A 55,530-nucleotide genomic window follows, 5' to 3' on the forward strand; every position below is an offset into this window, starting at 1 on the left:
TTCATCGCCGCGGTGCCGCCGACGGGGGTATAGCGGGTCTGCCCGGCGTCCAGCGCATCCTTCATCGCGGCGACGACATGGGCCGGGGTATCGAAATCCGGCTCTCCCACCGACAGCGAGATGATGTCCCGCCCCTCGGCGCGAAGCTGCGTCGCGCGGTCGGTCATCGCCGTCGTCTGCGACGGCGCGATCCGCTTAAGCGCGCCGGAAATTCGCGGGGCGAAAGGATGCGGGGCGGTCATTTGCGGGGGTCAGTCCTGGTCGATCAGCCGGGCCGGCATCAGCCCGCGCAGCGCATTGCCGATCCAGAAGCCGCGCGCAAGGTCCGCCGCGGTCAGGTCCGCTTCCACCGCGCGGCCCTGCTCGATCAGGGAGGCGCGCAGCACGCCCGGCAGCAGCCCGCGTTCGGCAGGCGGGGTCAGCAGCATGCCGTCGCGTTCGACGAAAATGTTGGTGAAGCTGCCCTCGGTGACGAAGCCGTCCTCGCGCACCAGCACCGCTTCGGTCGCGCCGCAGCGGACGGCTTCCTCGCGGGCGGTGTCGTAGAAGGCGCGGTCGCTCGTCTTGTAGCGCAGCCGCCAGTCGTCGGGCGCGACGGGCAAGGGATGGAGCGTGACGGGAACCGCGCCCTCCACCGGCGCGGGCAGGTCGCTGCCCTCGATGTCCCAGTTGCCGTCGAAATCGACCAGCACGCGCAGCCGCCGCGGCTCGCGATTCAGGAAGCAGAACGCCTGGATGTGGTTGCGAAGCGCATGGCGATCGACCGCGAAGCCCAGCGCCGCGGCGCTGACCTTCAGCCGTTTCAGGTGCAGCTCGATCAGCGGCACGCCGACCATCGGGTCGAAGGCCATCGTCTCGATAAGTCGCAGGTCCGGCCGTGCCGCCGCCACGAAGCTCCCCTTCACCAGGCACTCGGCCCATTCGTCGTCGACCCGCGAATCGATCACCAGGCCGCTTCCCACCCCCATCGTCGCCGCGCCGCCGGCATCGAGCGTCAGCGTGCGGATCGCGACATTGAACGCAGCATCGCCGCCCGGGTCAACCCGCCCGATCGCCCCGCAATAGAGATTGCGCGGGTTATCCTCGATCGCGTCGATCAGCTCCATCGCCCGGATCTTCGGCGCGCCGGTGATCGAGCCGCAGGGAAAGATCGCCCGCAGCAGGTCCAGCGCGCCCGCCCCGTCGCGCAGCCGGGCGCGCACGGTGGAGGTCATCTGGTGGACGGTGGGATAAGTTTCGACCCGGAAGGCGTCGCGCACCGTCACGCTGCCCGGCACGGCAAGGCGCGACACGTCGTTGCGCATCAGGTCGGTGATCATCAGGTTTTCGGCCCGGTCCTTCTCGCTGGCGGCGAGTTCCCCGGCCAGCGCTTCATCGGCGGCGGCATCGCTGCCGCGCGGGCGGGTGCCCTTCATCGGCTTCAGCGTGACGTCGCCGTCCTTCAGGGCAAAGAACAGTTCGGGCGAGAGCGAAAGATGGTGCCGCTCACCGTCGAAGACCAGCGCGGCGTATCCCGCCGCCGCCCGCGCCCGCAGCCGGGCATAGATCGCCAGCGGATCGCCCGCCCAGCGCCCGGTGAGGGGGAAGGTCAGGTTGGCCTGGTAGATGTCGCCCGCCGCGATCGCCTCGCGGATGCGGGCGAAACCGGCGTCGTATCCGGCCCGCTCGATCGCCGGGCGCAGCGGGGAGAGGAGCGGTGGACCAGCGGCCAGGCTGGCCTGCCCGGCCAGCCAGTCGGCCACATCCTCTGCCGCCATGGTTTCGTGGCCCTCGAACGCGGCGAGCCAGACCAGCGGCCGCCCGTTGCCCGCGGCGCGCGGCAGGGCCGCCAGCCGCGGCTCCAGCGCCAGCCCCGCCTCGTAGGCGATGTAGCCCGCAACATGCAGCCCGCGTTCCGCCGCCGCGCCGGCCTCCGCCAGCGTCCGCTCCACCTCTTCGCCGCGCGCCGCGCGGAACAGCCCGACCGGGCCGCGGTAAAGCCGTGCCGGGGCCTGTGCGGCATGCGCCGGGTCGCGCGCATCGTCGAGCAGGACGAAGGGCGTGGAGAGATCGGGCGGGCGCATGGCCGCGCCTAGATGGCGGCACGGCGCATGGGCCGCAAGCCGAACTTGACCGCGATGCGGCCAGCGGTCCAAATCCCGGGCGCAACCAGTGGGGGATTTCCGGCGTGAGTGATGGCAGCAGCGAGACGGCGATCTTCCTCGGCCTTGCCGACAACGGCGAACGGCAATGGCTCAACCTGTCGCGCGCGAACCGCCACGGGCTGATCGCGGGCGCGACCGGCACCGGCAAGACGGTGACGCTGCAGGGCATCGCCGAAAGCTTTTCGGCAGACGGCGTGCCGGTCTTCGTCGCCGATGTGAAGGGCGACCTGTCGGGTATCGCGATGGCGGGATCGCCGACGTTCAAGCATGCCGACAAGCTGGAATCGCGGGCCAGGGAACTGGGCATCGACGACTATGCCTATTCCGATAATCCGGCGATCTTCTGGGATCTTTACGGCGAACAGGGCCACCCGATCCGCACCACCGTTTCGGAAATGGGGCCGCTGCTGCTGTCGCGCCTGCTCGATCTGAACGAGACGCAGGAAGGCGTGCTCAACATCGCGTTCCACTGGGCGGACGAACAGGGGTTGCTGCTGCTCGACCTCGACGACCTTCAGGCGATGCTGGCGCACACGGCGGACAACGCGCCGGAACTGTCGACCCGCTACGGCAACGTCACCAAGGCCAGCGTCGGCACCATCCAGCGCGCGCTGCTCACCTTGCGCGCGCAGGGCGGAGACCGCTTCTTCGGCGAACCGGCGCTGGAGATCGACGATTTCCTGGGCATCGACGACCAGGGCCGCGGCTACGTCAACATTCTCGCCGCCGACAAGCTGATGCGCAGCCCGAAGCTCTACGCCACCTTCCTGCTGTGGCTGCTGTCCGAACTGTTCGAGACGCTGCCCGAAGTGGGCGACCCGGAAAAGCCGAAGCTGGTCTTCTTCTTCGACGAGGCGCACCTGCTGTTCGACGACGCGCCCCGCGCCCTGCAGGAAAAGATCGAGCAGGTCGTCCGCCTGATCCGATCGAAGGGCGTCGGCGTCTATTTCGTGACGCAGAACCCGATCGACATTCCCGAGGAGGTGGCCGGCCAGCTCGGCAACCGGGTGCAGCACGCGCTGCGGGCCTTTACCCCGCGCGACCAGAAGGCGATCCGGGCGGCGGCGGAAACCTTCCGCATCAATCCGAAGCTCGACGTGGCGCAGGCGATCACCGAACTGAAGGTGGGCGAGGCGCTGGTTTCCACGCTGATGGAGGACGGTTCGCCCTCCATCGTCCAGCGCACGCTGATCAAGCCGCCGCGCAGCCGGCTGGGCCCGGTGACCGACAAGGAGCGCGCGATCATCCGCTCGATCAGCCCGGTCGAAGGCAAGTATGACCAGGCGGTCGACCGCGAGAGCGCCGAGGACGTGCTGCTGGCCAAGGCCGCGGACGCCGCCGCCACCGCCGAGGAGGTCGCGCAGAGCAGCCGGGAAGAGGTGGCGAAGCGCCCCCGCAAGACCACCTCGATGTGGGAAAAGGCGGGCAAGGCGGCGGCAGGGGCGGCGGCGAGTTCGGCGGCCGCGGTGATCGCCGCCAAGGTCACCGGCCGCAAGTCGAGCGCCAACCCGGCCAAGACCGCCGCGACGGCGGCCGCAGGCACCATCGCCACCGGCATCGGCGGGCAACTGGTCGGGCGCTTCGTGAGGAACCTCATCGGCGGGTTGATGAGGTAGGGGATTTTTTAGTTTGGCCCCTCAAGCGCCGGGCGCGGGATGCTCTTTGGTTTGGTCCCTCAAGCGCCGGGCGCGGGCCCTCCGGCCCGCCTGGCTACGCGCCAATAAGGCGCGGCGCGCGTTCGCGCTTGCCGGAGTCGCCTACGGCGCCCGGTTGCTCGATCTGGCAATTCGGGCCGCGTAGCGAGTCCCGCAAGGCCGAACGGCCGCCCGAGCCTATGCGAGGCAGCCAAGCCGGGCGGATGCCCGGCGCCCGGCGCCCGGCGCCCGGCGCCCGGCGCTTAGGGGCCTTGAAAATCAAACAGGCAACCTGATTTCCGCCAGCAGGCCGCCTTCCTTGCGGTTGGTCAGCGTCAGCGTGCCGCCGTGCTGTTCGGCGATGGCGCGGGCGAGGGTCAGGCCAATGCCCGCACCACCGGTGCCGCGGTTGCGCGACGGATCGCCGCGTTCGAAGGGTTCGAGCATGCGGGCGATCTCGTCGGGCGGGATGCCCGGCCCTTCGTCGCTGACGCGGATCACCGCCTGCCGCCCCTCGCGCTGCACGGTGACGCAGGCGCCGCCCGCATAGCGCAGCGCGTTGGAGGTGAGGTTGCGGACCGCGCGGCGCAGCCAAGTCGCGCGCAGCGGCATGACGATGCGCTCGGTCTCGCCCAGCTCGACCGGTTCGCCGACGTCCTCGAACTCCTCGATGACAGAGGCGACGAGCGCCGACAGCTCGGTCGGTTCCAGCGGGTCGCTGGGGCGGCCCACCCGCGCCAGCGACAGGATGTCGTCGAGCGTGCGGGTCATGTCCTCGATGGTGCCGGCCATCTTCAGCCGCTCGCCATCGTCGTCGACCGATTCGATGCGCACCCGCAGCGCGGCCAGCGGCGTCTTGAGGTCGTGGCCGATGGCGCCCAGCATCACGTCCTTTTCGTCGAGCAGCGCGCCGATCCGCGCCTCCATCGCGTTGTGCGCCGCGATCAGGCTGCGCGTGTCGAGCGGCCCCTGCGGCTCCACCCGCCCTTCGGCCGAAAGCGCGGGATTGGCGGCAAAGGCGCCGACGCGCCTGGTCAGCTGCGCCAGCGGCGTGGTGATGCGGCGCAGGATCAGCGCGATCACCCCCATCAGGAAGACATAGATCAGGATCGTCTGGACCAGCAGCGTGCGGAGGAAACCCGGCTCGCGCGGCTCGCGCCAGGCGCGGGCGATCAGCCAGGTCTGCTCGCCTTCCATCCGGGCGGCGGCGACGATCATCCGGTCGTGACGCGGGTGGTGTTCGCGGCGCAGCTGGGCCAGCCGGTCGTCCCGGGGCAGGAAGCGGCGCGCCACTGCGCCGTCGATGGCACGTTCGAAGACCTGCACCTCGTCGACCTGCACGCCCTGGTCGGAAAGGATTTCCTCCAGCCGCTTCTCGATCCCCGCTTCGCGAACGTCGTCTGGCTTCAGCGGCGAGACCGGGGCCGAGATGAGCCGGGCGATGCGCGGCCGGCGGCCCTGCGGCGGCAGCAGTTCGCGGCCCTCTGCCGTGCGCAGCACCCGCCCGCCGATCAGGCGAAAGGCGAGCGCGTGGACGATGGCGTTGCTTTCCCGCTCGTTCTGCGCGCGCAACGCGAGGCCCGCGCCGATGCCCTGCGCCACCAGCAGCGCCAGCGCCACGGCGAGCAGCATCTGTCCCTGGAGCGATCTGGGCAGGAAGCGCTTCACGCCGCAGATTCCCGTCAGGCCGGCTGCGGATCGACGCGGGTCACGTCGCTCGCCAGCATGTAGCCGCCGCCCCGGACGGTCAGGATCAGGCGCGGATCGGTGCGGTCTTCCTCCACCTTGCGGCGCAGGCGCGAAATGGCGTTGTCGACGCTGCGGTCGAACAGGTGCGCCTCTCGCCCCTGCACCATGTCGAGCAGGCGGTCGCGGTCGAGCACCTGGCGCGGATGGTCGAGAAAGGCGCGCAGCAGGCGGAATTCGGCCGAGGAGATCGCGACGATCGCGCCTTCGGGATCGGTCAGCCGCCGCTTCAGCGGATCGAGCCGCCAGCCTTCGAAGCAATAGTCCTGCTCCAGCGTCGGCGCCGCCTCGGCGCGCGACGCGCGGCGCAGCACCGAGCGGATGCGGGCGACCAGTTCGCGCGGCTCGAACGGCTTCACCACGTAGTCGTCGGCGCCGATTTCCAGGCCGACGATGCGGTCCGTCGCCTCACCCCGCGCGGTCAGCAGGATGACCGGGGTCTTCTGCGTCTCGACGAGATGGCGGCACAGCGAGAGGCCGTCCTCGCCCGGCATCATGATGTCGAGCAGGACGAGATCGGCCGGTTCGTCGCGCAGCATGGTGCGCGCGGCAGTGGCCGATTCGGCCTGCCGCACGGCAAAGCCCTGCTTGGAAAGGTATGCGGCGAGCGGGTCGCGCAGCGCGTCCTCGTCATCGACGACGAGGATGCGGTCGGGCAGGTCGCTGCTCTGCGGATCGGTCATCTGGGCTCCCGTGCGATCCCGGTGTCCGTTCGGCGTGGCGGGATCGGCGTTTCAATGCAAGAGCGGGGCGTGCCGGATCGCATCGGCACGCCCCGCCCGTTCAGCAGACAGCGCGGCTCAGTTGGCCTGGCGCGCTTCTCGCCGTTCCTTCCACGCGGCGCGCATCTGGTCGCGCGCGGCCTTGCGTTCGGCGTCGGACACGGTGCCGTCGCCGTTGGTATCGACCTTGGCGAAACGGGTTTTCACCCCGGCGTCGAATTCGGCCTTGGTGATCACGCCATCGCCGTTGGCGTCGGCCATCTTGCCGCCGCGCATCGCCATCCGGTCGCCGCGCTTGCCGTGTTCGCCGGCCATGCCGTGTCGTTCGCCCCGCTTGTCATGCATCGCGGCGAATTCGGCGCGGCTGATCGAGCCGTTCTTGTCGGTATCGATCCGGTCGAACATCTGCTTTTCGCGCGCTTCGCGGTCGGCGGCGTCGACCTTGCCGTCGTTGTTGGCGTCCATGCGGTCGAACATGGTGTCCGCCTGCTTGGTCGCCTCGGCGAGAGTCTTCGGCGCGTCGTTCTTCATCATGCCGGGGGCGGCGACGGCAACGGTGCCGGTCGCCAGAACGGCGACACCGGCCGCCAGAAGGGTCTTCCTGATCATCATATCGGTCCTTTGATTCACGATCCCGGAAAACGGTGTCTTCCGAAAATGGTGAAGCCGCGAAAGATGCCGGAACGGGCTTGGGGAGGGGACATCAGGGAGAACCCGTGGGCCGTCATCCTCGCGACTTCTGTTGCCGGTTATACGCATCGCGTGTCGCAGCATTATGCCCGCGATCGGCGATTTTGTCGCATCGTGTATCAGCGCGCAGGGGGCATTCATCTGCGCTCAAGGGTGCAGGAACGGGCGGTGCCCGTCGCGCCCCCTGTCCCGCCTTGGCCGACCCCCGACGCCGCGATGGCAGAAGCGCGATCAGGCCCGTAGCGGGGCGCACTGCTCCTCCAGCCAGGCGAGCGGCGCGCCGGTCAGCTGCGGCCCGACGATCGCCCGGACCTTCGCGTGGTAGGCATTAAGCCACTCCCGCTCCGCCCCGGTCAGGAGCGCGGTCTGGACGAGGTTGCGGTCGATCGGCGCGAAAGTCAGCGTCTCGAAACCCATCATCTCGTGCTCGGCCCCGGCGATCTCGCGGGTTTCGACCAGCACCAGGTTCTCGATGCGGATGCCGTATTCGCCGGTCTTGTAGTAGCCCGGCTCGTTCGACAGGATCATGCCGGGCAGCAGTTCCTGTTCCTTGGGCCGTCCGCCCTTGCCGATGTTCTGCGGCCCTTCGTGGACCGAGAGGTAGCTGCCGACGCCGTGCCCGGTGCCGTGCGCATAATCGAGGCCCGCCGCCCACAGGAACTGGCGCGCCAGCGTGTCGAGCTGGCTGCCGACGGTGCCCTTGGGAAACACCGCCATGGCGAGCGCGATGTGGCCCTTGAGGACGCGGGTGAAACGGTCCTTCACTTCCGCCGGGGGCGCGTCGGGGCCGACCCAGACGGTGCGGGTGATGTCGGTCGTGCCGTCGGCGTACTGCCCGCCCGAATCGACGAGATAGACGCTGTTGGGTTCGAGCTGGCGGTTGGTCTCCTCGCTCACCCGGTAGTGGACCACCGCGCCGTTCGGCCCGCCGCCCGAGATCGTGTCGAACGACAGGTCGGTCAGCCGGTCGCTTTCGGCGCGGAACGCCTCCAGCCGGTCCGACGCCTCCATCTCGCTGACCCGGCCCGAGGGGGCCTCGCTGGCGATCCAGTTGAGAAACTTCGCCACCGCCGCGCCGTCGCGGGCCTGCGCAGCGCGGTGGCCGGCCTGTTCGGCCTCGGTCTTGATCGCCTTGGGCAGGACGACGGGGTCGCGTTCCTCGACCACGGTCGCGCCCGCGTCCTCCAGCGCGCGGAAGATCGCGGCGACGGCACGGTCCGGATCGACGGCGACGGTCTGCCCATTCATCGTCGCCAGCGCATCCTCGAACGCGGCGCGGTCGCGCACGGTCACCGCGTTGCCCAGATGCGCCGACAGTTCGGGCGTGACCTTTTCGGGCGCGATGAACAGGTCGGCGGTGCCGTCGGCAAGGACCACCGCGAACGACAGCGCGACCGGCGTGCGCGACACGTCGGAGCCGCGGATGTTGAACAGCCACGCCACCGAATCGAGCGCGGTGATCACGGTGGCGTCGTAACCCTTCGCCTTGAGCCAGTCGGCGATGACGCCGCGCTTGTCGGCACTGGACCGCCCGGCCAGCGCCTCGTCATGCGGACGGGCGGCGGCGGCGCTGGCAGCGGGCCGGTCCTGCCACACCGCGTCGACGGGGTTGCTCTCCACCGCCACCAGCGTCGCGCCGTTGGCGGCGAGCGCCTTTTCGGCGGCCTTGGCCCAGCCCGGCGAATGCAGCCACGGGTCGAAGCCGATGCGCGCACCCTTGGCGGCGTGTTCGCCCAGCCAGTCGACGGGGCTGGTCTGCGGGATCGATTCGTAGTCCCACAGCCGGCCGTCGACCTGGTCGCGCACCTGCAGGGTATAGCGCCCGTCGACGAACATCGCGGCCCGATCCAGCATGACCACCGCGGTGCCCGCCGATCCGCCGAAGCCGGTCAGCCAGGCGAGCCGCTGGGCATATTCGCCGACATATTCGCTCATGTGCTCGTCGCTGATGGGCACGACGAACCCGTCGAGTTCGCGGCGCTTCAGTTCCTCTCGCAGGGCGGCGAGGCGGGCTTCGTGGGTCTGCATCAGCATGACGTCTATTCATCCAGTCGATCTGCGGGGGCCTAGCCGCCCCTCCGTGCATGGGAAACGCCCCGTTCCGATCCGGCGGGGCCGGTCTTGCAAGGCGGATGGCGGAAACATAGTTACAAGCCCCACGTTCTTCCAGCATTGCTTGGGCCCGGCGCGCGCTCGGCCCACGCGCGATGCGCCCCGCCCTTCCCGCCCGATTTCACGCCGACAGGACAGCTTCCTTTGACCCAGACCGCGCCCGACAGCCTTTCCACCGCTCCGCTCGCCCCGCCCAGGGCCGCCAAACGTCCGCACAGCTTCAGCCATCACGGGATGACGGTCGACGATCCCTATGCCTGGCTGCGCGATGCCGGCTATCCCAAGGTCGAAAATGCCGAGATCCTCGATCACCTGAAGGCCGAGAACGCCTGGTTCGAGGCGCGGATGAAGCCGCTCGAACCGCTGGTCGACACGCTGTTCGCCGAGATGCGCGCCCGCATCAAGGAGGACGACAGCTCGGTCCCGGTCAAGGACGGCGACTGGTACTACTGGACCGAATACGTCGAGGGCGCGCAGTACAAGCAGTGGTGGCGAAAGCCCGTGGCCGGGGGCCGCGACGGGACCGAGGGCAAGGAACTCCTGCTCGACGAGACGGTGCTGGCCGAGGGACACGACTATTTCCGGCTCGGCGCCTTCTCGATGAGCAAGGACGCGACGAAACTGGCCTATGCGACCGATACCGACGGGTCCGAACGTTTCACGATGGTGGTGAAGGATCTCGCCACCGGCGAATTGCTTCCGGACACGATCCCCGGCACGCTGTCCTCGCTGGTCTGGGTCGCGGGCGACCGGGCCATCATCTATTCGCTGGCGAACGAGAACTGGCGCACCGACAACGCCCGCATCCACTGGCTGGGCCAGCCGGTGGAAGACGACGTCGAGCTCTACCACGAGGATGACGAGGGTTTCCGCGTCGGCTCGGGCCTGTCCTCGGACGAGAAGTGGCTGGTCATCGCCACCTCGGACCACGAGACGAGCGAGGTGCGCATCGTGCCCGCCGACGATCCGCTGGGCGAGCAGGTGCTGGTCCGCGCACGGCAGCCGGGCGTCGAATACGACATCGACATCGCGGGCGAGCGAGTCTTCGTCCACGCCAACGACACGCACGAGAACTTCCGGCTGGCCAGGGCAACGCTCGACGCGCCGGGCGAATGGGAAACGGTGATCGAGGGGTCGGACGACTTCTACCTGACCGGGTTCGAGATGTTCCGCGACTTTTACGTCACCGAAGGGCGCCTGCACGGTCTCGACCAGGTCGAGGTGCGTTTCTACGACGATCCGTCGCGGGTCGAACCGGTGGCATTCCCCGAGGCGAGCTACAGCGCAGGGCTGGGCAACAACCCGGAATACGAAACCGAGCTGCTGCAGCTATCCTACACCTCGATGGTCACGCCCTCGACCGTCTACGAATACGATCCGAAGGCCCGCGCGCTGTCGGTGCTGAAGGTGCAGGAGATCCCCTCGGGCTACGACGCGGGCGCGTATCGCACCGAACGGGTGATGATCGCCGCGCGCGACGGGACCGAGATCCCGGTTTCGCTGATGATGCGCGCTGACACGCCGACCGATGGCAGCGCGCCGCTGCATCTCTACGCCTACGGCGCCTACGGCCACGCGGTGTCGCCCTATTTCTCGACCGCGCGGCTCTCTCTCGTCGATCGCGGCTTCATCTATGCCATTGCCCACATCCGCGGCGGCGACGACTTGGGCCGGCGCTGGTATCTCGACGGCAAGCTGGCGAAGCGAACCAACACCTTCAACGACTTCGTCGACGTCGCAAAAGGCCTGATCGAGCGTGGCTACACCGCGAAGGGGCGGGTCACGGCGTCGGGCGGGTCGGCGGGCGGCGAGCTGATGGGTGCGATCGTCAATTCCGATCCCGACCTGTGGGGCGCGGTCGTGGCGCAGGTGCCCTTCGTCGACGTGCTGAACACGATGCTCGACGCCTCGCTGCCGCTGACGCCGGGCGAATGGCCCGAATGGGGCAACCCGATCGAGGATGCCGCCGCCTTCGACCTCATTCGCAGCTATTCCCCGTACGACCAGGTCCGGGCGCAGGCCTATCCGCCGATCCTTGCCACCGGCGGCCTCAACGACCCGCGCGTCACCTACTGGGAGCCGACCAAGTGGGTGGCGAAGCTACGCGAGATGAAGACCGACGACAACGAACTGCTGCTCAAGATGAACATGGGCGCGGGGCACGGCGGCAAGTCGGGGCGTTTCGATTCGCTGCGCGAAGGGGCCGAGGAGTTTGCCTTCGTGCTGTGGCAGCTCGGCATGGCCGAGGGCACGGAACGCGGGGGCGAAACGGTTTGAAACGCCTCCTTGCGCTCCTCTTCCTCACGGCGGTTGTCGCGGGGGGCTGGTTCATCGGCTCGCGGCTCTACGCGGTGAACGATCTTGCCTCCGCCGCGCAGTCGGGCGATTCGGCGCGGCTCGAACGGCGGGTCGATTTCCCGGCCTTTCGCGATTCGCTGAACAGCGAAGTCGACGGCGCGATCGAGCGGCGCGAGATCGGCGGCATCGGGTCGGTCGTGGCCAAGGCCAGTGCCGATTTCGCCATCGACAGGTTCGTGAACCCCGAAACGATCGGCCAGCTCGTCCGCACCGGCCAGGCCGACGGGGTCGGCATCGCCATGCGCGACGACGAGCGCGAGCCGGTTTCGTGGCGCATCGAGGGCGGCGACCTCAATTCCTTCCGCGTGACCGGGCCCGACCCGTGCGGCGCGCTGATCTTCCACCGGGATGGCCTTGGCTGGCGGCTGGCGGGAATCGATCTCGATGGCTGATGCCCAAACGCCGGACGGCGGTTCGCGCTACCGGATGACCTTCGTCGCCGGGGCGGAGCACATCGACTTCATGGGCCACGTCAACAACGCGGTCTGGTTGCAATGGGCGCAGGACATCGCCGGGGCGCACTGGGCGGCGGTGGCCGATCCGGCGCACGTCGATGCCTATCTCTGGGTCGTGACCCGGCACGAAATCGACTATCGCGGCAATGTCGGCGAAGGCGAGGAGGTCATGGCCGAAACCCGCATCGAAACCCCGCCCAGCGGCGCGCGGTTCGAGCGGCGCATCGATTTCTTCGCCCCCGGCATCGACCGGCCGATCGTTTCGGTGCGCTCGCTATGGGCGATGATCGGGCGGGCAAGCCGGCGCCTTGTCCGCATTCCGCCAGACGTCGCCGCGCCCTTCCTCGACTGACGGACGAATCAGCCGGCGCGGCGCTCTTCGGCGCGGCGATCCTGCTGCCGCCGGTCGCGGGCCGGCGCGTCGAAAACCTGGATGCGTTCGCTGATCAACCGGTTGCGGCCCGAATACTTGGCTTCGTACAGCAACCGGTCCGCCTGGCTGTAGAGCTGGCGCATCGAACAGGAGCCGCCCGGCGGACTTTCGATTAGCCCCATGCTGGCGGTGACCGGACCGTCGACGCCGGCGACCTCGTTGGCGACGCGGATGGTGATCGCGCGGCGGAGCTGTTCGGCGCGCTGCTGCACTTGCGCGCCGCGCAACATGACGACGAATTCCTCGCCCCCCAGGCGAAAAGCGATCGCATCCTTGTCGCCGGCCAGCACCGCGGCGACTTCCTGCAGCACGCGGTCGCCGGTGGTGTGGCCGAAACGGTCGTTGATCCGCTTGAAATGGTCGAGGTCGACCACCGCCAGGGCATGGAACCCGTCGTTGCGAAGTTCGGCGAAACGCTGTTCGAGCGCGCGGCGGTTGAAGATGCCGGTCAGCGGATCGAGATCGATCAGGTTGGTCAGCGCGTCGAGCCGGGCGTTCACCCGCTCGCGTTCGCTGCGCATCCCGTCGATGCGGCAGACGATGGAGAAGCAGGCCATCGTCACGTGGGCAAGGATCGACAGGAAGAACGCGACGTCGAGCGCGTTGCCGGGAAGCACGAAGCCCGACTGGCGCAGGATCAGGACCAGGGTCCCCGTCGCCAGCGGCGCCCAGACCCCGGCCTGGACCAGCACGGCGCGGCTGCCCATGCGGCGGGCCTGCCGCGCGGCCATTCCGACGACGACCGCGAGGGGCAGAGGCAACAGCACGAAGAGCACGTGCGCGAGCGGCCGGAACGCAGCGATGGGCGCCCCCAGGATCAGCGCCACGATCAGGGTCGCCACCGCCGTCGCGACCAGCAGGTTGTCGGTGGTCTCGCCCAGCATCTCCGGCTCGAGGTAGCTTCGGAAATAGCCGGCGGCGAGAACCAGCGGCAGCACCGCGATGAGCGAGGAAAGGATGACCGTAGTGCCCAGCGTGATGTCGACGAAGCGGTGGAGGACCCCGCCGCCGACCAGCACGAAGACCAGCATCGACACCTCGGTCGCCGCCATCCACAGCACGAACCGTTCCTTCAGGATACGGTAGAACAGCAGGTTGTAGGCGAGCGGCGCGGCGAGCAGGCCCGCCAGCAGCGCGAGCAGCAGCATCGCCTCGTCGCTCCACCCCAGCGGGCCGTCCGGGCCGTGCCGCGATTCGATCCGGGCCTGCGACACGATGGCCGGGGTCCACGCCCCCTGCACGGCGACGACGATGCCGGTCGCGTCCAGCATGTCGGGCAGCGGCAGGGCGAATTTCGGGCCGTTGGCAAGGTGCGTGACGTCGGCCATGCGATAGGTCCGGCTGCGCAGCGGGCCTTCGGGGCCCATGGCGACGACGGTGATCGTGTCGAAGCGCCCGATATCGGTGACGAAGTGGGTCGGCTCGTCCGGCTGCGCGGCGAAGTCCTGCGGCGTGAAGAACAGCCACGATGTCGGCGGCGTCGCGCCGATGCCCGGCCCGTTGCAGTCCCACGCCGCCATCGTGGGAATCGCGTGCTGCACATCGGCCACGAAACCGCCCGACGCGGTGCAGGCCGGCGCCATCTGCATCCGCACGTGCGCAGCGGCGGGAGACGCCGCCATCGCCAGCAAAAGGACCGCCCCCAACGCCCGGAAAAACCAACCGATCATAGCGCGGCACCGTGCCATGATTCGTTTAGTCACTGGTTAACGGGCGGGAAAGAAATCGCTAGTGGTCGAGGCTCCGTGACAGGCCCGCCCGTCAGGTCGCGATGTCAGGCTCCAGGGCCGGCCGTCAGGTTCTCGAACGGCACATGCTCGTAGCCCAGTTCCCGTGCCACCGCCTCGTACGTCACCTGGCCGGCATGGACGTTGAGGCCGGCGGCAAGGTGCGGATTGGCCCGCATCGCCTCGCGCCAGCCAAGATCGGCGATGGCCAGCGCGTGGGGCAAGGTCACGTTGTTCAGCGCATACGTGCTGGTCCGCGCCACCGCGCCCGGCATGTTGGCGACGCAGTAGTGGACGACGCCGTCGACGACGAAGGTCGGCTCGGCATGGGTGGTGGGATGGCTGGTTTCGAAGCAGCCGCCCTGGTCGATGGCGACATCGACCAGCACCGCGCCCTGCTTCATGCATTTCAGCATGTCGCGGCTGACCAGCTTGGGCGCGGCGGCGCCGGGGATCAGCACCGCGCCGATGACCAGATCCGCCTCGCACACCGCCTCGGCGATGTTGGCGCTGTTGGAAAAGCGGGTCTTGGCGCGGCTTTCGAAATACATCCCCAGCCGCTCGAGCTGTTCGGGACTGCGGTCGAGGATGGTGACGTCGGCGCCAAGGCCCACCGCCATCTGCGCCGCGTTCCAGCCGACGACGCCGCCGCCGATCACCGCGACCTTGCCTGGCATTACCCCCGGCACCCCGCCCAGCAGCACGCCGCGCCCGCCATGCGCCTTTTCCAGCGCGGTCGCACCGGCCTGGATGCTCATCCGCCCGGCGACCTGGCTCATCGGCTTCAACAGCGGCAGCGTGCCGCCCGGCCCGGTCACCGTTTCGTAGGCGATCGCGGTGACGCCGGACTTCACGAGATCGGCGGTCTGCTCCGGATCGGGCGCGAGGTGGAGATAGGTGTAGAGCACCTGGCCCTCGCGCAGCATCGCCCGTTCGGCGGCTTGCGGCTCCTTCACCTTCACCACCATCTCGCATGCGGCGAAAATCTCCGCCGCATCCTCGACGATGGCCGCGCCCGCGGTGCGATAATCGGCATCGCTCGCCCCGATGCCGAGGCCCGCGCCGCTTTCCACCAGCACCTCGTGGCCGTGGATGACGAGTTCGCGCACGCTCTCCGGCGTCAGGCCGACGCGGTATTCGTGGTTCTTGATTTCCTTGGGGCAACCGATTCGCATGGGGCGTGTCCTGACAGGTCTCTCCGTCGCGAAAGGTTACGACTGCAACCTCTCCGGGGCAATCGCCCCGTTCGACCGATCAACGTGCCAGCGCCCGATCAGGTCCGCTCGCGCGCCATCGGGTAGCAGCCGAGCAAGCGCAGGTTCTTCGAATAGAAGCCCAGCTCCTCCAGCGCGAGATCGACCGCCGCGTCGCCGGGCTTGCCGACGATGTCGCAGTAGAACCGCGTCGCGGCAAAGCTCGCCCCGTCCTGGTAGCTTTCCAGCTTGGTCATGTTGACGCCGTTGGTCGCAAAGCCGCCCAGCGCCTTGTAGAGCGCGGCGGGGATGTTCCGGACCTGAAACACGAAAGTGGTCATCGCCGGCCCCTCGATCTCCGCCGGGTCGCGCGGCGCGCGGGCTAGCACGACGAAACGGGTCATGTTGTCGTGCTCGTCCTCGATCCCCTCGGCGACGATGTCGAGCCCGTAGAGCTGCGCCGCCAGCTTCGGCGCGATGGCGGCGAGCGAGGGATCGCGGTCTTCCGCCACCTTGGCCGCCGCGCCCGCGGTGTCGGCGTATTCCATCGGCACGATGCCCCGCTCGCGCAAGTAGCCGCGGCACTGGCCCAGCGCCTGCACGTGGCTGACCGCCGCCGCGAACGGGCCGGGGCCGGTCGCCATCAGCGTGTGGCTGATCGCCATGAAGTGTTCGTCGATGATCGACAGGCCCGATTCCGGCAGCAGGAAATGGATGTCGGCGACGCGCCCGTTGGCGCTGTTCTCGATGGGGATGATCGCCCGGTCGGCCCGCCCCGCCCGCACCGCGTCGATCGCGTCGGCAAAGGAATAGCACGGCATCGGCAGACAGGCCGGATCCTGGCGCAACGCGGCGATGTGCGAATTGGCCCCGGGCGCACCCTGGAACGACACCGCGCGCGCGGGATCGGCGGCGGCGGCGGCCAGCATCTCTTCGACAAGGGCGAGGGCGGGTGCGGGATAGCTGTGCATGGGGCAAGCCCGATACGCCGAGGGCGCGGACCTGCCAAGCCCGAACGATCCTGCCCGGGGGCGCGCCGGGTGTGCAAAGGGCGTCGTGCTCGACGCACCGTTGTGCACTGCGCCATTTCGCGGTGAATCGCCCTTGCGCCGCGACGCATGCGACACTAGAGCGGCGCGCGAGCCCTCGTGCGGGGGCGTGACAGGAACACGTGACGGGTTTTTGCAACGATGAGCGACAAGTTCAACACCATTGCCGGATGGGCCCTGTTCGGCGGGATCGTGGCCATCGGCCTTTCCAGCGTCAGCAGCCGCGTGTTCATGGCTGACAAGCAGCACGAGGTCGAGAAGGAAGGCTACGCCATCGTCGCGGCCGAGGAAGAAGGCGGCGGCGAAGGCGGCCCCTCGCTCAACACCCTGCTCGCCAGCGCCGATCCGGCCGCGGGCGAAAAGGTCTTTGCCAAGTGCACCGCCTGCCACACCATCAACCAGGGCGGCGCGAACGGCATCGGCCCGAACCTGTGGGCGACGATGGGCGAGGAGATCGGCAAGGGCAAGGGCGGCTTCGCGTTCTCGTCGGCGCTGTCCGGCCACGGCGGCACCTGGACGTTCGAGAACATGGACGCGTGGCTCGCTAGCCCGAAAGCCTTCGCCGCGGGCACCAAGATGAGCTTCGCCGGCCTGTCGAAGCCGGAAGACCGCGCCAACCTGATCGCCTATCTCAATGCGCAAGGGTCGAACCTGCCGCTGCCCAGCGCCGACGCGCCGGCGGCAGAGGACGTCGCGCCCGGCGTCGAGACTGCCGACAAGCCGGCGGCAGAGGCCGCGCCCACCGGCCCCGACGCCGCCGACGCGGAAGTCACGACCCCGGTGGCGGGCCAGAACGCGGCGACCGCCAACTGAGGCCAGCGCCCGACCGCAAGTCAAAAGGCCCGCCGGAGCATGCTTCGGCGGGCCTTTTCGTTTATTGTTGGTTTCGTACGGTCAGTGCACCGGCGGATCGACCGCCGGCACCCGGCCCACGGGCGCGACCGGCTCTCCGGGCGTGCGTGGCGGCAGGGCGTTTTCCGGCACGTCGGCAATCATCATGTCGGGCGTCGGCACGTGCTCCAGATTGCGGACGACGACACGGACCTCTCCGCCCGCGATGTGCAGTTCGTTGAAGCTCGGCGGGGTCGAGCGCAGCCGCTGCGACAGCGTTCCGGCACCGATCATGCGCACCGGGCCGTTCGGCGTGTCGTGGACCAGGTCGAAGGCGTCGTGGACGTGGCCGGACAGCACCGCGACCACGCCTCGCTTCGCCAGTTCGGCCAGCGCCTTGTTGCCGCCGCGGGTCAGCGCCGTGCCGCGCGTGCCGACCTCGACCAGCGGGTGGTGGCAGGTGACCAGCGCCCGGGTGCCGGCGGGCAGCGCGTCGATCATGGCGAGGCATTTCTCCAGCGCACGGCCGGTGATCCAGCCCTTCGACCAGTTGAGCCGCCACTGCGCCCGCGCCGCCGTCTTCAGCGGCACGATGGCGACACCCGGCAGTTCGATCTCGCGTTCGATCAGCCCCTCGATCGCGCGGAACCGGCGATAAGGGGTGACGAAGCGCTCGATCGGGTTGAAATAAGGCATGTCGTGATTGCCGACCTCGACCGTGACCGGCACGTCGAGCGCGCTGATCCAGCGGCAGGCTGCGGCGAATTCGCGGTGGCGGGCGCGCATCGTCAGGTCGCCGGTGATCGCCACCGCATCGGGGCGGCAGCGCTCGATCTCCGCCGCGACCCACGCGATGGCGCCTTCATCGACCAGCCCGAAATGGATATCCGAAAGATGGAAGAGGAGGCGTTCGTCGGTGCGCTTTGCTGCCGGATCGCTCACGCCTGCGCCTCGGTGACGATCAGGTCGACCTCGCAGGGCACGACCGTGAACCTGGCGCGGCGGGGCAGTTCGGCACTTTCGCCGTCGATCAGGGTCGGCAGCACTTCGTCCGTGCTTGTGCCCGCTTCGGCCGCCAGTTCGATCGTCATCGCGTCCATCTGCCCCAAGTCATCGTGCGGACCTTTCCGAAAATCGCGCTGCAACAGCGCAACGCCCTGCTGGGCATAGTCGCCCACGGTTTCGGAATGATAGGCCGCGACCGACATCGTCCCCTGTTCCGGGGTGAGCACCAGCAGCGGATAGCCCTCTTCCTTGCCGACCCTCGGCTCGGCGATCCGCACCTTGGTGCCCGCGGCCGATTCGCCGATGGCGGTTACCGCCTGCGTCGCGAAACCGACGATGTCCATGTCGCGCATCGCCTCGCGCACTTCGCCCCATGCGGTGCCGGGGCCGACCATCAGGCCCGCCAGCGCATCGCCGGCATCGCACCGCACGACGCAGGGGCGCTCCTTGCGAAAATCACCCTTGCCCACCCTGGCGACGATGTCCGGCGTCTCGACATCGCCGTGCAGGCGGATCGACAGGAGGTTCATCGTCCCGCCCGGCAGGATGAGGATGGCGCCCGACCAGCCGTAAAGGCCGGTCACCAGCGCGTTGATCGTGCCGTCGCCCGTGTAGATCGTAACGAAATCGACACCGGCCGCGTCAAGCTCGGCCGCGGTCGGCAGCTTGTCCTGCTCGGGAAAGCGGATGACCCTGTCGAGATCGATCGCGTTCTGCGTGCAGCACTCGCAAAGCGCCTCGAAAGCCGCGTCGTCGTAGCTTCCGCTTGCCGGATTGACGACGAGCCAGGTCCGTTTCGAACCGGCTTCGGGCGAGTCGTTTTGCGCGTGTTCCATGGCAGCGAAAATCGCGACGCATGACTGTGGTTCCCGGCTTCGGAATTCCCGCTGCCGGCCACGCCCTTGCGCGTTCATTAATGACAAGACTGTCAAGTAAAACGCGCGTTCGACCGCTGCGGAATCGTCATCCGGATCAACAGGTTCCGAATGTTAACTGTCATAGCTGTCAATATTACAAATCGAAGACAAATGTCTTTTATTAAAAACCGTTCGTATCGCATGTAACGAAACCAAATAACTGGTTAAAATTAGATGGACGCGGGGTTGCGATAGACATAGATGGCGCTCGTCGGTCGATGAACGTCGTTCGTCGACTGTAGATGCCGCCGGTCGGGTCGTCTTGCCCCTTCGAAGAGTCTGAAGGGACGGGACCGGCGGGATGAGCAACAACAGGCTCATCGAACAGCAACCGACTCGAACTCTGGGGGATATCATGATCAAGACCATCTTCATCCCGGCTCTGGCCGGGCTCGCCGTCCTCGCCGCGCCCACCGCCGCTCTGGCGAACACCGCGCAGGACACCGTAACCGTCCGCGTTTCGGCCGCCGACCTCGACCTGACGAGCGACGCCGGCGCCGCCGAATTGCAGAAGCGCATCCGCGCCGCGACCTTCAAGGCCTGTCTCTACGACGCCAAGGGCCAGGTCACGCCCGCCGACGTCCAGTTCTCCTGCGTGCGTGAAAGCAGCAAGGAAGCCCGTCCGCAGGTCGCGCAGAAGATCGCCAGCGCCCGCTTTGGCGGCTGACACCAGCCGTCCAATACCTGGGCCCCGTCCGGACCAGTCCCCCGGTCGGGGCCCATTTTCCCGAGAGAAGGCGGCGCCAGCGATGGTTGCCGCCTTCTTTTTGGCCTGAGCGCGCCGGGTTCCGGCCCTAGCGCCCCGCCATCGCTTTCACCGCCTTGAGATGGGTGCGCCCGATCCGCACCGGTTCGCCCTGGGCGATCTCCGCCGACCAGACGCCCAGCCCTTCGTGGCGCAGCCCGGTGATGAAATCGCGGCGCAGGATGGTCGACCGGTGAACCCTGATGAAGCGTTCCGGGTCGAGCCGTTCTTCCAGCGCGCCGATCGTTTCCAGCAAGAGGTGGCTGGCATCGCCGACATAAAGCCGCACGTAGTCGCGCTCGGCATCGATGCGGTGCACGTCGGCGGCGGCGATGCGCAGCAGTTCGGAGCGGTGCGGCACCCAGAACTCCTCGATCCACGCGGTCGCCCGCGACGCGCCCTGCCCGCTGGACCGGCGGGCAAAGGCGCGGTCGATGGCGCGGGCCAGCCGGTCGGGCGCGACCGGCTTCAGCACGTAGTCGACCGCGTCGAGGTCGAACGCCTCCACCGCGAAGCTGTCGTGCGCGGTGACGAAGACGACCGCCGGGCGCTGCGCCGGGTCGGGCACGGTCTCGGCGATGCGGCGGGCGACCGACAGCCCGTCGACCTGGGGCATCGTCATGTCGAGCAGGACGAGATCGGGGGTCAGCGCCTCGATCATGCGCAGCGCCGCGGCGCCGTCGGCGGCGGTGCCGACGATGCGCAGCCGCTCCATCCGCGCGCAGATCACCTGCATCCGTTCGACGGCCAGCGGCTCGTCGTCGACGATCAGCGTCGCCAGCGCCCGCTGCTCCATTCCGTTTTCCATGTCCCGCGTCCCCCGATGCCGTCGCTTATTCGCCGTCGCCGGTAAACGACAGCGGCATGCGGATCACCGTCCGCCACCCATGCTCCCCGCCCGGACCTGTGCTGTGGCCGGAACGGGGGCCGCTCGCCACGCTGGCATCGTCGCCGAAGCGTGCCTTCAGCCGGTTGCGCACGTTGTCGAGCCCAATGCCGAAGCCGTGCTGGCTGTCATCCGCCAGCGAGCCGCCCGGCCCGTCATCCTCCACCCGGATCACCAGCCGCCCGTATTCCTCCAGCGCGACCAGCCGGATCGTCACCGGACGCCCGACCGGCGCGACCGCGTAGCGGACCGAATTCTCCACCAGCGGCTGCAGCAGCATGCCCGGCACGCGCGCGTTGGCAAGGTGTTCGGGCACCTCGACCTCGATACGCAGGCGATCGGGAAAGCGCACCGCCTCGATCTGCAGGTAGAGCCGCTGCAACTCGATCTCCTCCGACAAGGGCACGTCGTGGGTCGGGTCGCCCGAAAGCGAGCGGCGATAGAAGGTGCTGATCGTCTGGATCATGGTTTCGGCCTGCTCCTTGCGGTCGGTCATGACCAGCGCCGAAAGCGAATTGAGAGTGTTGAACAGAAAGTGCGGATTGACCTGGTAGCGCAGCGACTTCAGCTCCGCCGCCTTGGCCGCGCGGCGATATTCGCCCTCCCGCCGTTCGGCGACGCGAGCCTGCACCGCCTGCCCCATCGCGATATAGAGCGCGCACCACGACAGCAGCAGGAAATAGCGGCCAAGCGCGATGTCGGTCAGTTGCTGCCACATGATCTTGCGGCGCAGCGGCTCCTCGACCTTCAGCATCCGCGCCTCGTCCTCGGCGCTCATCCCCGCGGTCTCGTCGACATTGCGCACCGTGCCGCTGCCGTCGGGGCCGCGGATCTCCTCGGTCACGATTGTCGCGGGCGGGGCGGGCATCGCGGGCGTTTCGGGCGCGGCGGCATCCTCGGCCCGGTTGCCCGGATCGTCGGGGCGCGGCGTCGGGGCGGGTGGCACAGGCGGCGGGGGCACGGGGGGCGGGGGCACGACCGCGTCGTCGCCCGGCACGCCCGGCACGTCGACCAGCAGGTTGCCAGCCTCGTCGCGGCGGATGCGGACGCCCTGGTCCTGGCCGACGCTGCGCACGATCTTCGCCTCGACATCGGCAAAGGCCTTCTGGTTGATGAAGGCGAGCAGCAGCGAGGCCGGCACCGCCGCCACCACCGCGATCAGCACGCGCAGGCCGATGCGGCTATGGTCGAACCCGCGCAGCAGCAGCCAGAGCAGGACGGTCACCCCGATGCCCGCCAGCGTCACGACGAAGCGGCGGGTCAGCAGGTCGGCCTGGAAATCGAATTCGAGGACCAGCCCGCGTGCCGTCGCCAGAAGGAAATAGGCGATCCACAGGACCGTCATCGAAACGAGCACGGCGACGAAGCCGACGCCGCGCTCCTCTGCGGGATCGGCCGGGCCGTCTCGGTTTGCCAACGGGTTCTTCACCGGGCGTTGATAGGACGGGCCCGATGCCTTGGCCAGAGGGGGAGGGCGGCGCGGTCCGCCCCCGGTCGAGGCGAATCCGCGCTTGGTCGATCAGCCCGCCCCGGTCGGCGGTCCGCTCAGGTGCCGGGCAGCAGGTGCTCGCGCGCGATCTTGTCCTTCCAGACCAGCGGGGCGAGCTGGTGGACGTTGTTGCCCTCGGCATCTACGGCGACGGTCACCGGCATGTCCTCGACCTTGAATTCGTAGATCGCCTCCATGCCGAGATCCTCGAACCCGACGACTTTCGCTTCCTTGATCGCGCGGGCGACAAGGTAGGCCGCGCCGCCCACCGCCATCAAATAGGCGACCTTGTGCTTCGCGATCACCTCGGTCGCGCCCTGGCCGCGTTCGGCCTTGCCGATCATGGCGAGAAGGCCAAGCTCGAGCATGGTGTCGGTGAACTTGTCCATGCGGGTCGCGGTCGTGGGTCCGGCGGGACCGACGACTTCGCCGACGATCGGGTCGACCGGGCCGACGTAATAGATCGCGCGGCCGCGGAAATCGACGGGCAGCTCCTCGCCTTTCGATAGCATGTCGGCAATGCGCTTGTGCGCCGCGTCGCGCCCGGTCAGCATGTGCCCCGACAGCAGCAGCCGGTCGCCGTGCTTCCAGCCCTGCACCTCTTCGGGGGTCAGGGTGTCGAGGTTGACCTTCTTGGCCGCCGCATCAGGCTTCCAGCCGACGTTGGGCCATTCGTCGAGGTTCGGCACCGGGATGAAGCTCGGCCCGCTGCCGTCCAGCGTGAAATGCGCGTGGCGGGTGGCGGCGCAGTTCGGGATCATCGCGACCGGCTTGCCCGCGGCGTGGCACGGCCAGTCCATGATCTTGACGTCGAGCACGGTCGACAGCCCGCCCAGGCCCTGCGCGCCGATGCCCAGCGCATTGACCTTGTCGTAGATCTCGATGCGCATCCGCTCGATGTCGGTCCGGGCCCCGCGCGCCTTCAGCTGGCCCATGTCGATCGGGTCCATCAGGCTCATCTTGGCGAGCTTCATGCAGTGTTCGGCCGTGCCGCCGATGCCGATGCCCAGCATGCCCGGCGGGCACCAGCCGGCGCCCATCTGGGGCAGCATCTCGATGACCCAGTCGACGATGTTGTCGCTGGGGTTCATCATCTTGAACTTCGACTTGTTCTCGCTGCCGCCGCCCTTGGCCGCGACGTCGATGTGCACCTTGTCCCCGGGCACCATCTCCACCGACAGCACGCAAGGGGTGTTGTCGCGCGTGTTGCGGCGGGTGAAGGCCGGATCGGCGAGGATCGAGGCGCGCAGCTTGTTGTCGGGATTGTTGTAGCCGCGGCGGACGCCCTCATCGACGACCTCCTGCAGGCTCAGCTTCGAGTTGAGGCGGCAGTCCTGCCCCCATTTCACGAAGACGTTGACGATGCCGGTGTCCTGGCAGATCGGGCGGTGCCCTTCGGCGCACATCCGGCTGTTGGTCAGGATCTGCGCGATCGCGTCCTTGGCCGCGGGGTTCTGCTCGGCCTCATAGGCTTCGCCCAGCGCCTTGATGTAGTCCATCGGGTGGTAGAAGCTGATGAACTGCAGCGCGTCGGCCACGCTGTCGATCAGATCCTGTTCCTCGATCATCACCATGTCGGACATCGCCGAAATCCCCTTCGTCTGCCGCCGGTCGCCCGGATCGAGCGGGCCTTAGCCCCGCCTTCCGGTGATGCCAAGATGGCGCAGGCGCCGCAACGGCACGCACCGGGGGGCTGGCGTTGATCGAACGCGGTCGCGCTCCGGTCGAGGCGCGTTGGCCTCTTGGCGCTGGGGCGGGAATGGCGTAGGGCGCGCTGGCAAGCGGTTTCTTTGCCGCGGTGCCCCACGGGCACGAACCCAGGCCAGACGGGACAGCGCTCCTGCGCGCAAGGCCCGTCACAGACGAAAGAGTGCATCCGCGATGGCCAGTGCCGCCGTTTCGAACTCCAACGACTTCGCTTCCCGATCCGCCGGCGAAATCCCTGGCGAATCCGCGCGCGCCCGGCGCGCCATGGTCGACAGTCAGCTGCGCGTCAGCGGCATCAACGATCCGCGCGTTCTCGCGGCCTTTGCCGCCACCGCGCGCGAGGATTACGTCAGAGCCGACCAGCGCTCGATCGCCTATGTCGACCGTGCCCTGCCGCTGGGCGAGGGACGCATGCTGACCGCCCCGCTCGGCCAGGCGCGACTGGTCACCGAGGCTCTGCCGAAGGACACCGACAAGACGCTGCTGATCGCCGGCGGCACCGGCTATCTCGCCGCCGTGCTCGCCCCGCTCGTCGCCTCGCTCGACGTGGTGGAGGACGATATCCGCCTGTCCGGCCTGCCCGGCACGAAGGCGGGAAGCTGGCACACAAGCCCGCTGGCCGAAGGGTGGCCGGGCGGCGCGCCCTACGACCTCATCGTCATCGACGGCGCGGTCGAGCAGTTGCCCGCGGGCTTTGCCGCGCAGCTCGCCGAAAACGGCCGCATCGTCACCGGCACGCTCGACAGCGGCGTCACCCGCATCGCGGTGGGCCGCCGCTCGGGCGGGGCGATCGCTCTGATTCCGGTCGCCGACATCGCGATGCCGGTGCTCGCCGCCTTCGCCGCGCCGAAGGGGTGGTCGTTCTGATGCACTTGTCGCAGGGCCGCATCCGGGCCGGGCTGCTTGCCGGGGCGGCCATGCTGCTGCCCGCGCAGGCGATGGCCGACACGCTTCAGCAAGCGCTGGCGCTCACTTACCAGACCAACCCGACGATCCAGGCCGCGCGCGCCGATTTGCGCGGCATCGACGAGAACGTGCCGATCGAACGCGCCGACGGCTTGCCGAGCATCGGCGGCAGCGCGCAGTACACCGAATACCTGAAGCAGAGCAGTTCGTCGTTCAACGCGCCCGACCGCCAGCTCAGCACCAGCCTCGATCTCGCGGTGCCGGTCTATTCGGGCGGGGCGGTCAAGAATTCGGTCCGCGCTGCCAAGCAGCGGGTGCAGGCCGGCCGCGCCGACCTGAAGGCGACCGAATCGGGCGTCTTCGCGCAAACCGTCGCCGCCTACATGGATGTCATCCGCGACAGCGCGGTGGTGCAGCTCAACCGGCAGAACGTCGACACCCTCGGCGTCAACCTGCAGGCGACCCGCGACCGGTTCGAAATCGGTGACATCACCCGCACCGACGTGGCGCAATCCGATTCGCGCCTCGCCATCGCGCGCAGCGACCTGCTGACCGCGCAGTCGAACCTCATCTCCAGCCGCGAACGCTACATCCAGCTGGTCGGCAAGCCGCCGGTCGACCTGCAGCCCCCGCCGCCGCTGCCCGGCCTGCCGTCGAGCCCCGAACAGGCGGTCGAGGTGGCGCTGGCCAACAACCCCGACCTCATCGCCGCGCGCGAACGCAGCGCGGCTTCGCGCTACGACATCGAAGTGGCCGGATCGACCCGCCTGCCGCGTGTCGAGCTGTTCACCGGCGGCGGCTATTCCGACTACCTCGGCTCGCTGCGCACCGACGTGCCCGGCGTCAGCGTTTCGCAATCGGCGACAACCGCGCAGGCCGGGGCCCGGCTGTCGGTGCCGATCTTCCAGGGCGGGCGGCCCGCCGCGCTCGAACGCCAGGCGCAGGCCCGCTCGCAGGCCACGCTGGAAACCGAGATCGCGGTCGAACGCGACGTCGTCGCGCAGACCCGCGCCGCCTATTCGGCCTGGGTCGCCGCGAACGAGACGATCGAGGCGACGACCACCGCCGTGTCCGCCGCCGCGCTGAGCCTCGAGGGCGTGCGGGCGGAAAACACCGTCGGCAACCGCACCATCCTCGACATCCTCGACGCCGAGCGCGAACTGCTGACCACGCAGGTCCAGCTCGTCACCGCGCAGCGCAACGCCTATGTCGCGGGCTTCTCCCTGCTCGCCGCGATGGGCAAGGCGGAGGCGGAGGACCTCAATTTCGATGTCGGCCCGCTCTACGATCCGGTCGCGCACTACGACAGCGTGAAGAGCGCGATCTGGGACTGGCGCAAGGAGCCGGACCCCGTCGCGCAGTCGACCCGCACCGTTGACACTCCCGCGCAAGACGCCGACATTCGGGCTCGCTGATCCCCGCCGGGATCGCGGACCTGAAAGGAACGGTTGGACGTGCAGAAGGATGGCGAGCCCTCGGTCGAGGATATTCTCCGCTCGATCAAGAAGGTGATCTCGCGCGAGGACGACAGCTATCGCGGTCGGGCTGAGGATGGCGAGACGGCTGCCGACGCCCCGGTCCAGACTGCCCCCGATCCCCTGCCGAATTCGGGCATCGGTTCGCTTCGCGCCTTCACCCCGCGCGATGCCTTCGGTCGGCCCACCTTCGTCCAGCCGCTGACCTCGGTTTCCCCAGCCACGCCGCCCGTCAATGCGGAGCCAGAGGATGTCGGGCCGGAGGATGCCGGGGTGGAAGATGCCGCGGTCGAGATCTACGATCTCGGGGCCGAGGTGGAGGCGGACGAAGGGCCCGCCATCGATTTCGCCCCGCTGCCCGCCGGGTTCGAGCCGCCCGCCGAAAGCGATGCGGACGAAGCCGAGGGCAAGGATGCGGAGGAGGCTCTGGCCCACCCCGAAGCCAACTTCCAGCCGGAACCGCCCGCCACTCTCGCCGCCCCGGCTGCACCCGAACCTGCGCCCCAACCCGCGCCGGAGCCGACTCTGGCCGCAGCCCCGGCCCACGAGGGCCTCCTCGCCGGGGCGGCCGCCGCCGCGGTGCGCGAGCAGCTCGGCGCGCTGAGCAGCGTGACCGCCGCCGCGACCCGCGCCGAAAGCCCGCCGCACCCGCTCGAGGACGTGGTCCGCGACATGCTGCGCCCGATGCTGAAGGACTGGCTCGACACCCACCTGCAAGGCATCATCGAGCGCATGGTGCAGGACGAGATCGCCCGCATCACCGGCCGCCGCTGAGGCCGGCACGGTGGCGAAGAAGGCCGGCCCCGAGGCGATCGCCCGCGCGCGCGCCGAACTGGCAGTCATGGGCGGGGGCGAGCCGTTCTCGCGCCACATCTTCCTCTGCGCCGATCAGACCAAGGCCAAGTGCTGCCCGAAGAAGGTCGGTCTCGAAAGCTGGGACTACCTCAAGAAGCGCCTCGCCGAACTCGGGCTGGACCGGAAGGGCGGGGTGATGCGGACCAAGGCCAACTGCCTGCGCCTGTGCGTCGCGGGGCCGCTCGCGGTCGTCTATCCCGACGGGGTCTGGTACCATTCCTGCACGCCCAGGGTGCTGGAGGAGATCATCCAGCAGCACCTGATCGGCGGCGAGCCGGTCGAGGCATACCGCCTGACGGTGCCGGACGCGGCGGCGAGCGAAGCCTGACTCTCGCCGCCCCGCACGATCAGTGTGGAACGGCCCCCAGCTCGAACCCGGTCTTGTCGTGCAGGGCGAAGCGGTCGACGATATCAGCGCTCGCCCGGTTGTAACCGACGATCTCCACCGTGCGACCGTCGCGGCGTAGGCGGGCGACGATCTTGTCCAGCGCGGCGACCGCCGAGATGTCCCAGAAATGCGCCGCGGTCATGTCGATCCGCACGTTCGGCGCCGTCTCGGCCATGTCCATCGCCCGCACGAAACGATCGACGGAGGCGAAGAAGATCTGCCCGGTCACCCGGTAGCACGCGGTTTCGCCGTCTTCGGACAGGGTCCGCTCCACCCCGAACATGCGCTGCACCTTGCCCGCGAAGAAGATCCCCGAAAGCAGCACGCCGGCCAGCACGCCCAGCGACAGGTCGTGCGTGCCGACCACGACGGCGACGGTCGACAGCATAACCACCGACGACGGCCAGGGATGACGACGCAGGTTCGGGATCGAATTCCAGCTGAACGTGCCGATCGACACCATGATCATGATGGCGACGAGCGCGGGCATCGGCACTTGGCCGACGAAGGGGCCGAGCACGGCCAGCAGGAACATGAGGAACGCGCCCGCGGTGAAGGTGGACAATCGCCCGCGATCCGCCCGACGTCACGTTGATCACCGACTGGCCGATCATCGCGCAGCCGCCCATGCCGCCGACCAGCGCGGCGGCGATGTTGGCGCTGCCCTGGCCCGCGCATTCGCGCCGCTTGTCGCTGTCGGTCTCGGTCATGTCGTCGACGATTTGCGCGGTGAGCAGCGATTCCAGCAGGCCCACCGCCGCCATCGCCGCCGAATAGGGCGCGATGATCGCCAGCGTGTCCCAGGTCAGCGGCACGTCGGGCCAGACGAGGCTGGGCAAGCCTTGGGGCAGGTCGCCCATGTCGGCCACGGTGTTGACCGGCGCACCGGTCCAGATCGCCAGCGCGGTCAGCACCACGATCGCGACCAGCGGGGCGGGGACCGCCGTGGTCAGCCGGGGCAGCAGGTAGATGATCGCGAGCTCGCCCGCGATCATGGCGTAGGCCTGCCATGTCTCGCCGGTCAGTTGCGGCAACTGCGCCATGAAGATCAGGATCGCCAGCGCGTTGACGAACCCGGTGATGACCGATCGCGACACGAACTGCATCAGGAGGTCGAGCCGGATCAGGCCGGCCACGATCTGGATCAGGCCCATGAGGATGGTGGCGGCGAAGAGGTATTCGACCCCGTGTTCGCGGACCAGCGGGATCACCAGCACCACGACCGCGGCGGTCGCCGCCGAGATCATGCCCGGACGCCCGCCGGTGAACGATATGACGATGGCGATGGCGACCGACGCATAGAGACCGACACGCGGATCGACCCCGGCGATGATCGAGAAGCCGATGGCCTCGGGAATGAGCGCGAGCGCGACCACGATCCCGGCAAGGATGTCGCCACGCGTGTTGGCCAGCCAGTCACGGCGGAGCGAGGCGGGAAATGTCATGAGGTCGTCCAGATGAGATCAGCGGCCCGTGCGGCCGCGTTGTCCCGGGGATAGGCGCCGGGCCGAGCCACTCGCGAAGACGCGAGTCCGTCGATGCTGCGGCCTATCGCCCAGGATGAGGCCAAAGGCAAATCGCGAACCGGCGGCTCGCTGCCGGGGCTCGCCTGATCCGCGCGGGACGGGCGGGTATCGAACCGGTGCGATTTGATTTTCCTACACGGCCGCGCGGCGGCATCGTTCTTCGCGCTCTTTCGAATCGTCGATCCGCACGCCCCCGTCGCCTGACAGGTGTCACCTGTCACCCGGCAGGCCGAAAGCCGGGGATTGCGCGCCCCGGCGCGGGTGGGGCAGGGTGACAGGGTGTCGCCTTTGTCACCCTCTTTGCCGTCCCCCCGGCGTCCCTTCGCCCGCTACTCGATGTTGTCCCAGGCGTCCTTGGCCTCGTCACCGACGCGGTCGTCGACCGCCTCGTCGTGGCCGGTCCCGCTCGACAGGAAGACCAGCCCCATCAGCGCCGCCATCAGCATCATCGCCGCCGTCACGCCCAGCGCGGTCGCGATGTAGAGGTGGATCGAAACGAGCCCGTTGCGCCAGTAGAGGAAGGCCAGCGAGATCGCGACGGTCGTGCTGGTCAGCGCGAACATCCACTTCATCAGTCGCCGATAGCGCGCCCAGGCATGCGCGGCGTTCTTCGGATCGTCGAGAGGGGAGGGGCGGGTCATGGCGGCATCCTTCGAGGCGGGCATCCATGGACCCGGCAAGGCCCGCTGGCAAGACGGCGCGGCTTCTGTCATCATGCTTGCCGAGCCACGGCGCCGCGCCGTCGGCCGGGGCAACCGGGCCGGGCCAGCGCGGCGCGACGGGCAGCGCAAACCTTGGAAAGGAGGGGCCATGAGCATCGCCAGGATCGTCGCGGGTCGCAACCACGAGATCACCACCTGCACCGAGCAGACCTCGGTAAAGGACGCGGTGGCCCTGCTGACCGAGAAACGGATCGGCGCGATGCCGGTGGTCGATGCGAGCGGCAAGGTCGTCGGCATCTTTTCCGAACGGGACGTCATCCGCTGCCTCAACGTCCACGGCGGCGAGGCGCTGGACCTGACTATGGACAAGGTGATGACCTCGCCCGCCGTCACCGTCACCCGCGACACCAGCGAGAACCAGGCGCTGGCGCTGATGACCCGCCGCCGCATTCGCCACCTGCCGGTCGTGGAGAACGGCAACATGGTCTCGTTCCTGTCGATCGGCGATCTGGTCAAGGCGCGCATCGATGAGATCGAGAGCGAGGCGAAGGCGCTGCGCGACTACATCCACAGCGCCTGACCGGCCAATTGTGCCGGTCGCGCCGCTTGCCCCGGGCGGCGGCGCATCCTACCTTTGCGGCATGGAACAGCCCGTCACCCTCAGCCCGTCCGCCGCCGCGCGCGTCGCCGCCATCGCCAGCCGCCAGGGCCGCGACCCGGCGCTGCGCCTCGCCGTCGAAGGGGGCGGGTGCTCGGGCTTCCAGTACAAGTTCGATCTCGCCTCTGCGGTGGAGGACGACGACACCGTGGTCGAGCGGGACGGGGTCAGGCTGATCGTCGATGCGGTCAGTCTCGACCTGGTGCGCGGGTGCACCGTCGACTACGTCGAATCGCTGGGCGGCGCGGCGTTCCGGGTCGAAAATCCCAACGCGGCGGCCGGCTGCGGTTGCGGGTCCAGCTTCTCGATCTGATGCGGATCGCCAGCTTCAACATCAACGGCGTCAAGGCGCGCCTGCCCCGCCTGCTCGAATGGCTCGACGAAACGAGGCCCGACGTCGCCTGCCTGCAAGAGATCAAGTCGAGCGACGAGACCTTTCCGGGCGATGCCTTTCACGAGGCGGGCTACCGCGCGATCTGGCACGGGCAGAAGGGCTTCAACGGCGTCGCCATCCTGCAGCGCGGCGAGGAACCCCCGCACGAGGTGCTGCGCGGCCTGCCCGGCGACGACGACGACACGCACTCCCGCTACATCGAGGCCGAAGTGAACGGCGTGCGGGTGGTGTGCATCTATCTGCCCAACGGCAATCCGGTGCCGGGGCCGAAGTTCGATTACAAGCTGGCCTGGATGGAACGGCTGCGGGTCCGCATGGCCGAATTGCTGGCGGCGGAAATCCCGGCGGTGGTCATCGGCGACTATAACGTGATCCCGCGCGACCGCGATGTCTGGTCGCCTGCCGCGATGGCATCCGACGCGCTGATGCAGACCGAATCGCGCGATTCGTTCTTCCGCCTTCTCCACGACGGTTGGACCGACGCCATTGAACTGCATCATCCGCGCGGCGGGATGTGGACCTTCTGGGACTACCAGGCCGGCGCATGGCAGCGCGACCACGGTTTTCGCATCGACCACGCGCTGCTCTCGCCCGCGCTGGCCGACCGGCTCCTATCCTGCGGAATCGACAAGGAATATCGCGGGCGCGAAAAAGCGAGCGATCACGTTCCGATCTGGATCGAAACGCGGGATTGAGCGTTTGAAGGATTAGAAGGGTTCCGGAAATACGAAAGGCCGCCGGATTGGGGGAATCCGGCGGCCTTTCCGCTTACGCGCGCACTTGGGGGATTTGCACGTTAGCGTTCCATCCGTGCCCTTAACGATAAAAGACGTGATTGTCGATCTGTGCCAGGCGGGTCAGGCGATTTTTCCAGCGCGGCGAAACGTAGCGCGCGTGAAAGAAAAGGGCGCCCTCGGCCTTGCTGGTCCAGGCGTTTTCATGCGCGATCACGGCCAGCTTCTTGGCCTTCTGCCAAGCGTTGCTCGCCTTGTTGATCGAAGGCATCCGCCCGCCTCGCACGAACGAGAACTGCGACGGTTGATACACGACGCCGCAATAGCTCGACGGGAACCGCCCGGATTCGGCGCGGGCGACGACGACGCGGCCCACGGCCAGCTGTCCCGCAAGCGGCTCGCCCTTGGCTTCGAAGTAGATCGCGCCGGCAAGGCAATCGAGCTGCTTGTCGAGCTTGCCGGGAACGTCGCTTTCGGCGACCAGCTCGGCCAGCGAATTGGCGTCGCGAGGCGACTGCTGCGCGATCGGCTCTGCGGCGGACGGCGCGGTCACCGGCTGGACGACCGGAATGGAGACGAATTTGGAAGGGTTCTCGCCTTCGGCCGACGCGGAATCCGAGTCCGCAGTGGTGGCAGAGGCGGTCGCGGTGGCCCCAGCGGGCGCTTCCACGATGGACGGATAGACAGAGGCTTTCGCCAGGGCGCTGGAACCGTCCGTTCCCAGCAGGATGACCCCGAGGGTCGCAACCAGCGAAATCGCGCTGGCGCTCTTTACCTTGCGGCTCATTACTGATCGTTCGAGTGCGGTGAACACCAGTCACAGCGTCTGTAGGAAACGAACCGCCGCATCAGGCCGTCCTTTTGTGTTTCCCGAAACGACGCTGCCGGTCGTTCCCCGTCTGCGCGCCTGTCTTGCGTGCCTTATCGCACGCGTCGACCGCCAACGCCCGGTATGGGGCGCCTGTGCAATTGTGGCGTCAATGTGTCAACAGCAGTAACCCACAAGGGTTGCGATTCAAGCGATGAACCGTTGTGCATTTGCGATATCCAGTTCCACGATCCAGCAATCGCGGTCCCGCTCACCTCGCTTCGCAAGGTAATCATTGAATTCTAACGGCTTTTCGGGATCCTGCCGGCGTGTCGCGACCCACTCGCGCCCCTTTTCCACGCTCGGCATTCGCTCATAAAGCACTGAATCGCGGCCCTTTTCGCAAGTGCACACAAGGATCGTGCCGGCAGTCCTTTCGCCGCGCTTAACCACGGTTGCAAACCCTCCCGCAGCCTCGACCGCCCGAATCAGGGCCGAAACCTCCAGGTGTGCGGGCAGGCGATCGTCTGCCGCCTCTTCCATGTCAGGACACGCGGTAACCGGGCAGCCCGGACAGCGCGATCTGAGAGCGCATGAACGTGCCGGTTCCGCGGCCCACTTCCTCTCCATCCTCGTCGACCAAGCGTGCCTCCGCCATCAGCACGCGGCGTCGACCGCTGATCCATCGCCCCTCCGCCACGATCCGACCGCCCTTGATCGGCCGGGAAAAGTGGAGGTTGAAGGAGGTGGTGAGCAGGAAGCGGTCCGACACCATCGTGTTGGCCGCGTAGAACGACGCATCGTCGAGCATCTTGAAGTAGATCGTGCCGTGCGCGGCGCCCGCGGCGTGAAAGGCGCTTTCGTCGACTTCGAACTGGATGCGGGCCAGCCCTTCGCCGGGAATGTCGAGCCGCGACTTGAAGAGGCTGTTGATGGGAGCGGAGGCGTAAAGGGATTCAAGAGCGCGCCAGTGAAGCTCTGCCCCGCTCGCGCCCCCGGCGGCCTCTTCGCTCATACCCCGCTCCCCGCCGTTGCCTGCGCCGTCCGCCCCGATCAGGCCGCGTCGCGTCCCGAATCGCTGGTCAGCAGGGCATACACGGTCTCATCGTTCTGCGCCTCGCTCAACCGGTCGCGCAGGCGATCGTCCCGCAACATGCGGGAAATCGCGGCTAGCGCGTGGAGATGCGCCGCGCCCGACTGTTCGGGCGACAGCAGGCCGAAAGCCAGATCGACCGGCAGACCATCGGCGGCATCGAAACTGACCGGCGCCGACAGGCGCAGCACGGCACAGATCGGACGACGGATCCCAGGAATGCGGGCATGGGGGATTGCGACGCCGCGACCGAAGCCGGTGCTGCCCAGCCTCTCCCGCTCCTCCAGCGCCTCGAGCACGACGACGGGATCGAGCGCGTAGACCTTGGCGAACTGCCGGGCGAGCGCCTCGATCACCTCGCTTCTGGACAAGGCATTGCTGGTCCCCACCGCGGCGGGGTCGAGAAGATACAGCGCACTCATGGTTCGTTTTTGCTTCTCTGCCTTCACTTTCCGGCCCACGTCGAAGCGCGGGTCCGGACGGACTCGACAACGCGCCGGTCGCGGCGTCGGTTACACCCCGCGCCGCAGCCCCGCACGCCCTTGCGAACTCTTCTCCCTGATTCGCAAACGTCGATGCTCAAGTCCGCTGCCGGCCGCGCCTGCGGCCCGCATCCCTGCGCCGAAACGCCCGCGGACTACTTGATGGACGGTTCGACCCAGCCGATCGTGCCGTCATTGCGGCGGTAGACCATATTATGCCGCCCGGTGCCAGCATTTTTGAAGAACAGCGCCGGCGTGTCGCGCAAGTCGAGCATCATCACCGCGTCCGAAACCGAAGCCTCGGGGATGTCGGTTCGCGTCTCGGCGATGATCGGGGGAGCATCGGCCTCGACGCTTTCTGCCTCCTCGTCCTCGGTCGCACCCTGAAAGACGATGTAGGCCGCCTCCTCCTGCTTCACCGCGTAGTCGGACTGTTCATGCCGATCCTTCAACCGGCGCTTGTAGCGGCGCAGCTGCTTGTCGATCTTCTCCGCCGCCTTGTCGACCGCCTGGTGCGCGTCCTGCGCCTCCGCATGGCCCTTGACGATCAGGCCTTGCATCACGTGCGTGACGATATCGACGGTGAAGCTGTCGTGCGGACCCTTGCCCAAGGTCACCTGCGACGACAGCGCACGGTTAAAGTACTTGTCGACGATTGCGTTCAACCTGTCCGCGGCATGCGCCTGCAGCGCGGCGCCCGTGTCGACCTGATGTCCGGAAACGCGAATGTCCATCGACTACTCCTTTTTTCTGTCTTCTTCCCCTGGATCGCAGGGCGGAGCGTGGTGCCGATTTCGGTATCAGCCCGCGACCGCTCCTTCGTTCCAGATGGGGCCTTTCAGCGTCGCGATAAAGGCCCGGTGGCGTTCGATCTCCTCCACGCTCGCCGCATGGGGACGAGCCGGTCGGAATTCGCGCCGGACCACCACCGTTCCGCTGAAGATCTGCGTCGGCCCCGCCACCACCGCATCGGCCACGAGTTCGAGACCGATCTGCCGCCCGCCGGTCAGTTCGACATAGAGCTGGGCGAGCAGTTCCGCGTCGAGCAGCGCGCCGTGCTTGGTGCGGTGGCTACGGTCGATGCCGTAGCGGGTGCACAGCGCGTCGAGCGAGAGCTTCGCGCCCGGATGCTTGCGCTTGGCGATCTGCACCGTGTCGATCATGCGGCTGGTGCAGACCGCATCGCGACCGCACTGGCCCAGTTCGGCATTGATGAAGCCGAAGTCGAAACCCGCGTTGTGGGCAACCAGCGGCGCATCGCCGATGAAATCGAGAAAGTCCTGAACCTTTTCGGCGAAGCGCGGCTTGTCCGAAAGGAACGTCGCCGACAGCCCGTGCACGGCTTCCGCCTCTGCCGGCATGTCGCGGTCGGGGTTGAAATATTCGTGGTAGACCCGGCCCGTGACGACCCGGTTGACCATCTCGACACATCCGATTTCCACCAGGCGATCCCCTGTGCGGGGGTCTAGGCCAGTGGTTTCGGTATCGAACACGATTTCGCGCATCGGCCCGACTATGCGCCGGGGCAGGCCCCGTGACAAGGGGAGACGGACCGATCGGGACGTGCGGAACGAAGCGGCGGCATGGCTGGTTCTCCCCCTTGCGATGCGCACCCGCCCTCTTTCCGACTTTTCGTGGCTAAGGCCCGATCCGCACGGCATTTTCGTGATTCCCTGCAACGCCTGGATCGACCCTTCGAAGCCGGTAGAGACCGCGCTCGTCACCCACGGCCACGCCGATCATGCGCGCGGGGGTCATGGCAAGGTCGTCGCGACTCGGGAAACGTTGGCCATCATGAACCTGCGCTATGGCGGCGCGCAGGACGAGATCGCCGTGCCGCTGCGCGAACCGGTGGACCTGGGCTGCGGCGTCACTGCGGCATATTTCCCGGCCGGACATGTCCTCGGCAGCGCGCAGATCCTTCTGGAACATGCCGGCGAGCGGGTGGTGGTGACCGGCGACTACAAGCGGCGGCCCGATCCCACTTGCGCCCCGTTTGAAGTGGTGCCGTGCGACATCTTCATCACCGAGGCGACGTTCGGCCTGCCGGTGTTTCGTCACCCGCCCATCGCGGCCGAGATGCACAAGCTCCTCGAAGCGCGCGAGCAGCGGCCCGACGGCTGCGTCGCGGTCGGCGCCTACGCGCTGGGCAAGGCGCAGCGGGTGATCTGCGAACTGCGCAACGCCGGCTATCACCAGCCGATCTACCTGCACGGCGCGCTCGAACGGATGTGCGGCCTTTACGAGGAACTGGGCGTGCCATTGGGCGAACTGCGCAGCGCGACCGGCATCAACCGCGACGAGCTGAAGGGCCAGATCGTGCTGTGCCCGCCATCCGCGCTCAACGACAGGTGGAGCCGCCGCCTGCCCGATCCGGTCACCGCGATGGCCAGCGGCTGGATGCGCGTGCGCCAGCGCGCCCGCCAGCGCAACGTCGAACTGCCGCTGGTCATTTCCGACCATTGCGACTGGGACGAACTCACCCGCACCATCCAGGAGGTCAACCCGGCAGAAACCTGGATCACCCACGGGCGCGAGGAGGCTCTGCTGCGCTGGTGCCAGCTGAACCAGCGGCGGGCGCGGGCGCTGGCGATGGTCGGCTACGAGGACGAGGACGACTGATGCGGGGCGACGACTGATGCGCGCTTTCGCGACCTTGGTCGACCGGCTGACCTATACGCGCAGCCGCAACGCGAAGCTCGATCTCATCGCCGACTACCTGCGCACCACGCCCGATCCCGATCGCGGCTGGGCGCTCGCGGCGCTGACCGGCGCGCTCGACTTTCCCGCCGTCAAGTCGAGCACCATCCGGAACCTTCTGACCGAGCGGGTCGACCCGATCCTCTACGCACTGTCCCGCGACTATGTCGGCGACACGGCGGAAACCGCGAGCCTGCTCTGGCCCGCGCCGGAGGCGCTGGCGGGCGACGACCCGAGCCTGGCCGAAGTCGTCGCACTCTTGCGCGGGATGACCCGGACTTCGGTGATGACCGAGCTGCCCAGGCTGCTCGACCGGCTGGATGCCGACGGGCGCTATGCCCTGCTCAAGTTCGCGACCGGCGCCATGCGGATCGGGGTGTCGGCGCGGCTGGCCCGCGTTGCCTTCGCCCAGGCTTTCGAAGTGTCGGTCGACGAGGTCGAGGAATACTGGCACGGCGTGGATCCGCCCTATCCGACGCTCTTCGCCTGGGCCGCCGATGGCGCGGAACCGCCACGCACCGATCTCGTGCCGCTGTTCCGCCCCTTCATGCTCGCGCATCCGCTGGAGCAAACCGTCGTGTCGCTCGACGACTATGCGGCGGAATGGAAGTGGGATGGCATCCGGGTTCAGCTGGTCCACGTCGGGGGCGAGACGCGGGTCTATTCGCGAAGCGGCGACGACATCTCGGCGACGTTCCCCGAAATGGCGTCGGCGCTCGACTTTCCGGCGGTGCTCGACGGCGAGCTTCTGGTGCGCGGCAGCCACCAGGGCGGCGAAGAGGGCGGTGCGGCAAGCTTCAACGCCCTGCAGCAGCGGCTCGGTCGCAAGACCGTGTCGAAGGCGATGCTGCGCGACTATCCCGCCTTTGTCCGCCTTTACGATGTCCTGCTGCGCGACGGGGAGGACTTGCGCGAATTCGGCTGGGCGCAGCGACGCGCGCACCTCGAAACGCTGATGGACCGGCTGGACCCGGAACGGTTCGACCTGTCGCGCCTGATCGAGGCCGACAGTTTCGACGCGCTTGCCGCGATCCGCGAGGGCGCGCGCGACGAGGCGATCGAGGGCGTCATGCTGAAGCGGCGCGATTCGCCCTATGTCGCCGGGCGGCGCACCGGGCTGTGGTACAAGTGGAAGCGCGATCCGCTGCTGATCGACTGCGTGCTGATGTACGCCCAGCGCGGCAGCGGCAAGCGATCGAGCTTCTATTCCGATTTCACCTTCGGCTGCTGGGACGGCGACCCCGACGAGGGGGCGGAACTGCTGCCGGTGGGCAAGGCCTATTTCGGCTTCACCGACGACGAGCTCAAATGGCTCGACCGGCACGTTCGGCAGAACACGGTCAACCGCTTCGGCCCGGTGCGCGAAACCGACAAGTCGCTGGTGCTGGAGGTCGCGTTCGATTCGGTGCACGAGAGCAAGCGGCACAAGTCTGGCCTCGCGATGCGCTTTCCCCGCATCAATCGCATCCGCAGCGACAAGCCCGCGCACGAGGCGGACCGGATCGCAACGTTGCGCTCGATGGTGAAAGACTAGCGGCTTAGGTCGCGCGTCAGCCGCGCGGCGATTCGCTCCGCCGCCCGGCCATCGCCGAAGACGGAAGAGGGCACGGGCATCGGCTCGGCCAGGGCCATGCGCGCGGCGGACAGCAGCGCCGCCGGATCGTGGCCCACCATCCGCGCAGTGCCTGCGGCCAGCGCCTCCGGCCGTTCGGTAGCCTCGCGCAGGACCAGCACCGGGCGGCCCAGGGCCGTCGCCTCCTCCACCACGCCGCCGCTGTCCGACACGATCAGCCGCGCCGCGCGCATCAGCCGGACGAAATCGAGATAATCGAGCGGACCGGTCAGGGTAACACCCGCAATTCCGCCGAGCCTGTCGCGCAGGACCGCGCTTTCGCCGCGCGGATGCAGCGGCAGGATGAGACGCAAGCCATGTTCTCGCACCAGCGCGGCCAGCCCGTCGCCAATCGCGGCCAGCCGCTCAGGCCCCGTTTCGCGGCGGTGGATGGTGGCGAGGACCAATGGCCTGTCGTCGCGGGCCGCCATGACGGCAACCTCGCCGCCGCTGCCGCCCCCGGCATCGAGCATGCCTATCGCCCGGTGCAGGGCATCGACGACGGTGTTGCCGACCCTCTCGATCCGCCAACCCGCGACACCCTCACGCTCCAGCGCCGCCTTTGCCGCAGACGTGGGCGCGAAATGCCAATGGGCGAGCGGACTGACCAAGCGGCGATACCCTTCCTCGGGCCATGGATGCGCCATGTCGCCCGAACGCAGGCCCGCCTCGACATGTGCCACCGGGATGCGGCGGTGGAACGCGGCGAGGGCTCCGGCCAGCGTCGTGGCGGTGTCGCCCTGCACCACCACCGCGCGCGGTCGCACCCGCTCCATCTCCGCGCCCAGCGCCGCGATCAGCCCACCGAGGAGATCGCCGAGATCGGATCCGTCCGGGCGGGTCATCCGCGCATCGACGACGATGCTCATCGCGGCGAGCACGTCCTGGCCCAGGTCGGCATGCTGTCCCGAATGGCAGAATGTCACCGGCAATGCGCCATCGGCACGCAGCGCCAGCGCCACCGGCGCAAGCTTGACGAGTTCCGGGCGAGTCCCGGCAACGATCATGACGGACAAAGGCTGCGACCCCTTGTGAAAGCGCCCTTGGTGCGCACCGGCGATCGGGACTGGCAAGGGGCGACCGGCGGTTTCTTGACAGAAATCAATGCGCTCTTGCCCGGCGGGAGGCATCGACGGGTCTCGGCGAAAGGTCGCCGACGCAAGGAAGGGCCGGACCGACGATGACCGCGAATGCCGCAAGATCCCCTTACGAGGCGCTAGGCGGCGCGCAGGTCTTCCGCGCCATCGTCGACCGTTTCTACGACCTGTTGGAAAGCGAGCCCGCTTATGCCCGCCTGCGCGCCATGCACGGGCCAGACCTGTCGCCGATGCGCGAAGCACTGGCCGGGTTCCTCTCCGGATGGGCAGGCGGCCCGCGGGACTGGTTCGAGGCCAATCCGGGCCGCTGCATGTTCTCGGTCCACTCCGGCTTCGCGATCGACGCCGACACCGCGGCGCAGTGGGCCGAGGCGATGGAGCGGGCCATCGACGATACCCCGACCGCCAGCGGTGCGCTGAAAGCACAGCTGGCGCAGCGCCTGTCCTCCATGGCACGAGGGATGGCCAGGGCGGCCTAGTCCGCGATCTTCAGCACCTTGTCCCGCGCGGTCGCCCCGCGCACAAGCCCGATCCGCACCGGCGGGATGCCGAGCGCTCTTGCGACCAGCGCGATAACCGCCCGGTTCGCCTTCCCGTCTTCCGGCACGGCGTTGACCCGCGCGCGCAGCTGGCCGGCCTCGATCGACAGGGCATCGGCGGACGCATTGGGCGTGACCCGCACCGCCAGCAGGCCGCAATCGTCGATCAGCGCGCGAACCGCGTCGGGCGCGGGCAGGCCGATGCGCGGGCGGGCCAAGCTTCAGCCGCCAAGCGCGGCCTTGTGGGCCTGGCCGTTCTCGACATAGTTGGCGACGCCGTCCTGCATGTCGGCACATTGCGCATCGGTCAGGTCGCGCAGGAACCTGGCGGGGCGGCCCGACCAGAGCTGGCGCGCGCCGATGGTCTTGTTGCCGGTCAGCATCGCGCCCGCCGCCAGCATCCCGTCGCTCTCGATCGTCGCGCTGCTCATCACGATGGCCCCCAGCCCGACAAAGGCGCGGTCGTGCAGGACGCAGCCGTGCACCATGGCGAGGTGTCCGATCAGCACGTCCTCGCCGATGATGGTGGGCCAGCCGGCGCCGTTGTTCTCCTTCGGACTGTCGCAGTGGATCACGCTGCCATCCTGGACGTTGGTGCGCGCGCCGATGACGATGCGGTTGACGTCGCCGCGGATGACGCAGTTGTACCAGATGCTGACATCGGGCCCGATCTCGACATCGCCGAGGATGCGGCATCCCGGCGCGATAAAGGCGCTGTCGTGGATGCGCGGCGTCTTGCCGTGGATGGCGGCGATGGTGATGTCGGTTCGGGTCATGTGTCAGCTTCCGATGCGCGGTGGTTCCGGCCCTCGCTTTGCCGGGACGGACCCGCCGCGTCAAACCCGCCCTGCCGACGCTATGGTCGGGCAGGCGGCGTCACGAACAGGTCGATCCGGTCGCCCGCGCCCGCGCGATAGCTGTGGGCAAGGTCGGCCACGTCGAACACCTTTTCGCCCCAGCAATGCCAGACGAGATGGCCGCGCTGCCCTTCCATCCCCATGAACCGCAACCAGGGCGTGATCGTCGTTGTGGTCATCTGCGCGGGCAGGCGCCGGACCGAAGGATCGAAGAACGCACCGGCATCGGCACGGATGGTGCGCGCCTCGAGCTGTGGCTGGACCGGGACTTCGAACGCGTGATCGGTGGTCATCGCGACGCCGCCGGCAAATGTAGTCCACGCGACCCGCCCGACGGGATGCGCCCCATCGGCCTCCGCGAAACCGCCAGGCGTCGATTCGCCCGCGCTAGACTGGCCGACGAAGTGCGGCGCCGCCCCGTCCGCTGGATAGACCATTCGCGCACCTCCGGCGAGAATGTTGGCTCGCACGGCGTCGGTCGTGCCGGTGAAGGGGTTCGTGAAGGTATCGAGATGCCGGCCGCTATCGGGATCGGTGAAGAACGACATCGTCGCGCCGGTCATTTCCCAGGCACCGCCACCCATGTCGTGCCCCCAGAATGCCGAGCCTCCGTCAAGGCCGAGGATCGGAAGCGGCACGCAATCGGGTCGAACCGCATAGATCAGGCCCCGATAGCCCCAGATACCGGCGCGCCCGTCGAGCGCGGCTTGCATCTTGATCTGGCCCAGTCCGCTGTGGCGCGGATCGGATCCGCCGGCATCCGATGCAGGCTGCCGTGCCCTTGCGGGTCTGGCGCCGGCCGAAGTCGCCCCGGCGAGCACGCCACCCAGCGCGACAGTGCCTAGAAAATCGCGCCGCGAAACATCGTCCATGCCTTGCTCCCACTCGGTTGGCCAGGCAGCACGATCACCGGGCCCGCACGACTGGTAAACCGCGGCGTGCGCATTTGACCGCCACGTAGTCATCGCAACTCGTGACGACCGGCCCCGGCGGAGCAGCCGGACCCCAGGGGCGTGACCAGCGGCAGATCGTGGCTCAGGTCAGTGCGGCAGCAAGGCGCGCCATCGCAGGGCCGACAGGATCGAAGCCCTGTCGTCGGTCCACGGCGCCTTGCCGGTTTCCTCCAGCGGCGCCCAGTCCTTCGTGCCGGTCACCGCTGGCAATCGCTCGATCTGCGCGGCATCGCGGCTGAGCGCGATCCAGTACGAGGGCGTCGCGTGACGGACCTTCCCGGGCCTGTCGGTGAGCACCCTTCCGGTCAGGCTCGCCGCGCGCGCCATGTCGCCGACCACCGGGGGCAGATCGAAATAGCGGTTTGAGACGTGGACGAGGACGATGCCCTGCGGTCCGACCTTCTCGGCATAGAGCCGCAGCGCCTCCTCGGTCAGGAGGTGCAGCGGGATGCTGTCCGACGAGAAAGCGTCGACCGCCAGGATGTCGAACGACCTGCCGGGCATCTCTTCCAGCTTCTGCCGCGCGTCGCCCAGCACGACCGCCGCTTCGGGCGTGCACCTTTCGAGGAAGGTGAAACGACCTTTCTCGGAAAATTCGGCGACGACACGGTCGATCTCGAAGAAGGTCCATTGTTGGCCGGGCCGAGCATAACAGGCCAGCGTCCCGGTGCCGAGCCCGACGACCCCGATCCGCGCCTTCGACCCGACGAGCGTCTCGGCATGGGCCAGCACGCGGCCGACGCCGCTGGTGCGGGTGTAGTACGTGGTCGGTGTCAGCTCCTGCCCCGGCGCCAGGTTCTGCACCCCGTGCAGCGTGGTGCCGTGCATCAGGATCCGGGCCCGATCACCGGTATCGGCGATGCGATAGACGCCGAAGTAGCTGCGCGACACGTCGGCGGTGTAGGCCTGTACGAGAATGCGGCTGGCGCCCGCGAAGAACAGGATGACCGCCAGCGCCGCCACGAACCAGCCGCGCCGCCCGCTGATGACCAGCCCGCCCGCGATGGCGGGGGCCATCACCAGGATCGCGATCCAGGCCATGCCCGCCGACATCGCCAGCGAAGAGCCGTAGGCCGCGACCATGATAAGCAGCATGACCGCGAGCAGCGACACCCGCGAAAGGCCGCGGTCCGAGCCAAGGGGGATGAGCGCCGCGCTGGCGAGAATGAGCAGCGGATGCTCCCAGACCCAGTTGAACACCACCGGCGCGATCAGCGCGACAAGACTGCCGCCGAGCGCCCCGCCGACCGACATCGCGAGGTAGAACACCGTGAGCCGGTCCGGTGCCGGCCTTTCGTCGTGCAGCCGGGTGTGGAGCGCGGTAGCAACGAAGAACAGCAACGCCGAGGCCACGACGATGGAGGCGATGCCGAGCCCGGTCGTGTTCCAGACCGCCCACGCCCCGCCCAGCATCAGCACCAGCGGGGCGGCCATCACCATGATCCTTGCAAGGCCACGCTGCGCAGCAAAGGCGATGACGAAGCTGAGGAGATAGAGACCCAAGGGCAGGACCCAGATCATCGGCACGGCGAAGATGTCGGTGGTCAGGAAATTGGTCGTCGACAGCATCAGCCCCGAGGGAACCGCCGCCAGCGCGACCCAGAGCCAGAACCGGCGCGCGGGCACCGGCGGCGATGTCGGCTCCGCCCGATGCGCGGCGGCGTCGCCACCGCGCCCACCCGCCAGCAGCCCGCACAAGGCGACGAGCAGGACCAGCGCGACGTATCCCGCCGTCCAGACCAGCGACTGGTCGCGCAGGCCGAGCAGCGGTTCCATCACCAGCGGATAGGCGAACAGCCCCGCGAAACTGCCGATGTTGGACGCGGCGTAGAGCCAGTAGGGATCCTCGTCCCTTGCGCCGGCAACATACCAGCTCTGCATCAGGGGCGCCTGCGCGCTCACCAGCAGGAAAACAGGGCCGACCGAAAGGAGGAACAGCAGCGGCACCCAGAGCACTTCCCAGCCGGGCGCGGCGGGCGGGATCTGGGCCAGTGCCAGCGGCAGGGTCAACGCGGCCAGCGCCAGCAGCACGGTATGGACGATCCGCTGCCGTCCGACCGGCCAGCGTTGCAGAACATGGGCATAGCCATAGCCGCCCAGGAGCAGGGTCTGGAACACGAGCATGGCGCTGTTCCAGACGTTGGGCGCGCCGCCCACCTTGGGCAGCGCCAGCCGCGCGATCATCGGCTGAACCATGAACAGCAGGAAGCTGCCCAGCAGGATCGTGGCCACGAAGATCCACTTGCGCCCCGCGCCACCCCCCGGTGCGATCGATACCCCCATTTTGCGACCCCCCAAGTCGCTACCCCCCATGTCGCTCACCGGCGGCGTTCCTCCCATTGTTCGCGGGTCATCGCGTGAAAGATGATGGTTTCCCCGCCCATCCGGCTGTCCGGCGGCAGGGTGAAATCGAGATCGGTCCGCCGTGTCATGCCCAGCCGCTGCATCAAGCCCCAGCTCGCGGCGTTGGTGGGGGTGGTCAGGGCCAGCACGTGCGGCGCACCGAACCGCGTGAAGGCAAGCCGCAGGCATTCCTCGGCCGCTTCCCAGGCATAGCCGTGCCCCCAGGCATCTTCGCGCAGCCGCCACCCGATCTCGAAGTCGCCGATGGGCGCTCCCGGAAGATCGACCGGCGTCAGACCGCAGAAGCCGAGGATTTCGCCCGAAAGGTGGCCCCCGTCATCCTTGCGCTGCACCGCCCAGAACGTGTGGCCCAGCTCCTCGCTCCAACCGCGCAGCCGTTCGGTGAGGCTGTGGGCGCGTTCGGTATCCATCACTCCGCCGAGCCAGCGCATGACCGCAGGCGTGTTGGTGTGGCGCAGGAAGGGGGCGAAGTCCTCGTCCTGCCAGTCGCGCAGGATCAGCCGGTCGGTCGTCACCCGCACGGCCAGTGCTCCCGCCGCATTTGCTCCCGCCGCATTTCCCAGACCTGGGTGGGATTCTCCAGCGTCTCGTATTCGGGATCGTCGTAGGCAAGGTCGGGGCGGGGCGTCAGGCCCAGCCGCCGGAACACCGCGCCGGAACGGGCATTGCGCTCCGACGTCTGGCCCCAGGCGACCGGCGCATCGGTTCGCACAAAGATCAGGTCCAGCACCGCGCGCGCCGCTTCGGTGGCATAGCCGTGGCCGCACGCCTCGGCGCGGAGCTGGTAGCCCACTTCCGGCCCGCCGCGCATCTCGGCCGGCGCGGCCTCGCCGGTGATCGGCCCGTATCCGGCAAGGCCGAGGAGCAGGCCGTCCGCCTGACGCTCGATCGCCAGCATCCCGTAGCCCCTGGTCGGCCAGCTGTTCAGGAGCCTGCCGAAGGCGGCCCCGGTTTCTTCGGGTGGAAAGGCGCCGCCGATGTGGAAGCGCACCTCATCGGTGTTGAGATGCCGCGACCAGTCGCCCCGGTCACCTTCGCGCCAGGGGCGAAGGATCAGGCGAGCGGTCGTCGCGACCGGGTCAGCCATTCAGCAGCCGCGCAGCCAGCGGTGCGTGGTAGGTCAGCACCCCGCTGGCGCCCGCGCGCTTGAAACTGGTGAGGGTTTCCATGACCAGCGCCTCGCGCTCGCCCGCGCCGGCGGCGACGGCCGCCTCGATCATCGCGTATTCGCCGCTGACCTGGTAGGCGAAGGTCGGCACGCCGAATTCCTCGTGCACGCGGCGCACGATGTCGAGATAGGGCAGGCCCGGTTTCACCATCACGCTGTCCGCGCCCTCGATCAGGTCGAGCTCGACCTCGCGCAGCGCCTCGGCCCCGTTGGCGGGGTCCATCTGGTAGGTCTTCTTGTTGCCCTTGAGCAGGCCGCCCGACCCGACCGCGTCGCGGAACGGGCCGTAGAACGCGCTCGCATACTTGGCGGCATAGGCCATGATCTGGACATTGTGATGGCCGACGTTCTCCAGCGCCTCGCGGATTTCGCCAATGCGCCCGTCCATCATGTCGGACGGCGCGACGATGTCCGCGCCCGCCGCCGCCTGGACCAGCGCCTGCCCGACCAACGCTTCCACCGTCGCGTCGTTGGCGACGTAGCCGGCATCGTCGAGCAGCCCGTCCTGGCCGTGGCTGGTGTAGGGGTCGAGCGCGACGTCGGTCAGCACGCCGAGATCGTCGCCCACCGCGTCCTTGATCGCGCGGATCGCGTTGCACATCAGGTTCTGCGGGTTGTGCGCCTCGCTCCCGGTATCGTCGCGCAAGCCGGGCGGGGTATTGGGAAACAGCGCGACGCAGGGGATGCCCAGCGCCACGGCCTCTTTCGCGCGGGCCGCAATCCCGTCCAGCGACCAACGCGATACGCCCGGCAGCGACCCGACCGGTTCCTCCACGCCCTGGCCGCTGGTCACGAACAGGGGCCAGATGAGATCGGCCGGGGTCAGAACGGTCTCGCGGTGCATCGCGCGGCTCCACGCGGTGGCACGGGTGCGGCGCAGGCGAAGGTGCGGATACTGGCTCATGGCGAGCATCTGCCCGTTTTGCGGCGACGAGGGAAGGGGCGATGCTCCACCCGGCGCGCGATCAGGCCGCGTTCGACAGGCGATCGATCTCGCGCGTCGGCTGGTCGGGCGCCTTTTCCGTCGGGTCCAGCGGCTTCAGCGCTGCGCCCACCGGGGTCTTCTTCAGCTCCATCAGGCGCGCGCGGAATTGCCGCAGTTCCTCGTCCGACAACTGGGCGCGAACGACGAACTTGACCGACATGGGATCGATCGTGCGCCCGCCGCGATAGAGCTCGTAATGGAGGTGCGGCCCGGTCGACAGGCCCGTGGATCCGGCATAGCCGATCACCTGCCCGCGCCGCACCCGCTGCCCACTCGACACCGCGAAGCGAGACAGGTGGGCATAGCCCGATTGCAGCCCGCCGCCGTGGCTGATGCGGATGAAGTTGCCATATCCGCCCCGACGGCCCGCGTAGTTCACGACGCCGTCGGTCACCGCATAGATCGGCTGCCCTGTCCGCGCCCGGAAATCGACGCCTGCGTGCATGCGGGTATAGCCCAGGATCGGGTGCCGGCGCATTCCGAAGCGGCTGGTGATGCCGCCGTTGGTCGGCATGACCAGCCCGGCCCGCTGTTCGCCCGCGCCGTTGGCATCGAAGAACTTGCCCTCCTTGCCCCAGCGCAGCATCTGTGCCTTGGGCGTGCCGCGCCGCGAGAGGCCGGCATAGAGCACATTGCCCACCTCGACCTCGCCCGTCTCGGCCCGCTTGTATTCGATGATCACGTCGAAATCGTCGTCGCCGATGTTGCGGTCGATGTCGATGCCCGAATCCAGCGCCTTCAGGAATTGCTGCACCGAGCGGGCGGGAACCCCGGCGGCGCGAGCCGAGCGATAGAGGCCCGAACCGACCTTGCCGGTGATGCGAAGCGGCGTGTCGTCCACCCTTATGACCCGCTTGTCGAGCGCCAGAGCGCCGCCCTCCTCCCTCACCGACAATTGCAGGTCGAAGCGCGCGCGAAAGGTCAGGTCCTCCAGCGGACGCGGTTCGTGCGGCGATGCTCGGCGGCCAAGGCGGAGCTGAAAACCTGTGCCAGACTCGATATCGGAGATGGGCATCGCCCTGCCGATCAGCTGCTCGGCGGCGCTGGCGTCGCCCGCGCCCACGCCTGCGCGGCGCAGCATCGCGGCCAGCGTGTCGGCCCGGCCCAGTGTCGCGGTCAGCTCGATCACCGGACGTTCGGGCGCGCTGGTCAGCGGCACAACCAGCTTGCTCGGCCCCATGCGCTTGCCCGTATCCGCCCCCAGCGCCAGCGGCGTGATCATCTGCGCGCGATACTCGTCTCGCTCCTCCTCGGTCAGGCGCGTGTCGGGTGCGGCCTGCACCGGATTGAAATCCGGCCACAGCGCCAGCGCCAACGCGATGAGCACGAGCATGAAGGCCAGGCTGCGATACCAGCGCGGCGAACCTATGCCCTGCGCCAGGTCGGTGACCCAGGGTTCCTCCTCGCCCCGCTTCAGGCCGAACTGGCGGATGACGGACGCCAGGTCGCGCCGCTCGACCTCCTCGGTCGCGGCATCGGTGGGATTGTTCACCCTTGTGCGGATGGACCTCGCGTCCAGCGCCCCAGCTCCTGTCTCGTTCCGACCCTTGGCCAGCCGCCGCGCTGATCCTTGGCGCGCGCGGCCGTGCCGACACGGGCGGCAATGGCCCAAATCATGCCTTACGCAAAGTTGCCAAGTCCCTGCATGCACAGGGCGCAACGACGAAACGAGCCTCGCCTGCGACGAACCGACAAGTCGTCGCAGCCGGCGTTGATGGCTTCGGGTGCGCGTCTTGCGGGCGGCGTGCGCCGCTGCCAGATAAGGGGGACCATGGTTCGCGGCACATCAGACGGCGGTATCGTGAAGGCCGTTCTCGGCCCGACCAACACCGGCAAGACCCACCTGGCCGTCGAACGGCTCTGCGCCCATTCCAGCGGGCAGATCGGCTTTCCTCTCCGCCTGCTGGCGCGCGAGGTCTACGACCGGGTCGTCGCCATCAAGGGACCGGACCGGGTCGCGCTGATCACTGGCGAGGAACGGATCGATCCGCCCAACGCGCGCTGGAAGCTCTGCACGGTGGAGGCGATGGACCGCGACGCCGATGTCGCCTTCGTCGCGGTGGACGAGGCGCAACTGGGTGCCGATCCCGAACGCGGCCACGTCTTCACCGATCGCCTGCTGCACGCGCGCGGCCGGGAAGAGACGATGATTCTGGGCTCCGCCGCGCTTACCCCGATGATCGAGGCGCTCGTGCCAGAGGCCGAGGTCGTTTCGCGACCGCGATTTTCCACGCTCTCCCATGCCGGGTCGCTGAAGCTTTCGCGCCTGCCGCCGCGCAGCGCCGTCGTCGCGTTCAGTGCCGAGGAAGTCTATACCGTTGCCGAAATGCTGCGCCGGTTCCGCGGCGGCGCGGCGGTCGTCATGGGAGCGCTCAGCCCGCAAACCCGCAACAAGCAGGTCGCGATGTTCCAGTCGGGCGAGGTCGACTACATCGTCGCGACCGACGCAATCGGCATGGGCCTCAACCTCGATGTTGCGCATGTCGCCTTTGCAGGCCTCGCCAAGTTCGACGGCCATCGCCGCCGGCGGCTGACCGTGGCCGAGATGGCCCAGATCGCGGGACGCGCGGGCCGGCACCAGAAGGACGGCACGTTCGGCACCCTTTCGGGCAGCCGTGGAGGCTCGGGCGCGGGCGTGGCATTCACCGAGGACGAGATCCACGCCATCGAGGGGCATCGCTTTCCGCCGATAGACCGGCTGATGTGGCGCGATGCGCGCCCGCGCCTCGATTCGATCGACACGCTGATCGCCGACCTGTCCGCTGCGCCCGATCACCCGGCGCTTGCCCCCGCGCCCGAGGCCATCGACCTGGCCGTCGCCCGCATTCTCGCCGACCGTGACGAGGTGCGCGCCCGGGCCAAGGGCAAGGCCATGGTCGGCCGCTTCTGGGAGGTGTGCTCGCTGCCCGATTTCCGCTCGCTGGGCGCGGAAAACCACGCCCGCTTCGTCGAGCGGCTATGGCAGGATCTGTCGTCCGGCACCGGTCGGCTGGGGCACGACTACGTCGCGGGCATGATCGCGCAGCTCGACGATGCGCGCGGCGACATCGACACCCTGCAAGGCCGCATCGCGGCGATCCGCTCGTGGGCCTATATCGCGCAGCGCCCGGACTGGGTGCTCGACCGCGAGGAGATGGCCGCCCGCGCCCGCGCGGTGGAGGCCAAGTTGTCCGACGCCCTGCACCAGCGGCTGACCGAACGTTTCGTCAACCGTCGCACCGCCGTGCTGATGAAGAAGCTGGGCGGCGATGCCGCGCTCCTCCCCGTTTCGGTCGGCGACGGCGGCGCCGTGCTGGTCGATGGCGAGGAGATCGGGCGGCTCGAAGGTTTTCGCTTCGACGTCGACCCGCAAGCACGGCTCGAGACGCGCAGGTTGCTGCTGGCGGCGGCGGAAAGGCATCTGCCCGGCCTGCTGAACGCCAGGGCCGACGCCCTGCTGGCCGACGCCGCCGATCATGGCGAGGGGCTAGTCTGGCGCGGCGAGGCCATCCTTTGGCAGAATCAGCCGGTGGCCAGACTTGCCGCCGGTCGACGCCTCCTCGAAGCGCAGGTGAGGCTGGAGCCGTCACTTGCCGCGCTGCCGGGACCGCAACGGGAGAAGATCGCCCGCGCCTTGCAGGAATGGCTTGCCCGCACCCTCGAACGCAGGTTGGAACCGCTGGTACTGCTGGACCGTGCCACGCAGGCGAGCGAGGGCGGCCCGGACCTGCGCGCCCTTCTGATCGCGTTGCGCGATGCCGGCGGCGCGCTGGCCCGGCGCGATGCGGGGCTCGAGACACTCGACCCCGGCCAGCGAACGCGTCTGCGCAAGCTGGGCGTGCGGGTCGGCGCGCTCGACATCTTCATGCCCGCCATGGGGCGAGCTGCGGCGCAGGCCGATTGGGCGGCCCTGGCAAGGCTGGCCGGTCGCGCCGGTCCTCCGCTGAGCGAAACGTTGGCCGCGACCCTTCCGGCCAAGGGCGCACCGCCCCTCTACTACCGGCGCGCCGCGCAGCAATTCGTGCGGGTCGACCTCGCCGAACGGCTGCTCCATGCCGCCCACCAGCGCCGTGAACGCTGGGGCGGGGCGCCGCGGCGACGCGCGCGGGGCGAACCTGCGCGGTTCGCGCTCGATCCCACGCTGGCGCTGTCGATGGGGCTGACGACGCGCACTTATGCCGAATTGCTGCGCCAGGCCGGCTTCATCGCAGCTCCGCCGGCAGTGTTGGCGCAAGGCGGATTTGGCCCACCGGGGCCGCCGCTATGGCGCTGGAAACCCCGGCGCACCGATTCGCCGCCTGCCCGACGCATGCCGACGGAGCGCGGCACGACGAGCAAGGGCAGCGAGGACCCGGCACGTCCCGCCCGCGCCGCAAGTGCCATTGCCGAAGGCAATCCCTTTGCCGGTCTTGCGGAACTGATCCGGTGAAGCGCCCGGCGTCCGGCGGGCCGCTTCCCGATCCGCCGCGCGCGACGCAGCGGATCGACAAGCTGCTCTGGATGCTGCGCCTTTCCCGGACTCGCGGGGCGGCGCAGGATCTGGTCGGTGAAGGGCACATCCGCGTCAACGGCCGCCGCGTCGTGCGCTGCGCCCATCCGATCGGCGTGGGCGACGTGATCACGATGCCGAGCATCGCCGGATCGGAAGATGCGCGCGTTCGCGTGCTGGCGCTGCGCGCCCTTCCCGCAAGGCGCGGGCCGCCCGCGGAGGCCCGCGCATGCTACCATGAAATTGAGAGTGTATCGCAACAAGCCGGGACCGCTTGACGAAGCGAATCCCGCTGCTTTAGTCGCCGGACAAACGGTCCTTGCCGCACGACCTGCGGCCTCGTCAGCGACCGGCTTGAGAAGGAAAGTCGCCAGCCATGACCTACGTCGTCACCGATGCCTGTATCCGTTGCAAGTACATGGACTGTGTCGAGGTCTGCCCCGTCGACTGTTTCTACGAGGGCGAGAACATGCTGGTGATCAATCCCAGCGAGTGCATCGATTGCGGCGTGTGCGAGCCGGAATGCCCCGCCGAAGCGATCCTGCCCGATACCGAGAGCGGCCTTGAAAAGTGGCTGGAACTCAACACCAAGTATTCGGCGGAATGGCCGAACATCACGGTGAAGCGGGATTCGCCCGACGATGCCGACGAGCACAAGGGCGAGGAAGGCAAGTTCGACAAGTACTTCTCGGCAGAGCCGGGCGAAGGCGACTAAGCGCCTCTCGCGTCACGCGATTTACCGGCGGGCACGCGCGAAGCCAACGGCGCTTTGCGATCCTTGCGCGTGCGTGATGCGATGTGTCACGCAAGATTCGCAATTTCCCTTGTTTTATGGTAAAACCCTGCGTGAGCCGGTGCGCAATGTGCCATCCGGCCCCGTCAGGAAAGGCGTTCCCGCAGGTGTAACGACGAACTGGTCGAGGTTTTCGGCCCGGTCGTCCTTACGGCTCGCTGGCACCGTCCCTCAACGGTCGCAAGCGGCGTGCGGACCCCCTACGCGCCATAGAAAGGACAATGCATGACTGCCAAGGCTCCTGCCTTCGACGTCGGAGACTATGTCGTTTACCCCAAGCACGGCGTGGGCCGTGTCATCGAACTGCAAAGCCAGGAGATCGCCGGCATGCAGCTCGAACTCTACGTGCTCAGGTTCGAGAAGGAGCGGATGACCCTTCGCGTGCCGATGAATAAGATCGAATCGATCGGCATGCGCAAGCTGTCTTCGGACAAGACGCTGCGCGAGGCGATGGACGTGTTGAAGTCCAAGCCCAAGGTGAAGCGCACTATGTGGTCGCGCCGCGCCCAGGAATACGAAGCGAAGATCAATTCGGGCGACCTCGTGTCGATCGCCGAAGTGACTCGCGACCTGTTCCGCGCCGACGATCAGCCCGAACAGTCCTATTCCGAGCGCCAGATCTTCGAGGCCGCGTCCAGCCGCCTTGCCCGCGAACTGGCCGCGATGGAAAAGACCGACGAACCGGCCGCTCTCGCCAAGATCCTCGAGATCCTGAACGAGTATGCGCCCAAGTACTACGAGCAGACCGCCTGACCGGACAGTCCGTCCGATCGGCGTAAAGCTGGCAAAAGGGGCCGTCGGGAAACCGGCGGCCCCTTTTGCTTGGCCGCGATCCGCATGCTCGCTCGCGCGTCGCTCATCGGGCAAGGTCGGTCGTTGGTCGATGCGCCGTCCTGTGCGCGGAGTGCCGTACTGTATTACTGCGTTAACACAGATCGGGAGCTTTGCATGACATTCCAGATTCATTTCGACGGCATTCCCAAGGGATTTGGCCGAATGGGCCGGTCGGGCTTCGGCGGCATCGCGAAATTCGCGGCGATCGCGGCCGGCCTCGCCATGGCGGGCATGGTCGCGGGATGCGACGCGGAATCGGTGGCGATGGCGGGGAAGAAGGGTGTGCCGCTGGCCGAGCTCGACCTGTCCGGCGCATCGCCGACCGCGATCGCGCTGATGGGCCCCGACTCGGTGCGCGTCACCGAAGGCGACACGCTGTCCATCGAGGTCGAAGGTTCGGACGAGATGGTTGCCGCAATGCGTTTCACTCTCGACGACAAGACCCTCGGCATCCTGCGCAGCAAGACCGCGCCCGACGGTGAAAAGGCCGTGGTCCTCGTGACCATGCCCGCGCTCGAATCGATCGTCGTGGCCGGTTCGGGCCGCATCCAGACCGGCGCGATGGCGCGAAACGCCGAAGTCGTCATCACCGGCAGCGGATCGGCAATCGGGCGCGATCTCGATGTCGATTCGCTCGATCTGACCATCGCCGGATCGGGATCCTACGCCGCCAACGGCAGGGCCCGCTCGCTGGACCTGTCCATCGCGGGCAGCGGCTCGGCGGGGCTGAAGGACATGACCGTCGAGAAGGCCGACGTCTCCATCGCTGGGTCCGGCGACGGGGTGTTCCGGTCGGACGGCAATGTCTCGGCCAACATCATGGGGTCGGGCGTGGTTCGCGTGATCGGCCGGGCCAGATGCGACGTCAACGCCTTCGGATCGGGCAAGCTGGTCTGCGAGGATGGGGCGACGAGCGAGTAGTCGCGAAGGCGCCTTTCCCTGCCCGGTTAACCGGCGCGCCATGGTTCCTGCCCTATGACGACGGCCGGGTCGTTCGCCATCGGAGGGAACCATGCGACGCAAAGTCATGCTGACATCCTGCCTGCTGGCGATCGCCGCGCCGGCCTTGGGCGGTTGCCTCGCCAAGGCGGCCTTCGACGTGGCCACCGCGCCGGTCCGGGTGGCGAGCAAGGCGGTCGACCTTGCCACGACCAGCCAGTCGGAGGCGGACGAGAAGCGCGGCCGGGAACTGCGAAAGCACGAGGAGGCGATCGGCAAGCTCGAACGCCGGCACCTGCGCGAACAGGCGAAATGCGACAGCGGCGATGCCGAGGGGTGCGAGGCGGCCGTCGCCACGCAGGCCGAGCTTCAGGCCCTCGTCGAAGCTCCGGCGCGGTAGATCACGCCGCCGCGCGGCGCAGGCGATCGGCGATCGCCTCGCCGATCCCCCGTTCGGGAATCGGCACCACGGCAACCCGCGGTTGCGGAGCGGCGGCGGCGGCATGAAGCGCCGCGTAGAGCCGCGATGCCGCCTCCGTCAGGTCTCCCGAAGGCGAGAGATTGAAATCGCCGCCATCGTCAGCGAAGCCGATGCGAAACTCCCCTTCCCGCGCCTCACCGGCATTCAGGCGAACCGGCTTGCCCGGCGCATAATGGCTGGCAAGCTGGCCGGGAGCCTCGATCCCGACGGGCGCTGCCACCAGAGGCGGTCCGAGCACTTCGGCCAGGGCCGCGACCGTGATCGGGCCTGGCCGCAGGACCTGCCAGCCATCGGCACGCAGCGCGACAATCGTCGATTCGAGGCCCTGAGGCGTCTCTCCACCGTCGAGCACCAGCTCGATCCTGTCCGCCAGCGAGCGGGCGACGTGATCGCCACAGGTCGGGCTGACGGCCCCGCTGCGATTGGCCGAAGGTGCCGCCAGCGCCACCCCCGCCTCTGCCAGAACCGCGCGCATGACGGGATGGGCGGGTACCCGGATCGCGACGGTCGGCAACCCCGCCGTCACCGCCGGCGCCAGCCCCGCATCGCTGCGACGCGGCAGGACCAGGGTCAGCGCACCGGGCCAGAACGCCTCGGCCAGCCGCTTGGCCCGTTCGTCGAGCTCGGCGAGCCGCGCCGCGCTTTCGACATCGGCGACGTGGACGATCAGCGGATTGAAGTCCGGCCGGCCTTTCGCGGCATAGATCGCCGCCACCGCCGCCAAATCGTCGGCCCTGGCGGCTAAGCCGTAGACCGTCTCGGTCGGCAGTGCGACGGGTTCGCCCGCAAGCAGACGGCGCGCAGCCTCGACGACACCGGCCCTGTCGGCGGGCAGGATGCGCGGTTTCGAGGCCTTGGCTTTGTTCATGCGCCGTCGCTATAGGCACAGGCTTCAACCCGCAAGGAGGATCCCGGCCCGTGAGCACGTTCGAAGATGCCGGCACCATCGGATCGGACCTGGTGCGCATCGGGGCGCGCATTGCCGCGGCCCTCGAACGGATGGGGCCGCCGCCAGCGCCCGCGACGGATCTTGCCGCTGCACCCGCCTACAGCTGGGATGGGCAAGGCCTGGGCGCCATTGCGCGGCTCGATGCGCCGCCGCTGGCGCTGCTGCGCGGCATCGACCGGCAGCGCGATACCGTGGCCGAAAACGTCGCCCGCCACGCCGCAGGTGCCGACGCGCACGACATGCTGCTTTGGGGCGCGCGGGGCATGGGCAAGTCGGCACTGATTCGAGCCTCCGTTCTGGCGGCTGCGGACGGTGCTGGGCGCATCGCGCTGGTCCAGGCGGCCGGGAATGCGCTCGACACGCTTTCGACGCTCATGGGCCTGCTGGGGGCCTCGGATCGGCGGTTCCTGCTGTTTATCGACGACATCGGCTTCGGCGCGGGGCAGGAGAACGAAGCGCGGCTCTTGCGCTCGCTGCTCGAGGGTGGCGTATCGCCGCGCCCGGCCAACGTGAGGATCGCGGTCACCTCCAACCGCCGCGCCATCGTCGCCCGGCACTTGTCGGAGCAGGACGATCCGATCAACCCTCGCGATTCGGTCGACGACGCGCTGGCGCTCGCCGATCGGTTCGGCCTCTCGATCGGCTTCCACAACTGCTCGCAGGATGACTACCTCGCCATCGTGGCCGGCTATGCCGAGCATTACGGATTGGCGTGGGACGAAGCCGATGCGCTCGAATGGTCGAAGCGGCGCGGGGCCCGCTCCGGTCGCGTGGCCCGGCATTATGTCACCGAACTGGCAGGACGCGTTGGGCGCTCGCTTGAGGGTTAGCGCGCAGGGGCAGCGACGGGCGCGGCCGCTTTCGAACCGGCGCCGCGGACCCGCCAGATGATCCCGCCCGTATCGTCACTGACCAGCAGCGCGCCGGTCCGGTCCCAGGTCAGCATCGTAGGCCGGCCATGCGCCTT

General features: G+C 68.4%; 55 protein-coding genes, 1 pseudogene and 1 other annotated feature (2 of these 57 running past the window's edge). Of the genes and pseudogenes, 23 read left to right on the plus strand and 33 right to left on the minus strand.

Annotated features, from left to right (window positions below; all coding sequences use genetic code 11):
• Positions 1-242: the start of a pyridoxal phosphate-dependent aminotransferase gene (locus J2X37_RS06430; RefSeq protein WP_310019070.1), read on the minus strand. Its footprint begins 982 nt before the window's first position; 242 of the gene's 1,224 nt are visible here — the first part of the coding sequence; it begins with the start codon at positions 240-242; its stop codon lies beyond the left edge, outside the window.
• A gap of 9 nt (positions 243-251) precedes the next feature.
• Positions 252-2,063 carry an aminodeoxychorismate synthase component I gene (gene pabB / locus J2X37_RS06435; RefSeq protein ID WP_310019073.1) on the minus strand — a complete coding sequence of 604 codons (1,812 nt, stop codon included), beginning with the start codon at positions 2,061-2,063 and terminating at the stop codon, positions 252-254.
• A gap of 104 nt (positions 2,064-2,167) precedes the next feature.
• Here pabB and J2X37_RS06440 point away from each other — a divergent pair, with 104 nt between their 5' ends.
• A complete protein-coding gene (locus J2X37_RS06440; protein ID WP_310019075.1) occupies positions 2,168-3,760 on the plus strand; it encodes a helicase HerA-like domain-containing protein in 1,593 nt (530 codons plus the stop codon).
• 297 nt (positions 3,761-4,057) lie between these two features.
• Here J2X37_RS06440 and J2X37_RS06445 read toward each other — a convergent pair whose 3' ends face one another.
• The 4 genes from J2X37_RS06445 to J2X37_RS06460 all read right to left on the minus strand — a co-directional run bounded on the left by J2X37_RS06445 (position 4,058) and on the right by J2X37_RS06460 (position 8,964).
• Positions 4,058-5,446, minus strand: coding sequence for an ATP-binding protein (locus tag J2X37_RS06445; RefSeq protein WP_310019077.1), 1,389 nt, complete (start codon positions 5,444-5,446; stop codon positions 4,058-4,060).
• A 14-nt stretch (positions 5,447-5,460) separates the two neighbouring features.
• Positions 5,461-6,207 carry a response regulator gene (locus tag J2X37_RS06450; RefSeq protein ID WP_310019080.1) on the minus strand — a complete coding sequence of 249 codons (747 nt, stop codon included), beginning with the start codon at positions 6,205-6,207 and terminating at the stop codon, positions 5,461-5,463.
• Positions 6,208-6,324: 117 nt separating this feature from the next.
• Positions 6,325-6,855: an EF-hand domain-containing protein gene (locus J2X37_RS06455; protein WP_310019082.1), complete on the minus strand. Its 531-nt coding sequence runs from the start codon at positions 6,853-6,855 to the stop codon at positions 6,325-6,327.
• A gap of 312 nt (positions 6,856-7,167) precedes the next feature.
• Positions 7,168-8,964: an aminopeptidase P family protein gene (locus J2X37_RS06460; RefSeq protein ID WP_310019084.1), complete on the minus strand. Its 1,797-nt coding sequence runs from the start codon at positions 8,962-8,964 to the stop codon at positions 7,168-7,170.
• Positions 8,965-9,192: 228 nt separating this feature from the next.
• Here J2X37_RS06460 and J2X37_RS06465 point away from each other — a divergent pair, with 228 nt between their 5' ends.
• From J2X37_RS06465 to J2X37_RS06475, 3 genes are read left to right on the plus strand one after another with little or no spacing between them, the layout of a single operon-like run.
• On the plus strand, positions 9,193-11,325 hold the full coding sequence (locus J2X37_RS06465; protein ID WP_310019086.1) for a S9 family peptidase: 2,133 nt from the start codon (positions 9,193-9,195) through the stop codon (positions 11,323-11,325).
• A complete protein-coding gene (locus tag J2X37_RS06470; protein ID WP_310019089.1) occupies positions 11,322-11,798 on the plus strand; it encodes a DUF2939 domain-containing protein in 477 nt (158 codons plus the stop codon). Before J2X37_RS06465 ends, J2X37_RS06470 begins: the two co-directional genes overlap by 4 nt.
• Positions 11,791-12,213, plus strand: coding sequence for a thioesterase family protein (locus tag J2X37_RS06475; protein WP_310019091.1), 423 nt, complete (start codon positions 11,791-11,793; stop codon positions 12,211-12,213). The genes J2X37_RS06470 and J2X37_RS06475 overlap by 8 nt, the downstream gene beginning before the upstream one ends.
• Positions 12,214-12,221: 8 nt before the next feature.
• Here J2X37_RS06475 and J2X37_RS06480 read toward each other — a convergent pair whose 3' ends face one another.
• The 3 genes from J2X37_RS06480 to J2X37_RS06490 form a co-directional block, all read right to left on the minus strand.
• On the minus strand, positions 12,222-13,883 hold the full coding sequence (locus tag J2X37_RS06480; protein ID WP_310019093.1) for a diguanylate cyclase: 1,662 nt from the start codon (positions 13,881-13,883) through the stop codon (positions 12,222-12,224).
• Positions 13,884-14,068: 185 nt separating this feature from the next.
• Positions 14,069-15,196: an alanine dehydrogenase gene (ald, locus tag J2X37_RS06485; RefSeq protein WP_310019096.1), complete on the minus strand. Its 1,128-nt coding sequence runs from the start codon at positions 15,194-15,196 to the stop codon at positions 14,069-14,071.
• Between the two features lie 98 nt (positions 15,197-15,294).
• Positions 15,295-16,185, minus strand: a complete 891-nt coding sequence (locus tag J2X37_RS06490) for a prephenate dehydratase (RefSeq protein WP_310019098.1) — start codon at positions 16,183-16,185, stop codon at positions 15,295-15,297.
• Positions 16,186-16,404: 219 nt separating this feature from the next.
• Here J2X37_RS06490 and J2X37_RS06495 point away from each other — a divergent pair, with 219 nt between their 5' ends.
• Positions 16,405-17,076 carry a cytochrome c family protein gene (locus tag J2X37_RS06495; RefSeq protein WP_310019101.1) on the plus strand — a complete coding sequence of 224 codons (672 nt, stop codon included), beginning with the start codon at positions 16,405-16,407 and terminating at the stop codon, positions 17,074-17,076.
• Positions 17,077-17,157: 81 nt separating this feature from the next.
• Here the strand turns inward: J2X37_RS06495 and J2X37_RS06500 are convergent, their stop codons facing one another.
• Together J2X37_RS06500 and J2X37_RS06505 are read right to left on the minus strand one after the other, a co-directional pair.
• Positions 17,158-18,036 carry a metallophosphoesterase gene (locus J2X37_RS06500; RefSeq protein WP_310019103.1) on the minus strand — a complete coding sequence of 293 codons (879 nt, stop codon included), beginning with the start codon at positions 18,034-18,036 and terminating at the stop codon, positions 17,158-17,160.
• Entirely contained in the window at positions 18,033-18,935 is a 903-nt protein-coding gene (locus J2X37_RS06505) for a diacylglycerol kinase family protein (protein WP_310019104.1), read from the minus strand. The genes J2X37_RS06500 and J2X37_RS06505 overlap by 4 nt, the downstream gene beginning before the upstream one ends.
• Before the next feature lie 436 nt (positions 18,936-19,371).
• On the opposite strand from J2X37_RS06505, the gene J2X37_RS06510 reads away from it, so the two are divergent.
• A complete protein-coding gene (locus J2X37_RS06510; protein ID WP_310019106.1) occupies positions 19,372-19,683 on the plus strand; it encodes a UrcA family protein in 312 nt (103 codons plus the stop codon).
• A 127-nt stretch (positions 19,684-19,810) separates the two neighbouring features.
• Here J2X37_RS06510 and J2X37_RS06515 read toward each other — a convergent pair whose 3' ends face one another.
• From J2X37_RS06515 to J2X37_RS06525, 3 genes are all read right to left on the minus strand, one after another.
• Positions 19,811-20,569: a LytTR family DNA-binding domain-containing protein gene (locus J2X37_RS06515; protein ID WP_310019108.1), complete on the minus strand. Its 759-nt coding sequence runs from the start codon at positions 20,567-20,569 to the stop codon at positions 19,811-19,813.
• Between the two features lie 25 nt (positions 20,570-20,594).
• A complete protein-coding gene (locus J2X37_RS06520; RefSeq protein WP_310019110.1) occupies positions 20,595-22,076 on the minus strand; it encodes a histidine kinase in 1,482 nt (493 codons plus the stop codon).
• 116 nt (positions 22,077-22,192) lie between these two features.
• Positions 22,193-23,719 carry a fumarate hydratase gene (locus J2X37_RS06525; protein ID WP_310019112.1) on the minus strand — a complete coding sequence of 509 codons (1,527 nt, stop codon included), beginning with the start codon at positions 23,717-23,719 and terminating at the stop codon, positions 22,193-22,195.
• A 298-nt stretch (positions 23,720-24,017) separates the two neighbouring features.
• Here J2X37_RS06525 and J2X37_RS06530 point away from each other — a divergent pair, with 298 nt between their 5' ends.
• From J2X37_RS06530 to J2X37_RS06545, 4 genes are all read left to right on the plus strand, one after another.
• Positions 24,018-24,710 carry a protein-L-isoaspartate O-methyltransferase gene (locus tag J2X37_RS06530; RefSeq protein ID WP_310019114.1) on the plus strand — a complete coding sequence of 231 codons (693 nt, stop codon included), beginning with the start codon at positions 24,018-24,020 and terminating at the stop codon, positions 24,708-24,710.
• Entirely contained in the window at positions 24,710-26,164 is a 1,455-nt protein-coding gene (locus tag J2X37_RS06535) for a TolC family outer membrane protein (protein ID WP_310019116.1), read from the plus strand. The genes J2X37_RS06530 and J2X37_RS06535 overlap by 1 nt, the downstream gene beginning before the upstream one ends.
• Positions 26,165-26,203: 39 nt before the next feature.
• Entirely contained in the window at positions 26,204-26,998 is a 795-nt protein-coding gene (locus tag J2X37_RS06540; RefSeq protein ID WP_310019118.1) for a DUF2497 domain-containing protein, read from the plus strand.
• 67 nt (positions 26,999-27,065) lie between these two features.
• Positions 27,066-27,407 (plus strand): (2Fe-2S) ferredoxin domain-containing protein, encoded by a 342-nt coding sequence (locus tag J2X37_RS06545; protein WP_310019538.1) that lies wholly within the window; start codon positions 27,066-27,068, stop codon positions 27,405-27,407.
• A 19-nt stretch (positions 27,408-27,426) separates the two neighbouring features.
• Here the strand turns inward: J2X37_RS06545 and J2X37_RS06550 are convergent.
• Positions 27,427-28,912, minus strand: a pseudogene (locus J2X37_RS06550) (SulP family inorganic anion transporter).
• Between the two features lie 37 nt (positions 28,913-28,949).
• Positions 28,950-29,004 (minus strand) — a sequence feature (sul1 is cis-regulatory element that is thought to sense ions involved in sulfur or methionine metabolism; They are found in Alphaproteobacteria).
• A 318-nt stretch (positions 29,005-29,322) separates the two neighbouring features.
• Positions 29,323-29,634: a hypothetical protein gene (locus J2X37_RS06555; RefSeq protein WP_310019120.1), complete on the minus strand. Its 312-nt coding sequence runs from the start codon at positions 29,632-29,634 to the stop codon at positions 29,323-29,325.
• Between the two features lie 169 nt (positions 29,635-29,803).
• Between J2X37_RS06555 and J2X37_RS06560 the strand changes: the two genes are divergently transcribed.
• From J2X37_RS06560 to xth, 3 genes are all read left to right on the plus strand, one after another.
• Positions 29,804-30,235 carry a CBS domain-containing protein gene (locus J2X37_RS06560; RefSeq protein WP_310019122.1) on the plus strand — a complete coding sequence of 144 codons (432 nt, stop codon included), beginning with the start codon at positions 29,804-29,806 and terminating at the stop codon, positions 30,233-30,235.
• 61 nt (positions 30,236-30,296) lie between these two features.
• Positions 30,297-30,626 (plus strand): iron-sulfur cluster insertion protein ErpA, encoded by a 330-nt coding sequence (gene erpA / locus J2X37_RS06565; RefSeq protein WP_310019124.1) that lies wholly within the window; start codon positions 30,297-30,299, stop codon positions 30,624-30,626.
• Positions 30,626-31,402, plus strand: a complete 777-nt coding sequence (gene xth / locus J2X37_RS06570; protein ID WP_310019540.1) for an exodeoxyribonuclease III — start codon at positions 30,626-30,628, stop codon at positions 31,400-31,402. The genes erpA and xth overlap by 1 nt, the downstream gene beginning before the upstream one ends.
• Before the next feature lie 121 nt (positions 31,403-31,523).
• Here xth and J2X37_RS06575 read toward each other — a convergent pair whose 3' ends face one another.
• The 6 genes from J2X37_RS06575 to dnaQ form a co-directional block, all read right to left on the minus strand.
• Positions 31,524-32,228, minus strand: a complete 705-nt coding sequence (locus J2X37_RS06575) for a cell wall hydrolase (protein WP_310019127.1) — start codon at positions 32,226-32,228, stop codon at positions 31,524-31,526.
• Between the two features lie 228 nt (positions 32,229-32,456).
• A complete protein-coding gene (locus J2X37_RS06580) occupies positions 32,457-32,792 on the minus strand; it encodes a DUF1491 family protein (RefSeq protein WP_310019129.1) in 336 nt (111 codons plus the stop codon).
• A 1-nt stretch (position 32,793) separates the two neighbouring features.
• Positions 32,794-33,264 (minus strand): PaaI family thioesterase, encoded by a 471-nt coding sequence (locus tag J2X37_RS06585; RefSeq protein ID WP_310019131.1) that lies wholly within the window; start codon positions 33,262-33,264, stop codon positions 32,794-32,796.
• A gap of 38 nt (positions 33,265-33,302) precedes the next feature.
• Positions 33,303-33,764, minus strand: coding sequence for a PTS sugar transporter subunit IIA (locus tag J2X37_RS06590; RefSeq protein ID WP_310019134.1), 462 nt, complete (start codon positions 33,762-33,764; stop codon positions 33,303-33,305).
• Positions 33,765-33,979: 215 nt separating this feature from the next.
• On the minus strand, positions 33,980-34,558 hold the full coding sequence (gene hpf / locus J2X37_RS06595) for a ribosome hibernation-promoting factor, HPF/YfiA family (RefSeq protein WP_310019136.1): 579 nt from the start codon (positions 34,556-34,558) through the stop codon (positions 33,980-33,982).
• 66 nt (positions 34,559-34,624) lie between these two features.
• Positions 34,625-35,329 (minus strand): DNA polymerase III subunit epsilon, encoded by a 705-nt coding sequence (gene dnaQ, locus J2X37_RS06600; RefSeq protein ID WP_310019138.1) that lies wholly within the window; start codon positions 35,327-35,329, stop codon positions 34,625-34,627.
• A gap of 100 nt (positions 35,330-35,429) precedes the next feature.
• Here dnaQ and J2X37_RS06605 point away from each other — a divergent pair, with 100 nt between their 5' ends.
• Positions 35,430-36,446, plus strand: coding sequence for a ligase-associated DNA damage response exonuclease (locus J2X37_RS06605; protein WP_310019141.1), 1,017 nt, complete (start codon positions 35,430-35,432; stop codon positions 36,444-36,446).
• A gap of 16 nt (positions 36,447-36,462) precedes the next feature.
• A complete protein-coding gene (locus J2X37_RS06610; RefSeq protein WP_310019143.1) occupies positions 36,463-38,058 on the plus strand; it encodes a cisplatin damage response ATP-dependent DNA ligase in 1,596 nt (531 codons plus the stop codon).
• Here the strand turns inward: J2X37_RS06610 and wecB are convergent.
• Entirely contained in the window at positions 38,055-39,143 is a 1,089-nt protein-coding gene (gene wecB / locus J2X37_RS06615; protein ID WP_310019145.1) for a non-hydrolyzing UDP-N-acetylglucosamine 2-epimerase, read from the minus strand. The genes J2X37_RS06610 and wecB overlap by 4 nt on opposite strands.
• Positions 39,144-39,316: 173 nt before the next feature.
• Here wecB and J2X37_RS06620 point away from each other — a divergent pair, with 173 nt between their 5' ends.
• Positions 39,317-39,712 (plus strand): group II truncated hemoglobin, encoded by a 396-nt coding sequence (locus J2X37_RS06620; protein ID WP_310019147.1) that lies wholly within the window; start codon positions 39,317-39,319, stop codon positions 39,710-39,712.
• Here the strand turns inward: J2X37_RS06620 and J2X37_RS06625 are convergent.
• From J2X37_RS06625 to J2X37_RS06660, 8 genes are all read right to left on the minus strand, one after another.
• Positions 39,709-39,990 (minus strand): DUF167 domain-containing protein, encoded by a 282-nt coding sequence (locus J2X37_RS06625; RefSeq protein ID WP_310019149.1) that lies wholly within the window; start codon positions 39,988-39,990, stop codon positions 39,709-39,711. The two genes, J2X37_RS06620 and J2X37_RS06625, sit on opposite strands and share 4 nt — an antisense overlap.
• A gap of 3 nt (positions 39,991-39,993) precedes the next feature.
• On the minus strand, positions 39,994-40,548 hold the full coding sequence (locus J2X37_RS06630; RefSeq protein WP_310019152.1) for a gamma carbonic anhydrase family protein: 555 nt from the start codon (positions 40,546-40,548) through the stop codon (positions 39,994-39,996).
• An 80-nt stretch (positions 40,549-40,628) separates the two neighbouring features.
• Positions 40,629-41,501: a DUF1838 family protein gene (locus tag J2X37_RS06635; RefSeq protein WP_310019154.1), complete on the minus strand. Its 873-nt coding sequence runs from the start codon at positions 41,499-41,501 to the stop codon at positions 40,629-40,631.
• A gap of 168 nt (positions 41,502-41,669) precedes the next feature.
• A complete protein-coding gene (locus J2X37_RS06640) occupies positions 41,670-43,865 on the minus strand; it encodes a fused MFS/spermidine synthase (protein ID WP_310019157.1) in 2,196 nt (731 codons plus the stop codon).
• 35 nt (positions 43,866-43,900) lie between these two features.
• Positions 43,901-44,467 carry a GNAT family N-acetyltransferase gene (locus J2X37_RS06645; RefSeq protein WP_310019158.1) on the minus strand — a complete coding sequence of 189 codons (567 nt, stop codon included), beginning with the start codon at positions 44,465-44,467 and terminating at the stop codon, positions 43,901-43,903.
• Positions 44,458-45,033: a GNAT family N-acetyltransferase gene (locus tag J2X37_RS06650; RefSeq protein WP_310019161.1), complete on the minus strand. Its 576-nt coding sequence runs from the start codon at positions 45,031-45,033 to the stop codon at positions 44,458-44,460. Before J2X37_RS06650 ends, J2X37_RS06645 begins: the two co-directional genes overlap by 10 nt.
• The gene (gene hemB, locus J2X37_RS06655; protein ID WP_310019163.1) at positions 45,026-46,018 is read right to left on the minus strand and encodes a porphobilinogen synthase; all 993 of its coding nucleotides are present in this window, start codon (positions 46,016-46,018) and stop codon (positions 45,026-45,028) included. Before hemB ends, J2X37_RS06650 begins: the two co-directional genes overlap by 8 nt.
• A gap of 61 nt (positions 46,019-46,079) precedes the next feature.
• Positions 46,080-47,591: a peptidoglycan DD-metalloendopeptidase family protein gene (locus tag J2X37_RS06660; protein WP_310019165.1), complete on the minus strand. Its 1,512-nt coding sequence runs from the start codon at positions 47,589-47,591 to the stop codon at positions 46,080-46,082.
• Between the two features lie 279 nt (positions 47,592-47,870).
• Here J2X37_RS06660 and J2X37_RS06665 point away from each other — a divergent pair, with 279 nt between their 5' ends.
• The 6 genes from J2X37_RS06665 to J2X37_RS06690 all read left to right on the plus strand — a co-directional run bounded on the left by J2X37_RS06665 (position 47,871) and on the right by J2X37_RS06690 (position 53,533).
• On the plus strand, positions 47,871-50,507 hold the full coding sequence (locus J2X37_RS06665) for a helicase-related protein (RefSeq protein WP_310019167.1): 2,637 nt from the start codon (positions 47,871-47,873) through the stop codon (positions 50,505-50,507).
• Entirely contained in the window at positions 50,504-50,845 is a 342-nt protein-coding gene (locus J2X37_RS06670) for a S4 domain-containing protein (RefSeq protein WP_310019169.1), read from the plus strand. Before J2X37_RS06665 ends, J2X37_RS06670 begins: the two co-directional genes overlap by 4 nt.
• 98 nt (positions 50,846-50,943) lie before the next feature.
• Positions 50,944-51,282: a ferredoxin FdxA gene (gene fdxA, locus J2X37_RS06675; protein ID WP_310019172.1), complete on the plus strand. Its 339-nt coding sequence runs from the start codon at positions 50,944-50,946 to the stop codon at positions 51,280-51,282.
• Positions 51,283-51,585: 303 nt separating this feature from the next.
• Positions 51,586-52,113, plus strand: a complete 528-nt coding sequence (locus J2X37_RS06680; protein ID WP_310019174.1) for a CarD family transcriptional regulator — start codon at positions 51,586-51,588, stop codon at positions 52,111-52,113.
• Positions 52,114-52,308: 195 nt separating this feature from the next.
• Complete coding sequence (locus J2X37_RS06685) at positions 52,309-53,115, plus strand: head GIN domain-containing protein (protein ID WP_310019176.1); 807 nt, start codon at positions 52,309-52,311, stop codon at positions 53,113-53,115.
• 91 nt (positions 53,116-53,206) lie between these two features.
• Complete coding sequence (locus J2X37_RS06690; RefSeq protein ID WP_310019178.1) at positions 53,207-53,533, plus strand: hypothetical protein; 327 nt, start codon at positions 53,207-53,209, stop codon at positions 53,531-53,533.
• 1 nt (position 53,534) lies between these two features.
• Here the strand turns inward: J2X37_RS06690 and J2X37_RS06695 are convergent, their stop codons facing one another.
• A complete protein-coding gene (locus J2X37_RS06695) occupies positions 53,535-54,482 on the minus strand; it encodes an L-threonylcarbamoyladenylate synthase (RefSeq protein ID WP_310019180.1) in 948 nt (315 codons plus the stop codon).
• A 131-nt stretch (positions 54,483-54,613) separates the two neighbouring features.
• Between J2X37_RS06695 and J2X37_RS06700 the strand changes: the two genes are divergently transcribed.
• Complete coding sequence (locus tag J2X37_RS06700; RefSeq protein ID WP_310019542.1) at positions 54,614-55,393, plus strand: ATP-binding protein; 780 nt, start codon at positions 54,614-54,616, stop codon at positions 55,391-55,393.
• Here the strand turns inward: J2X37_RS06700 and J2X37_RS06705 are convergent.
• A protein-coding gene (locus tag J2X37_RS06705; RefSeq protein ID WP_310019183.1) for a sorbosone dehydrogenase family protein crosses the window boundary here: on the minus strand, positions 55,390-55,530 show its end. The gene runs 1,233 nt beyond the window's last position; 141 of the gene's 1,374 nt are visible here — the last part of the coding sequence; its start codon lies off the right edge, out of view; the stop codon is at positions 55,390-55,392. The two genes, J2X37_RS06700 and J2X37_RS06705, sit on opposite strands and share 4 nt — an antisense overlap.

Origin of the sequence: Croceicoccus sp. BE223 (assembly GCF_031457155.1) — a bacterium.
Taxonomy (GTDB): domain Bacteria; phylum Pseudomonadota; class Alphaproteobacteria; order Sphingomonadales; family Sphingomonadaceae; genus Croceicoccus.

Coding starts and splice junctions, on each gene's coding strand:
- pabB (WP_310019073.1), bottom strand. CDS start 2,063: ATGCGCCCGCCCGATCTCTCCACGCCCTTCGTCCTGCTCGACGATGCG.
- J2X37_RS06450 (WP_310019080.1), bottom strand. CDS start 6,207: ATGACCGATCCGCAGAGCAGCGACCTGCCCGACCGCATCCTCGTCGTC.
- J2X37_RS06455 (WP_310019082.1), bottom strand. CDS start 6,855: ATGATCAGGAAGACCCTTCTGGCGGCCGGTGTCGCCGTTCTGGCGACC.
- J2X37_RS06460 (WP_310019084.1), bottom strand. CDS start 8,964: ATGCAGACCCACGAAGCCCGCCTCGCCGCCCTGCGAGAGGAACTGAAG.
- J2X37_RS06475 (WP_310019091.1), top strand. CDS start 11,791: ATGGCTGATGCCCAAACGCCGGACGGCGGTTCGCGCTACCGGATGACC.
- J2X37_RS06480 (WP_310019093.1), bottom strand. CDS start 13,883: ATGCAGATGGCGCCGGCCTGCACCGCGTCGGGCGGTTTCGTGGCCGAT.
- ald (WP_310019096.1), bottom strand. CDS start 15,196: ATGCGAATCGGTTGCCCCAAGGAAATCAAGAACCACGAATACCGCGTC.
- J2X37_RS06490 (WP_310019098.1), bottom strand. CDS start 16,185: ATGCACAGCTATCCCGCACCCGCCCTCGCCCTTGTCGAAGAGATGCTG.
- J2X37_RS06495 (WP_310019101.1), top strand. CDS start 16,405: ATGAGCGACAAGTTCAACACCATTGCCGGATGGGCCCTGTTCGGCGGG.
- J2X37_RS06505 (WP_310019104.1), bottom strand. CDS start 18,935: ATGGAACACGCGCAAAACGACTCGCCCGAAGCCGGTTCGAAACGGACC.
- J2X37_RS06510 (WP_310019106.1), top strand. CDS start 19,372: ATGATCAAGACCATCTTCATCCCGGCTCTGGCCGGGCTCGCCGTCCTC.
- J2X37_RS06515 (WP_310019108.1), bottom strand. CDS start 20,569: ATGGAAAACGGAATGGAGCAGCGGGCGCTGGCGACGCTGATCGTCGAC.
- J2X37_RS06525 (WP_310019112.1), bottom strand. CDS start 23,719: ATGTCCGACATGGTGATGATCGAGGAACAGGATCTGATCGACAGCGTG.
- J2X37_RS06530 (WP_310019114.1), top strand. CDS start 24,018: ATGGCCAGTGCCGCCGTTTCGAACTCCAACGACTTCGCTTCCCGATCC.
- J2X37_RS06535 (WP_310019116.1), top strand. CDS start 24,710: ATGCACTTGTCGCAGGGCCGCATCCGGGCCGGGCTGCTTGCCGGGGCG.
- J2X37_RS06545 (WP_310019538.1), top strand. CDS start 27,066: ATGGGCGGGGGCGAGCCGTTCTCGCGCCACATCTTCCTCTGCGCCGAT.
- J2X37_RS06555 (WP_310019120.1), bottom strand. CDS start 29,634: ATGACCCGCCCCTCCCCTCTCGACGATCCGAAGAACGCCGCGCATGCC.
- J2X37_RS06560 (WP_310019122.1), top strand. CDS start 29,804: ATGAGCATCGCCAGGATCGTCGCGGGTCGCAACCACGAGATCACCACC.
- erpA (WP_310019124.1), top strand. CDS start 30,297: ATGGAACAGCCCGTCACCCTCAGCCCGTCCGCCGCCGCGCGCGTCGCC.
- xth (WP_310019540.1), top strand. CDS start 30,626: ATGCGGATCGCCAGCTTCAACATCAACGGCGTCAAGGCGCGCCTGCCC.
- J2X37_RS06575 (WP_310019127.1), bottom strand. CDS start 32,228: ATGAGCCGCAAGGTAAAGAGCGCCAGCGCGATTTCGCTGGTTGCGACC.
- J2X37_RS06580 (WP_310019129.1), bottom strand. CDS start 32,792: ATGGAAGAGGCGGCAGACGATCGCCTGCCCGCACACCTGGAGGTTTCG.
- J2X37_RS06585 (WP_310019131.1), bottom strand. CDS start 33,264: ATGAGCGAAGAGGCCGCCGGGGGCGCGAGCGGGGCAGAGCTTCACTGG.
- J2X37_RS06590 (WP_310019134.1), bottom strand. CDS start 33,764: ATGAGTGCGCTGTATCTTCTCGACCCCGCCGCGGTGGGGACCAGCAAT.
- hpf (WP_310019136.1), bottom strand. CDS start 34,558: ATGGACATTCGCGTTTCCGGACATCAGGTCGACACGGGCGCCGCGCTG.
- dnaQ (WP_310019138.1), bottom strand. CDS start 35,329: ATGCGCGAAATCGTGTTCGATACCGAAACCACTGGCCTAGACCCCCGC.
- J2X37_RS06605 (WP_310019141.1), top strand. CDS start 35,430: ATGCGCACCCGCCCTCTTTCCGACTTTTCGTGGCTAAGGCCCGATCCG.
- J2X37_RS06610 (WP_310019143.1), top strand. CDS start 36,463: ATGCGCGCTTTCGCGACCTTGGTCGACCGGCTGACCTATACGCGCAGC.
- wecB (WP_310019145.1), bottom strand. CDS start 39,143: ATGATCGTTGCCGGGACTCGCCCGGAACTCGTCAAGCTTGCGCCGGTG.
- J2X37_RS06620 (WP_310019147.1), top strand. CDS start 39,317: ATGACCGCGAATGCCGCAAGATCCCCTTACGAGGCGCTAGGCGGCGCG.
- J2X37_RS06630 (WP_310019152.1), bottom strand. CDS start 40,548: ATGACCCGAACCGACATCACCATCGCCGCCATCCACGGCAAGACGCCG.
- J2X37_RS06635 (WP_310019154.1), bottom strand. CDS start 41,501: ATGGACGATGTTTCGCGGCGCGATTTTCTAGGCACTGTCGCGCTGGGT.
- J2X37_RS06640 (WP_310019157.1), bottom strand. CDS start 43,865: ATGGGGGTATCGATCGCACCGGGGGGTGGCGCGGGGCGCAAGTGGATC.
- J2X37_RS06650 (WP_310019161.1), bottom strand. CDS start 45,033: ATGGCTGACCCGGTCGCGACGACCGCTCGCCTGATCCTTCGCCCCTGG.
- hemB (WP_310019163.1), bottom strand. CDS start 46,018: ATGAGCCAGTATCCGCACCTTCGCCTGCGCCGCACCCGTGCCACCGCG.
- J2X37_RS06665 (WP_310019167.1), top strand. CDS start 47,871: ATGGTTCGCGGCACATCAGACGGCGGTATCGTGAAGGCCGTTCTCGGC.
- fdxA (WP_310019172.1), top strand. CDS start 50,944: ATGACCTACGTCGTCACCGATGCCTGTATCCGTTGCAAGTACATGGAC.
- J2X37_RS06680 (WP_310019174.1), top strand. CDS start 51,586: ATGACTGCCAAGGCTCCTGCCTTCGACGTCGGAGACTATGTCGTTTAC.
- J2X37_RS06685 (WP_310019176.1), top strand. CDS start 52,309: ATGACATTCCAGATTCATTTCGACGGCATTCCCAAGGGATTTGGCCGA.
- J2X37_RS06690 (WP_310019178.1), top strand. CDS start 53,207: ATGCGACGCAAAGTCATGCTGACATCCTGCCTGCTGGCGATCGCCGCG.
- J2X37_RS06695 (WP_310019180.1), bottom strand. CDS start 54,482: ATGAACAAAGCCAAGGCCTCGAAACCGCGCATCCTGCCCGCCGACAGG.
- J2X37_RS06700 (WP_310019542.1), top strand. CDS start 54,614: ATGGGGCCGCCGCCAGCGCCCGCGACGGATCTTGCCGCTGCACCCGCC.